The organism is Vreelandella lionensis (assembly GCF_044543515.1).
In the GTDB taxonomy this organism is placed as follows: domain Bacteria; phylum Pseudomonadota; class Gammaproteobacteria; order Pseudomonadales; family Halomonadaceae; genus Vreelandella; species Vreelandella lionensis.
This window is the reverse complement of sequence record NZ_JBITWC010000002.1, coordinates 112,348-168,830: the sequence shown is the minus strand read 5'-3', so window position 1 is coordinate 168,830 and position 56,483 is coordinate 112,348. Positions and strand designations below refer to the sequence as shown.

Below are 56,483 nucleotides of genomic sequence, written 5' to 3'. Positions count from 1 at the left end.
ATCGGATACGCTCAGCAGGGCGCGGCGAACGGGGGTAGCGGTACTATCGGCCATAAGGGTGCTCGTCGTGTGCAGGTCGGAGTTTAAAACAACAACGCCCCTTTAAGGGGCGTCACTTTCAATTAATCCATACAGCTTAAGCTTTTTGCGCAGCGTGCCACGGTTTAAACCAAGCACATCCGCCGCGCGCGTTTGGTTGCCATCGGTGTGTTCCATTACACATGCCAACAGAGGAGCTTCCACCTCTGCCATCACCATGGCATACAAATCGGTAGTTTGGCTGCCATCGAGATGTTCGAAGTAGCGGCGCATTGCCATCTCAACCGCTTCTCTTAGCGGCTGTGGCTGGGCACTGTCGGAAGGGTCTGCTAGCGTGCCAGAGAGATGGGAGGAGCGTTCGCTGGAGAACAGGTTGCGTTCATTCATGCAGCATGGCTTCCTTTGGCTAGCAGACGCTTAGCGGCGTCGTGGGTCATGGCGTTATTAATCCAGTCAAACTGCGCTTCAGTCGAGGCAAGGGCATTAAACTGCTGCTTGAGCGCTCGCTGTTCAGCGTCTGAAAAGCGGTGGTCGTCATTGAGATACCAGCCGACATGTTTGCGTGCGATGCGTACGCCCATGGTGTCGCCATAGAACGCATGCAGTGCCTGCAGATGCTCAAGTAGTATCTGGCAGCGCTCTGTCAAACTGGGTGGTGCTAACCGTTCACCATGAGTTAAGTAGTGGGTGATCTGTTGAAAAATCCACGGATTTCCCTGAGCGCCTCGGCCTACCATTACGGCATCTGCGCCTGTATAGCGCAGCACGTGGGCAGCCTTTTCGGGCGACGTGATATCGCCGTTGGCAATCACCGGGATAGCAAGGTGTGACTTAATCTCAGCAATCGTGTCGTATTCAGCCTCACCAGTATAGCGCTGTTCCCGGTGACGGCCATGGACAGCCAGAGCCTGAATGCCTGCAGACTCTGCCAGTTTGGCAATGCGCAGTGCATTGTTCGACGCGGCGCACCAGCCGGTGCGTATCTTGAGCGTGACGGGAATATCCACTGCGCTCACTACGGCATCTAAAATCTCAGCAACTAGCTCTTCATCGCGCATTAGGGCAGAGCCCGCCGCCTTGTTGCAGACCTTTTTCGCTGGGCAGCCCATGTTGATGTCGATGATTTGCGCGCCAAGCTCAGCATTAAGCCGGGCGGCCTGGGCCAGCATCTCGGCATCGCCACCGGCAATTTGCACTACCCGGGGGGCGGGCTCGCCTTGATGATCCATGCGTAGCTGAGATTTACGGGTATGCCATAGCGAAGGGTCAGCGGTGACCATTTCACCTACTACCCAGCCAGCGCCTAGCCGACGGCAGAGCTGGCGAAACGGGCGGTCGGTGACGCCCGCCATGGGGGCCAGCATTACCGGGTTAGGCAGTTGGTAAGGCCCAATCGCAGGTGGCGAAGTAATCATCAAGGTCATTGCGGTGCACTTTGGTAGGCATGAAATCGACGAGTAGGACGTTTCAAGGGGGCGTATGATACGCCTACTCCGCAAGGGATTGAAGGCCAATTCCGATTTTATGCGGGGCGGCGGCCTGTCAACCGCACCCAGCCTTCGCGCACGGTGGGTTCATCCATATAAAGCCCTTGGGCTTCGTAGGCTTCCAGTACGTCGGAGGCTTGGTTGGCCAGTATGCCTGATAGCGCAATGTGACCACCGGGCGCTACGTGGCTAGCAATCATGCTAGAAAGCTCGACCAGCGGTCCCGCTAGAATATTGGCCGTGACGATAGGGTAGGGGCCGCCCTCAAGTTGCTCAGGGTAGTAGAGCGCCAGCTGCTCCGCACCAATAGCATTGCGCTCGGCGTTGTCGCGGCTGGCTTGTAGCGCTTGTGGGTCAATATCCGTGCCGTCTGCATGGGTGGCGCCCAATTTCAAGGCGGCAATGGCGAGAATGCCCGACCCGCAGCCGACATCCAGCACGGCTTTGCCCTGTAGTTCATTGCGCACAGCTAATCCGTCGAGCCACTCAAGGCAGAGCGCCGTTGTGGGGTGCGTGCCAGTTCCAAACGCCAAGCCTGGGTCAAGAATCAAGTTCACTGCGCCTGCTTCGGGGGGTTCGTGCCAGCTGGGCACTATCCATAGCCGTTCACCCATGCGCAGTGGGGTGAAGTCATCCATCCACTCGCGTTCCCAATCACGGTCGGCCAGCAGCTCGTACTCAATGGTTGGGCACGGTTCACCGGGCACTTGTTCGGCCCAGGCGGCTTCGATGCGGCTGAGCATCTCATCAATGCCGTCAAGGTCATCGTAGAGACCCGTTAAAATGGTGTCTTGCCATAGTGGGGTCGTGCCGCGCTCGGGCTCAAAGACAGGGTCGTCGTGGGCGTCCTGTAGGCCAATGGCCGTCGCGCCTTCCTCAAGCAGCAGTTCTTCAAGAAGATCGGCTTGCTCGGGGGCGACGTGTGCTTTTAATTGCAGCCAGGGCATATGGGTCTCTCCACGGCGTTTAGGGGGTAAAGGAACAAGCGACATATAAGACAAAACAGTCGTGGGGTGGCTTAGACCACCCCACGAAAATGCCCGCCAGAAGGCGGGCATTGTAGCCACCAAACGGTTAGCTGCTTAGCTTCTTTTCCAGGTAGTGAATGTTGACACCGCCCTGGCGGAAGTAGCTATCGCGCACCAGATCTTTTTGAAGGTCGATGTTGGTCTTGATGCCTTCGACCAGCAGTTCGTCGAGCGCGTTGCGCATGCGCGTTAAAGCGATCTCTCGGTCAGCGCCCCAGGTGATGAGCTTGCCAATCAGAGAGTCGTAGTGCGGCGGAACGGTATAGCCAGTGTAAAGGTGGGAGTCCATCCGAACACCCAAGCCACCGGGCGCATGAAACAGCGTCACTTTGCCTGGAGAGGGCATAAAGGTACGCGAATCTTCCGCGTTGATACGGCACTCAAAAGCGTGGCCGTTGAGCTTAACGTCTTCCTGGCGAATTGACAGCGGCATGCCCGACGCAATACGCAACTGCTCTTTAACGATATCTACGCCCGTGACCATCTCTGTCACCGGGTGCTCTACTTGTACGCGGGTGTTCATTTCGATGAAGAAGAACTCGCCATCTTCGTATAGAAACTCGAACGTGCCCGCGCCGCGGTAGTTAATCTCGATGCACGCCTGACGACATGCTTCGAGCACTTTCGCGCGGGCTTCCGGATCAATGCCGGGGGCCGGTGCTTCTTCAAGTACTTTCTGATGACGGCGCTGCAACGAGCAGTCGCGGTCATACAGGTGAATAGCATTGCCCTGACCATCAGCCAGCACCTGAACTTCCACATGGCGAGGTTTCTCGAGAAACTTCTCCATATAGACAGTACCATCGCCAAAAGCGGCATGGGCTTCGGTGCGGGTAACGGTAATGGCGGAGAGTAGGTGGCCTTCGGTATGCACAACACGCATGCCGCGTCCACCACCACCGGCAGCCGCCTTAATGATGACTGGGTAGCCAATGCGACGTGCAGTTGCCAGGTTAGTGGCGTCATCATCACCTAGCGGGCCGTCGGAACCGGGTACTGTCGGTACGCCAGCGGCCTTCATGGCTTCAATCGCGCTGACTTTATCGCCCATCAGGCGAATGGTTTCAGCGCGTGGGCCAATAAAAGTGAAGCCCGAACGCTCCACCTGCTCGGCAAAGTTGGCGTTCTCAGATAGGAAGCCATAGCCGGGATGAATGGCGCTTGAGTCAGTCACTTCAGCCGCGCTGATCAGCGCAGGGATGTTTAAGTACGATTGCGCCGAAGAGGCAGGGCCAATGCAGACGGCTTCATCGGCAAGACGAACGTGCATCAGTTCGCGGTCTGCTTTGGAGTGAACCGCAACAGTTTTAATCCCTAGCTCTTTACATGCGCGTAAGATACGAAGGGCTATCTCGCCGCGGTTCGCGATAAGTACCTTGTCCAGCATGGGAGAATCCACCCGTGTTGATATGAAAGATTAAGCGAGGACGATCATCGGTTGATCAAATTCCACCGGCTCGCCATCTTCCACTAGGATGGCCTCAACCACGCCGTCGCGGTCGGCTTCAATCTGGTTCATCATTTTCATCGCTTCAACGATACACACAGTGTCGCCTTGCTTCACTGTGTCGCCTACTTCAACGAATGCTTTCGCACCTGGTGCCGGGCTGCGATAGAAGGTGCCTACCATCGGCGAGTTAACTGCTTCACCGCGATAGCTAGCGCCTTGAGGTTCGGCATCGGCGGGGGGGGTGGCCACCGGCGCTTGAGGAGCAGCAGGCGCGGGCTGCGCGTACTGAGGCATCGGTTGCGGCTGCCACGCAGCGCCGTTGGGGTGACGGCTGATACGAACCGATTCTTCACCTTCCTGAATTTCGATTTCACTGATGTTGGACTCTTCCAGCAGCTCAATCAGTTTTTTAACTTTGCGAATATCCATTCGTATAGCCCCAAAAGTTGATCAAAGTAACACGTCGTCACAGGAGAGATATGCCTGCTAGGCGCGGCGCTTTTAAGCGCAGTAAACCAAATTTAAAAATGAAGAGAACGCAGCACGATGGCGAACGTTAACCCAGACTCAGCGCTAAAAGATGGGTTTTTTAGCAAATATGGCTGTGGAGTTTGCCGAAAAAGTCATCCACTGTCCAGTGGCCGCGGTAATGTGTGTGATATTTGCGACTTAAACAACTGTTTGACGACGATCGCGACACGGTAGCTTAAAAATGTGTTCAAAGCCGGTTGCACTGTCGCAACCGACCATGAGTTCATCTTTTATCCCTGCTGCCAGCGCTTGAACGAGTCGAGATGCTGAACGAGGTCTTGAGCAGTCACTTCACCCTGAATGCGAGCCTCGCGCACTTCCTTACCCTGGCTAAAGAGTAGCAGGCTGGGCGGGCCAAAAAGATTGAAATGATTGAGCAGTTCGCGACTTTGTGCATTGGTCTCTGTCACATCGACCGCGATTAGTTGAAAATCGTTCAATGCAGCGGCGACTTGAGGATCAGGATAGACATCTCGCTCCATCAGTTTGCAGGAGATACACCACTCTGCAGTGAAGTGGGCAAACACGGGCTGCCCCGCTTGAGAGGCTTGCTCCAACTCAGACTGTAGTGCGCTGAGACTATCGACTTCTTCAAAGATCGGAGTGGTAGCGGCTTCCCCTGTACCAGAAGTGGTCACCGATAGCGGTCGTAATGGATTGCTGCTTCCTTGGGCGGCGCCCAACACTAGTGCTACCCCCCAGGCCAACAGCATTAACCCCGCCGTTTGCCGGGCTTTTGCCCAGCCGTGAGAGGGCGATGTATTCAGTGCGCCAAGGGTGAGGGCACTGCCGATTGCTAGGGCCGCCCACAGCAGAAGAGAGATTGATGGCGCAATTAAACGCTCAATCATCCAAATCGCTACACCTAATAACAACAGCCCGAAAGCAATTTTAACGCCATTCATCCAGCCGCCAGAGCGGGGTAGCAGCGTCGCGCCGAAGGTGCCCACGAGCAATAAAGGGAGCCCCATGCCGAGTCCAAGCGCAAACAGCACTACGCCACCCATAATGGCGTCCCCAGTGGAAGAGATAAATACCAAGGCGCCCGCTAGCGGAGCCGTTACGCAGGGAGACACTACTAGCACTGACAGCGCACCCGCCACCGCCAAGCCCAGTGGGCCACTGCGCTGGGCGCGGGCTTGCCAAGTGTCTACTTTACTAGCGATTCGCGGTGACATGCGAAGGTCAAAGGCGCCAAACATTGCCAAAGCGAACAGGGTAAACAGAATGGCAAAAGTAATTAAAACGGGGGCGGACTGTAAATGTGCCTGGAGGTTTAGCCCGGCTCCAAACAGTCCCATTAATACGCCCACTAGGGCATAGGTAACGGACATGCCAAGCACATAGCTGGCGGAGAGTACAAAAGCGCGGGGCTTGGTGGGGTTCTGGCCAACCACGATGGACGACAGAATGGGAATCATCGGCAGCACACAGGGCGTAAAGGTTAGCCCGATGCCAGCGAGGAAAAAGAGCCCTAAGGCGAGCGGTAGGCTGGTATCACTAATCAGCGCGCTGAATTTGCTATCTTCACTTTGCGGGGCGGAGAAGCCAGCGTTCTCGCCCGATTGAGTCGCTGCGCTGCTTGGGGCAGGTTCACCCGTGCTTGTTTGATTTGGAGAGCTTTGTTCGCTCTCATCCTGCCAGTTGGCAAACGTGCTGGGCGGTGACGTTTCTGCGGCTTCAAGGGTGATGCGCTCAGGTGGGTAGCATAACCCCGCATCGGCGCACCCCTGAAAGGTCAGCTCGATACTGATTGGCCCGCTATAAGGGGCGCTCAGCGGAACATCAAAAACGAGCTGATCGCGAAAAACGTACACATCCCCCACAAATTCATCGGTGGTGAATGTGCCCTGTGAGATCACAGGCTCTTCTAAGTCGACCGATGCCTGCTGGCTCGTGACGGCAAGCTGGTGGCGGTACAAATAGTACTCATCGGCAATGTCGATCCCAATGCTGAGCGTATCACCATCGTGCCACGCGCTGGGTTGGAAGGCTTCCATCACTGGCAGGAAGTCGCTTTGATTGCTTGAGGAGAACCACTGTCCATGGGCCAATAAAGGTAGCCAGCACAGCATAAAAAACAAGCTAAAACGTCGCATGAGTAACACGGAGTATCCTTGCGCATTGGTAACAGGTTGGGGGTACAAAGAGGCAGGATAGCGCACCTGCTGAGATTAGCGTATTTACTGCGGTGTCGTGACGCGGTGCTTCATGCTCCGTTAATGTAAACGCAAAAGGCCGCCTCTAAAGGCGGCCTTTGCAAGCAGTGTCGTGACGCTAATTACGCTTTTTTGTAAGCCGCGGCCGACTTTTCGATGGCCTTGCGAGCGGCTTCAACGCCTTCCCAAGACTCAACTTTGACCCACTTGCCTTTCTCGAGGTCTTTGTAGTTCTCGAAGAAGTGAGCAATTTGCTGGCGCAGCAGTTCGGGCAGGTCAGTCACTTCCTGCACGTCATCATACAGTGTAGAGAGTTTCGGGTGCGGCACGCATACCAGCTTGGCGTCTTCGCCAGCTTCGTCGGTCATGTTCAGAATGCCCACCGGACGCGCGCGAATGATGCTGCCAGGCGCTACCGGATGAGGGGTCACTACCAGCGCGTCTAGCGGGTCACCGTCGTCGGCCAGCGTGTGCGGGATAAAGCCGTAGTTGGCCGGATAGAACATGGGCGTGGCCATGAAACGGTCAACGAGGAGGGCACCCATATCTTTGTCGATTTCATACTTAATCGGCGCGTGGTTAGCAGGAATTTCGATCGCCACGTAGATATCGTTGGGCAGATCCTTTCCAGCGGGGATGTTATCAAAGTTCATCGTTGGTTCCTTGGCTTGGCTTTTCTTACCTATTGCAGAGCGCAGTAGCTAAGCAGTTGATGCATTGCATTAATGGTGAAGAATTATACGAACAAGGTCGATAGATTACCAATGCGACATAGGTGTTTAGCGGCGTGGATGTTGAAGATCACCGCGATTTAAGGGGATGCCTCATATTAGGCAGCTTAGTGAGCTTCAAAGTAGTAATGGGGTACGGGCTGGGTTTTTGTAACGGTCGCGACGTTTGGTGGGCATCGTTTCGCTGTGCCAGCGTGTATGATAGCGCTCTGTGGTTGTGATAGTAGTGGATATGGTGGTTGCGATGGTGAGCCGTAAGCCCAGGAGGATGAGTTGGCGCACGCCCAGTTGCTAATTAGTTATGGTCAAGCGTTTGTTGCCCCAGAGCGGCGGCAGCACCGCAGCTCAATGTCGGTGCGCCTGCCGGAAGCGCCGCTGTTAAAAGTGAAGGGCGGCTGTGCGGTAATTAGTGACTCTATTTCGCGCAATACCATGGCCAAGCAGGCTGGGGATTTGAGTGTTCGTGGGTTTCTCTCTGATTACTACTCGACCCCCGAGCACTGGGATACCAAAACCTCGGCCACCCGCGTGCTGCGCGCCCTCAACAGTTGGTGCTATAGCCAAAGCCAGCATGTTAAAGAGGGTAGCTTTGTTTCCTCGCTCTCCGCGATGGTGTTTTTGGGCCGCGAAGGGCATCTGTTCCATATGGGCGATACGCTGGTATTTCGCTTACGTGGCGCCGAGTTTGAGCAGCTCACTCGCGACCACGTGACCGATGTGGGCGGCTATCGTTATCCTTCCCGCGCGTTGGGCATGGACGATAGCGTGGATATTGATTACACCCATCTAGCGCTCAAGCAGGGCGACCTGTTTGTGTTCACCACCCAAGCGGTTCGGGGCACGCTAATGCCGTCGGACTATGTGCGCCTCATTCGGCAAGATGCCAGCGACTTGGATGCCGCCTGCGAGCGTTTGGCCAACGAGGCAAAGCAGCGCGCTCAGGAGCGCGGTTACGGCGGTGATCAGTTCTGCTTTCAACTCCTGCGTATTGATGAGCTGCCGGAAGAAGCAACCGACCACCCGGGCATGCTCTACGGCGATCTGCCGATTCCCCCAGAATTAGCTCCTGGCGAGCGCCTTGATGGGTTAGAAATTCAGGCCGTGCTGTCACGCAACGCCCAGTCTCGCGTTTACCGAGTTCGTGATGTGCATAGCGATCGCGTGATGGTGATGAAAGCACCCAGCCCGGAGCTTTCACTGCGTAACGCCTATTTAGAGCACTTTTTACTGCAGCAGTGGGTGGTGGAACGGGTGAATTCGCCCTTTGTGGTAAAAGTCATGGAACCCTCGCGCCCACGTCGCTACCTCTACTACCTCATGCAGAACGTAGAAGGTGAGACCCTGCGCCAATGGGCCGAGCGCCACCCGCAAGCGAGCCTCGTCCAACGTCTCGATATTGCCAATCAGTTAGGCAAGGCGGTTCAAGCGCTGCATCACCGCGATATTATCCATCAGCAAGTCACTCCGGATAACGTGCTGATTGATCAGCATGGAAAGGTAGTGCTGGCGGATTTTAGCGCCTGCCACATGCGTGAAGTGGATGGCCATCGCCACTCAGGCGAACTGCTTCGCCAAATCGGCTTTAATGAGCACACGGCTCCAGAGTACGCCCTGGGCGACAGTGTGGGGCGACGCAGCGATCAGTACTCGCTGGCATCCACGGTTTATTGGCTGTTAACCGGAGAACTGCCCTATACCTTGACGCCGAATAAGCTGCGCTGTCATACCGATTTAGAAGAGCTCAGCTACCGTAGCGCCCGTACCACCAACCCGGAGATTACCCCCGCGTTGGATGAAGCGCTGCGCCGAGCGCTGGACCCACAGCGGCCGCTGCGCTTTAGGCGCATGTCGGAGTTTCTTCACGCGCTACGTATCCCGTTAGGACGGATGCCTCAGCGAGAAGAGCCACGGACGGAGTCTCGACGCTTTTGGCAAGGCGTGGCGGGCATTTTGCTTTTGCTATTGGTGCTTTCCTGGCTGCTGCGTTAGGAATGCGTCCAGTAGTCCACTCTATTCAGGACGGGACAATCAATTAAGAAGGGGCGATGACTGGTCATCGCCCCTTTTTCTAGGCCAGCGTTTCAGCCAGCCGAGAAGTTACAGTGTGAATTTAGGCAGCTTCTGCTCCACTTTCGCCAGCTTGAGCTTGGCGACTTTGGGCAGGCCATTCTCGAACGGAGGGAAGTCTTCGCCTTGGATCAGCGGCGAGAGGTAGTCTCGGCATGCTTGAGTAATGCCAAAGCCGTTCTCGCTGATGAAATCGCGAGGCATGAATTTCTCTTGGTTGGCAATTTGCGACAGCGGCGCAGAAATCACATCCCACTGGTAGGGGGTTTGTGAAATACGGCGGATCGCCGGCATCATGGAGTTCTTGCCTGCCAGTGCCAGCGTCACCGCTTCACGGCCCACTGCATATGCTTGCTCAACGTCGGTTTTTGACGCTAAGTGGCGAGCCGCACGCTGTAGGTAGTCGGCCACGGCCCAGTGGTATTTGTAGCCTAAATCTTGCTTGATCATACCGGCCAGAGTGGGCGCAACGCCGCCTAGCTGGCGGTGACCGAAAGCATCGGTGTTACCTGCATCCGCCAGGAAGGTGCCATCTTCGTAGCGCGCGCCTTCCGATACTACGATGACGCAGTAGCCGTACTTCTTAACGCTCTCATCCACCCGTGCCATGACCGCTTTACGGTTAAAAGCCACTTCCGGGAAGATAATCAGGTGTGGCGGCTCGCCTTCACCTTCGCCTGCCAGTCCGCCTGCGGCGGCAATCCAGCCCGCATGGCGGCCCATTACTTCCAGCACGAACACTTTGGTGGACGTGGCGCACATGGAGGCGATATCCAGCGATGCTTCACGGGTAGACGTGGCAATGTACTTTGCGACGCTGCCAAAACCGGGGCTGTTGTCGGTAATGGGCAGGTCATTGTCGACGGTTTTAGGAACATGAATCGCGGTCAGCGGGTAACCAAGCTTTTCTGAAAGCTGTGAGACCTTTAGGCAGGTGTCGGCGCTGTCACCGCCACCGTTATAGAAGAAATAGCGGATATCGTGCGCTTTGAAGACTTCGATCAGGCGCTCGTACTGGGCGCGGTGGGTATCGATATCCTTCAACTTGTAGCGGCACGAACCGAACGCACCGCCAGGCGTATGACGAAGCGCCGCAATGGCATCATCACTCTCCTGGGTGACATCGATCAGGTCTTCCGTCAGCGCACCAATAATGCCGTTATGGCCGGCATACACCTTGCCGATTTGGTCGGGGGCTTGCCGGCAAGCTTCGATAACGCCGCAGGCGCTGGCATTTATGACGGCGGTAACGCCACCGGACTGGGCGTAAAAGGCATTATGCTGGGCCATGGAAACGTCTCATCTCCTGAAAACGGGTGGTTTCATCGTTATTGACGGCAAGCGTTCGCTCCCTTGCTTGCCGATGCTTCACAGGCGCACTGAAAGTCGCCCTGTGAACCAAGCGCTCTTAATTGACGCAAAGTTTAGCGTAAAGCTATTTCTGCTGCATTACATGCTGTTTCAAACCCGCCGCTGCGGGGATTTTTAGCTGCCTGCGCGGATTACTCATCGCCACCGTCCAGCGCTTGTTCACGCTGGGCTAGTCGCCAGCCGCCCAAATCTTTATAGCGGTTAACCATTGCGCAAAACAGCTCAGCCGTGCGCTCGGTATCGTAACGCGCGGAGTGGGCCGCTTTGTTATCAAACTCAATGCCTGCCGCACGGCACGCTCTGGCCAGCACAGTTTGACCATACACAAACCCTGCGAGCGTCGCCGTATCAAAGCTTGAGAAGGGGTGAAACGGATTGCGTTTGATGTTGCAGCGGTTGGCCGCGGCATTCAGAAAGCCGTGGTCGAAGGCGGCATTGTGGCCGACGAGAATCGCTCGTGAGCAGCCGTGGGCTTTCAACGATTTGCGAATGGGCCGAAAGATCTCACCCAGCGCCTCAGACTCACTGAGTGCCACTTGGCGACGCAGCGGGTCATCCAGATTGATCCCTGTGAAGTCTAATGCCGACTGCTCCACGTTGGCCCCCTCAAAGGGGTGGATGTGGTACGCATAGGTCGCGTCAGGCAGTAAATTACCGTCCGGGTCCATGGTGAGGGTGACAGCTGCAATTTCCAATACGGCGTCCGTTTGAGCATTAAACCCACCCGTCTCCAAATCAATGACAACCGGTAAATAACTGCGAAAACGCTGGGCCATCAATTCGCGGGCAATTGCCTCGCTCATGCAGCTCTCCTTAGTAAAGCGAGTAGTCGGTCAGAATCAGCGGCGAGTGTTTGCCGCTATGGTTGGGTGATTCTAGCAGCTTTACCCCTAAGGCGTCGTTGACGGTATTCGCTGAGCATTGAGAACGCTATACTGATGGTTTGAATAAACAGGTAGCGCTGGCTTAAGGGCGCTACCCTTTCTGGTGAACTGCTTTTTACAAGGAGCAAAGAATGTCCGATGTCAAAAAGGTTGTGCTGGCATATTCAGGCGGCCTGGACACATCCGTAATCGTTAAGTGGTTGCAAGAGACCTACAACTGCGAGGTAGTGACCTTTACTGCCGACATCGGTCAAGGTGAAGAAGTCGAGCCTGCTCGTGCCAAAGCGCAAGCGCTAGGCGTAAAAGAGATTTACATCGAAGACCTGCGCGAAGAGTTCGTGCGTGACTACGTCTTCCCGATGTTCCGCGCGAACACTATTTATGAAGGTGAGTACCTGTTGGGCACCTCTATTGCTCGTCCGCTGATCGCCAAGCGCCTGATCGAAATTGCCAACGAGACCGGCGCAGACGCCATTTCTCACGGCGCGACCGGTAAAGGTAACGACCAGGTGCGTTTTGAGTTGGGCGGCTACGCGCTTAAGCCGGGCGTTAAAGTCATCGCGCCATGGCGCGAGTGGGATCTTACTTCCCGCGAAAAGCTGATGGCTTACTGTGAAGAGCACAATATTCCGGTGGATTTCTCTAACAAGAAGAAGAAATCTCCCTACTCCATGGATGCCAACCTGCTGCACATCTCCTACGAAGGCGGCATTTTGGAAGATCCGTGGGCCGAAGCCGAAGAGGACATGTGGCGTTGGAGCGTTTCTCCTGAAGCCGCACCAGAGCAGCCGACTTACGTTGAGCTGACGTACGAGAAAGGCGACATCGTTGCGATTGACGGCGAAGCGCTGAAGGCACATGAAGTGCTGGAGAAACTCAACAAGCTGGGTGGCGATAACGGCATTGGCCGCCTGGATATCGTTGAGAACCGCTATGTGGGCATGAAGTCGCGTGGCTGCTATGAAACGCCAGGAGGCACGATCATGCTGCGCGCTCACCGCGCGATCGAGTCACTGACGTTAGACCGTGAAGAGGCTCACCTGAAAGATCAGCTGATGCCCAAGTATGCTGAAGTGATCTACAACGGCTACTGGTGGAGCCCTGAGCGCCGCATGCTGCAAGCTGCTATTGACGAGACGCAGAAAAATGTCTCGGGTGTTGTACGCATGAAGCTCTATAAAGGTAACGCTACAGTAGTCGGCCGTAAGTCTGAGCAGTCACTGTTTGATGAGTCTATCGCCACGTTTGAAGACGATGCGGGCGCTTACAATCAGAAAGATGCCGAAGGCTTTATCAAGCTGAATGCGCTGCGTCTTCGTATTGCCGCGGGCAAAGGTCGTCAGCAGAGCTAACGTTCAACAGTGGCCAGCCTCAGGGCTGGCCACTGCGTAACAGGAGCCGTTATGTTTAAGAAGTTGCTTTCAGGCTTATTTGGTTCGCAGGGCGGTGGTAACACGAGTACTGGCACCAAAGCGGCTGAATCGGTGGAGTATAAAGAGTATTTAATTATCTCCCAGCCCGATAACCAAAGCGGCCAATACCGCGTGAGCGGCTGGATACGTAAACCCGATAGCCAAGGTGGCGCGCAAGAGCACCGGTTTGAGCGTTCTGATATGGTGCCGGGGCGTGAGGCTTGTGATGCACTGATGGTGTCTAAAGCGCAGCGTTACATCGACGAGGTGGGCGATGCGATGTTCGAACCCGACCCTCGTCGAGATAGCCAGCCCCCTAGCTGATGTGAGTATCCAACAAGGCGCGTGCCTCTGCGGCGGCCTGCAGCATCAACTCTGCAGGCACATTTCGGTTCGCGGTACCTTGTTCGCAATCTTCAATATCGGTTAATAGCCTGCCTATCGAGCCCAGTCGAAGGGTCAGCGCTTGGCTAATCGTTGGGCTGAGCGGCAGCTCTTGCAGCATAGTTTCCAGTTCGACCCCTAGAATGATCGGCATATGGGAAAAAAGCCCGGTAATAAATCCCTCTTCTCCATCCAAGCCCCGCTGTTCAGCCAATGCTTCACAGGCAAACGCCCGCGTTAAGCCATTTATCAAATTGACTTTACTGGCGGGGTGATTGCCAGCCAGCATGACAATAGAGACCAGCGTGCGCAGCTCTTTTAAACCGATAATGAGAATACAATCTAATAGTTTGTAAACTGGACGCTGAGACGCTTTTTCGGCTGAGTTAGCGCGTTTGAATACCGCGTTTAACAAATATGGGTCACGGGCAATCAGTGTGCTTAAGGCGGGTAAGCGCACTTTATCGCTATAGAACTGAGCGAGTAATTGCATCTGGTTAGAGCGAGAGGTGCTCTGACGCTGATTCTGTGTAGTTTGCACCTGGGGGCGTTGATAAAAATAACCCTGAAATAAGCTAAACCCTAGCGCTTTACACTGTTCAAATTCGGCATACGTTTCCACTCGCTCTGCTAGCGGTGTATAACCCGCTTGGTAAAGGCGCTGAATAAGTGCGGTGGGAAGCCCCGTTGAGATGTCAAATTTAATGATATCGGCCATGTTTAATAGCGGGCTATTGGAAGTGTGGGGCTCAAAATCATCTAACGCAAGCGTATAGCCTTGAGCTTTAAGCTGGCGCAAGGCTTCTAACAGAGGGCCACTTGCTTGAGTGTCTTCTAATACTTCAATGACAATTTGATCAGTCGGTAAACCGCTTAAATCAGGGTTGAGCAACCAGTCCCCTGATGCATTGATAAAGAGCTTGCGTTGGCCGCATAGCTTATCTAATCCAATCTCATAAATCGCCACGGCACAGGCTCGAGCGGTGGCCTGAACATCGTCAGATACAGCGGCGCTATTGGCTGTCATATCACCGCGATAAAGCAGTTCATCTGCCACATGCTGTAGCTGAACGTTAACAATTGGCTGTATAGCGATAGTGTAATGGCCGGTACTGATCTCTTCTTGCGCTGACCCTTGCATAGTGCCGCTGCTCCGACTGTCAGGGGTAAAGACGTGCGAGGCCGCGAAGAATAGCGTAAAAGATCTAACGTATGCTAGTTACATTGGATCACAATGCGTTAAATGGCACAATTCTTCACATGGCAGAGACGGCTGGGAGTTCTAATGTCATTTTAGTGCCGCCTAGTTGTGATTCTGCAGCCCAGAGTTTTCCGCCTAAATGATGAATAATGGCGCGGCTAATGGGCAAGCCTAAACCGCTTCCTTTAGGCCGACCTTGCATTGAAGTGTGCTCTTTAAGCTGCAGCTGATAGAATTTCTCAAAGACATTTTCGCGCTCTGTAGGCGGAATGCCTGGGCCATTATCCTCAACGCTAAGCTGAAAGGCATTGTCGATAGGATAAACAGACAGCTTTATCTTTGGGTGTTGAGGGTTAGCAAATTTTCGTGCATTTTCCAGTAGGTTAATAATGACCTGCTCAAGGCGGTCTGGGTCCGCAATGACAATGGCGGGAGCATCCGCTGCATAAAACTCAAACCCAATACCGTTCTCCTCATGTAAGCGGAAGATGGCATCGCTACTTTGTTTTGCAAGTTTTGTTAAGTTTACCGCCACTGGCTTCATGGTTAATCGGCCGCTTTCAAGCCGCGCTAAATCCAAAATCTCCTCAATAAGCCGGGAAAGGCGCTGGCTTTCCAGTACCATAATGCTGAGAAATTGATGACGTTTATCGGCCGCGATATCGGGTGTGTCGCGTAAAATTTCTGCAAATGATCGTATAGATGTTAGTGGCGTGCGAAGTTCATGACTGACCATAGCGACAAACTCATCTTTCATGCGATCAAGCTCACGTAACCGTTCGTTAGCGCTGCGTAGCTCTTCACCGACACGAGCTAGTTCCTGGGACTTTTGCTCTAATTGGCGGTTGTATTCTAAGGCCTGGGAGGTGGTGTCTAAAATAGTGAGCACTGACTCTACATCTAATGCTTCACCACGTAAGACCGAGTTGATTAATACGCTGGCGGATGCGCTACCCAGGGAGCCAGCCAATGCTTGTTCAGCACGAGTGATTAGTGCTTTAGACGCTGGCCGCTGATAAGCATCGGTCTCGGTAACAGGTTGTGCCGTTTGGGATGCAAAGACACGCTGAGTTGCCATACTTCCCAAATACCGAATTAACAGTGCATGGAGTGCGCCTTCGGTGGTTTCACCTTGCCAGAGTGAAGTGGTTTGCAGATTGGGGTGCATTGCCTCGGTAAATAGTGCGGCCTGAGTCTGCTCTAGTGGTGTAGGACGAGTGAATAATGATACGCCAATCAGTAAGCTAACATTAACTAGCATGCTCCAAAACAGTGAATGCGTATAAATATCCCATCCGCTTAGCCCCAGCAGCGCGTAAGGTGATAGCCAACTGATTTCCCAAGGGCCCTGGGTGATTAACGTCTCTTTCAGCCAGCCCGACTGTGCAAACCCCGGCAGCAGCAGCGTATAGAACCAGATAAAAAATCCAGCGAGCAGCCCTAACGTTGCCCCCTGGCGCGTTGCCCCGCGCCAGTAAAGCCCGATAAGCAGTGCAGGGGCAAACTGGGCCACTCCCGCAAAAGAGACCAGCCCGATGGTTACCAGGCTGTAGCTATCGCCGATCAGCGCATGGTAGAGATAGCCCATGAGTAGAATCAGCAAAATGGCGATGCGCCGAATATTGAGTAGCCAGTCGGCAAGCCGGCCATGGCGCCCAATATAAAGGCGCTTTACTTTCAGCAGCAGAGGCATAATGAGCTGATTGCTGACCATGGTAGAGAGGGCAATCGTCTCAACAATGACCATGCCGGTGGCGGCTGAAAGACCACCGATAAAGACTAACAGCGGCAAACCTTCTAGCCCCGCAGAGAGGGGCAGCGTGAGCACGAAGCTATCGGGATCGCCCTCGCCAAGTAGCAGCCCGGCTAAGGCAATCGGGATGACAAACAGGTTAATCAACAGCAAATAGAGCGGGAATAGCCAGCTGGCGCGATGGAGGTGCTGCTCGTCAACATTCTCCACCACGAGAACCTGGAACTGCCGGGGTAGTGTAAAGAAGGCCAGAAATGCCAGCAGCAGCATACCCACCCAGCCCGTTGCGCCGCCAGGTACGTTTTCTAGGCGCATGCTATTGATTAATGCTGGTGTAGCAGCGACTTCGGCTAAGAGGGCGCCTGGCCCTGCAAACATGATGAACGTGACAAATACGCCCACTGCCAGAAAGGCGATCAGTTTCACCAGGGACTCTACGGCAATGGCAGCCACCATCCCTTCGTGGCGCTCGCTGGCATCTAAGTGACGGGTGCCAAAAAGAATAATAAACACCGCCAACACCATCGCTATCCAAAAAGAGCGGTCCATCCAGAAGCGTTCGTTCTCTAGCGTGATATCGGCACCCAGCGGGTAGTTCATCAGTACCGCATGACTCACCGTGATGGCTTTTAGCTGAAGTGCGATATAAGGGGTGATGGTGATGAGCGCCATGATGGCCACGAGTGCCCCTAAACGGGAGCTTTTGCCGTAGCGGGCGCTGATAAAGTCGGCAATCGAGGTGATGCGCTGCTGTGCGGCAATGCGCACCATTTTGCGTAGTGTAAAAGGGGCTAGCAGCATCGCCAGTGTTGGCCCCAAGTAAATCAGTAGGAAGCTAGGGCCATACTGTGCTGCGCGGCCAACGCTGCCGTAAAACGTCCAGGCAGTACAGTAAACCGCGATAGAGAGGGCATAGACCGTAGGCGAGCCAATCAGCGAGCGGCCCTGTTCGGCGCGCCGGTCTCCCCAGGCGGCGACCATAAAGAGCAAGGCCAAATAGCAAAAGGCGGTACCAATCACTACCCAATCGCCGCGCATGGTCATGGTTCCTTGGGGGGCTCAACCAGCCAAGCGGTGAATCCAATGAGCGCTCCCCAAACGACAAATAGGTAGAGCGGTAGCCAACCCAGCAGGCCTGGTAAACGATCAACAATAAGCAGCATCGGCGGGCAAAACATAAACAGTGCCAGCAGGGCCAGCGCGATGAGCCGTTCGCGCCTGCGGGAGGGAGCGCTGAAGGGGTTCATGGCGCGCTGGCATCCTCTTTATCAAAGGCATTTGCCTGCAGGGCAAGCAGCTCTTCCAACGTATCAATGCCTCGGGCCTCAAGCCGTGGCAGCAGTGCTAGCCATAGCTCTGCGGTAACGCGGGCATCACCTAACGCCGTGTGGCGAGTGCCTGGTGGAAAGTGGAGGTCATAGCGCTTGGCTAGCGTGTCTAAATCGTGACCATCCAATGCTTCATCGAGCGCTTTTGAAATAAGCAGTGTGTCTAAAACAGGCATCGTAAAGTCAACGCCACGGTTGCTAATGGCCAGCATATCGAAAGCCGCATTATGGGCGAGCAGTACGGCCTCACCAATGTAGTCTTGAAACAGGTCAAGCACTGTTTCAAGGGGGGCAGCGCCCGCGACATCCGCATCGGTAATGCCGTGAATCACCGTACTGGCAGCAGGAATGGCGCGCTTCGGGTCCACGAAATGATCAAACGCATCATTCGCCAGTAAACGACCATTGACGATCCGGCAGGCGCCTAGGCTAATCACCGTGTCTCCTCGGCGCAGCTCAAGGCCAGTAGTCTCCGTATCAAACGCCACGATATCCAGGCAGCGTAGAGCTCTGCTGGCCAGAGCCTCGTCAGGCGCAGGGAGCTGGGCGATGCCAAAGTCATGGAATTCCGGGCGCGGAGGGGCGAGCTCACGAGGCGCTTGGGCTTGTGCAATCGTTGGTAGCGGCAGTCTTAGTCGTGCGTGGCGTTTATCCGCATCGGCAACACTCCAGATATCGGTCGCGTGCTGGCGCAGAATATCCGCGACTGAGGGGCTAAGCGGTAGCGTGGTCAGCGGGTGCTCGCGCCAAATGGTGAGCTCGCCTTCGGGGACGGGGGAGCCTTGCCAAATCAAGTCAACGTAAGCGCGTTTTGGGTTGAGCGTGACTTCACCTTCAAAACCGCTGCTGGGCAAGTGGCAGCGCAGGTGATCCACCAGAGAGTGGAATAGCTCAATCAGCGCTGGGGCGTCGCCTTTAAACCAAGCGGGCACGCCGATAGGGGTGATTAAGCGATGGGCAGGGTCAAGGCGCTCATCCAGCGATTGCCAAAAATCGTTGGACCAAATGGGTCTTAACCGTTCGCCGTGGTACTGAAGATCGTCCAGCAGCGAGCCAATCTCCGCGACGTGCTTGTTTAATGCTTGGCTCTCATCGTGCACTACTTGCTCTAAACGTGCTCGTAGCTCAAGCGACTTTTCTGAGGGGGGAATTTGACGCAGCGCATCAGCGGCGCTGCTTAAGCTGGCGGAGTGCTGTCGAAGTGGCGGCAATAGATGATTAAGTTCGGCCCGCACGCCCATTTCATTATTCCAGGTGGTGGTCGCATCGCTACAAGTTACCAGCGTTTCGCGTTCACTGCCGGGCACCCGGCGAATGACAACCTTTAACCAGCGCTGGTCACAGGGGGCGAGCATTTCCCGAGGCGAGCCGTCGTTGGGTAGTTGTGCCATGGCGTTGGCAAGGGTAGCTGTCGGCAGCAGGGCATCCAGACGTTTGCCAAGTCCCAGGCCGGTATTACCCGCAAAGAAGTTTTCGGCAGCCTGATTAAACAACATCACCCGCCGGTGCCGGTCGCAGAGTAGCAGCGGTGTTTCAAGCACCTGTAGCAGCGTTTCAAGCTCTTGGCGTATACGCGATGCGCTACGCGCACCTTCTGCATGGGCGGTGGCGAGTCGAGAGCGGTCGGCGCGCCAGCTGTGGCTGACGCGGCGAAGGTCTGGGCCAAGCCCTTTTAACCAGCCCTCTGCGGTGTGTTCGTCTTGGGCATCTGGGTTGGCTACCCAGCGCGCCAGCTGCGCTTGAAGGTGGCGAAGGGGTGTAAATAGCATGCGCTCCAGCAGTAGGCCCATTAAAAAAAGCGTGATGCCGCCTGAAAAACTGCCCAGCCATAGAGCCGCACGCGCCATGCCTGAAAGCGCCAGCTGGCTATCTAACCAAGCGGCAAAGAGCGCTCCCCCCACTAAGCTAACGCCGCTTAGCAGCAGCCACACGCCGACCAAGCGTTGGCGTTTAGGAAGGCCCTTGCGTGTCATGGTGCACGCTCGGCTAACAGGGCTTTGACCTTCTCTACAAGCTGCTGGGTAGAGAAAGGCTTGGTGACGTAGTCATCTGCGCCCAGCGCAAAGCCTTTTTCCCGCTCTACTTCACGGCCATGAGCCGTTAACATAATCACCGGCAAATGCCGTTCGGACTCTGAGCGGCGCAGCTGCTCCAGCACTTCAAAGCCACTGATGCCCGGCAAGCTGATGTCCAGTAACAACAGGTCAGGGGATGCATCGGCAATTCTCTGCAGCGCGGTTTCGCCGTCGGGTGCTGTCGTTACCGTCAGCCCGGCATGGGACATGAGGAACTCAAGGGAGAGTAGGATATTGGGTTCATCATCGACCACTAATACGTTGGCCATTACGGTCTCCTCAGCGGCGTTAGATGAGCAGTGCGACTGCTAGCGATGGTTTAAGTGTATGTAGCGTACAGCATTCGGCCAAGACGACCTTGGCCGAATGCTGTGTATGAAGAGAACCTTTCACCGGTAGACAGGATGATGCGCGTTTTATTGTTATCGGCTTATGAAGCGGTTAGCCACCGTTATTGGGCTAACAGCTTAATGTCTGAAGTGAACGAGGTAGCCTGGACGTTGCTAAGCTTGCCTCCTCGCCACTTCTCCTGGCGTATCCGCGGCAATCCGTTGAGCTGGTGGTTAAAAGAGTACGAGCGGTTAAGTCAGCCCTACGATGTAGTGCTGGCAACGTCTATGGTAGATATCGCCACCTTAGTGGGGCTGTTTCCCCATCTGGGGCGAGCAAGAAAGATCGTCTATTTTCACGAAAATCAGTTCGCCTACCCCGAATCCAGCGAGCAGATGCCCCAGGTAGAAGCCAAAATGGTCAACTTGTATGCGGCACTGGCGGCAGATGTGCTGGTGTTCAACACGGCCTATAACCGGGACTCTTTTTTTGATGGTGCGCGGCGTTTTTTAAAGAAAATGCCGGAAAATCTACCGGCGGCTAAACCGCTAGAACGGCTACGCCAAAGCGCTCGCGTGGTGCCCGTGCCCATCGCGCCTGCTAACTGTGCCGCCGCTGGTAACTCAAACCCGCAGCGGCTGATTTGGAATCACCGTTGGGAGTATGACAAAAACCCGGAGGACTTCTTCGCGGTGCTGTTCAAGCTAAGCGAGCAGCAGGTGCCCTTTGAGTTGGCGGTGCTTGGCCAGCAGTTTCGCGACGTGCCACCGATATTTGCCGAGGCGCAGGTGCGCCTGGCTGAGCATATTATCTGCTGGGGGCCGCAGCCGGAGGCGGAGTACCGCGCGCTGCTCAATGGTGGAGGTATTGTGGTGTCAACCACTTGGCATGAGTTTCAGGGGCTGGCGATCATGGAGGCTGCCCAGCGAGGAGCCACGCCGCTGGTACCGGATAGGCTCTGCTTTCCTGAACTTTATCCCGCCCAATATCGCTACGATGGTACACAAGAGGGGCTCTATCAGCGCTTGAAAGCGTGGCTGTTAGACCCCGGTAGCCAGCCCGCGCAGTTGGATACTCAGCCATGGCAGTGGCCGCGCTGGCGAGAAACGTATCGTCAGCTGCTGGTGGAGGGGGCAACTAATGACCTGCTCGGCATAGAGTGATCCTGGCGTTGGCGTGCCGTTAGGCAAGCTCGGTCTTTTCTTTATAGTCGCATAGATCTTCGATGATGCAGCTACCGCAGCGGGGTTTACGCGCAAGGCAGGTGTAGCGCCCGTGTAAAATCAGCCAGTGGTGGGCATCTTGTTTAAAGGCGCTGGGAACGTGGCGCAACAGCTTCTGCTCGACTTCCAACACGTCTTTACCTTTGGCGATACCGGTACGGTTCGAAACGCGAAAAATATGCGTATCCACCGCGATAGTGGGCTGGCCAAAGGCGGTGTTTAAAATCACATTGGCGGTTTTACGCCCCACACCGGGCAGCGCTTCCAAGGCTTGACGGGTGTTGGGAACCTCGCCGCCGTGCTGATTGACCAGCAGATGGCAGGTCTTCATTAAATTCTCTGCCTTGGTGTTAAACAGGCCAATGGTTTTAATGTGCTGCTTTAGGCCATCAATACCCAGCTCAATGATCGCCTCAGGAGTATTCGCGACCGGATAAAGCTTGGCCGTGGCTTTATTCACGCCTACATCCGTTGCTTGGGCGGAGAGCAGGACCGCTGCCAACAGCTCAAACGGCGTGCTCCAGTTGAGCTCGGTGGTGGGGTGTGGGTTTTCCGCCTGGAGGCGCGCAAATATCTCATGACGCTTTTGAGCATTCATGGCGTGTTCTCTTGGTTATTGAATGGTGCTTATTTAATAGTGCCGGTGACCCGCACACGGCGCTCGGCTCGCGGTGCGACGTTGACGGGCTGAGCGCGGGCGGCGCGCCGTTGATCCAGCACGTTTTTCAGCGCGATCAAAAGCCCTGCAACGAAGAACGCGCCGGGGGGCAGGATGAAAAAGAGAAACTGGTAATCCGCCACCAGGGTGATCTGCCAGTGAGCGGCAACCGGCCCAAACAGCAGCGCCATGTCGCTAAACAGCGTCCCTTGGCCCACCAGCTCGCGGATCGCGCCCATCAGCACTAATACCGCACCAAAGCCCAGCCCCATCATCACCCCATCGATTGCTGCAGGCAGCACGGGTTGGCGGGAGGCAAACGCATCCGCCCGGCCCAAAATGGCGCAGTTAGTTACGATGAGCGGGATGAAAATGCCCAAAATTTGATAGAGCGAGTAAGCAAACGCGGCCATGAGCAGCTCAGCGCAGGTCACAAAGGCGGCAATCACCATCACAAACGCGGGGAGCCGCACGGCGCTAGGCACCTGATGGCGAATCAGCGAGATTGTTGTGCTGGCGCCTACCAAGACCAGCAGTGTGGCCAGCGCCAAGCCTAGCGCATTCACCACCGTGGCGCTGACGGCCAGCAGCGGGCAAAGCCCCAATAGCTGCACCAGCGCCGGGTTATTCGTCCAAAGCCCTTCTCGGGCAAGCTGTGTCCACTGGCTCATGGTGTGGGCTCCTGCTGAACGAGTTCGCGCTGATAGTAGCGCAGCGCCTCATGAACGGCGTTAATGACGGCCCGTGGGGTAATCGTCGCACCGGTGAAACTGTCGAATTCGCCGCCCTCTTTGCTCACGGCCCAGCCGCTTGGGGGCAGGCTTTCGAGGCTAAGGCCGTTGAATGACGTGATCCAGTCGCTGCGCGACCGATCGATATCATCGCCAAGTCCTGGCGTCTCTTGGTGGTGAGTCACCCGCACCCCGGTGAGTTGCCCACTTTGGTCGATGGCGACCAGCAAGCGAATGTCACCGTTATACCCTTGACGTGTCACGACCGGCAGAATGGTGGCGGCTTCGCTACCTTGCTGCACCCGCCAACCCTCTTGAGGCGTGCGGTGCCCCAATGGCGCTGAGTCGGGTAGCGAAAACGCGCTCTCTAATACGGCCTGAACCGGCACCGAGGCCAGTGAAGCGGGCAGCACTTCCTGCAACTGACGATGTTGATAGGCAAGCTGGTGTTCGGCAATGCGCTCGGCGGTCACAGCGCGGGTGAGGGCGACGCTGCCGGCAGTGACCAGGGCAAACAGGCCAAGGGCCAGCGCGCCACGCAGCATGGCATGTTGAGTGGTCATGGCGCGCTCTTCCTCTCATCAGGCCGAGCGGTAGCTTGACCGACCGGGCGTGGCACGCTGACCATGTCCAGCAACGGCACGCAGAGATTCATCAGCAGCACGGCAAAGGCGACGGCATCCGGGTAGCCGCCTAAATTACGAATCAGGATGACCAGCACGCCAATCCCCGCACCGTATAACAGCTTCCCCTGACGACTGGTGGCCGCTGAGACCGGGTCGGTGGCAATGAAGAAGGCACCAAAAAGCGTCGCCCCGGTAAGCAGATGAAACAGCGGTGAGGCAAAGTGGCTGGTGTCGCTGGCGTAGAACAACGCGGAGAGCAGCATCATACTTCCCAGCATAGAGACTGGAATATGCCAACTTATCAGCCGCTTGACGATCAACACCACGCCCCCTGCCAGCCATGCCAGCGCGATATTACGCCAAGCATTCAGCGTTCCTTCAGGGAGCGGCGACGATGCCCAGAACTCGCTGGCGAGCACGGCGTCGCCTTTGTGTTTGAAGGCATCTAAGGGTGTGGCACCGCTCAAGGCATCCAGCGCTGACACGGGGACGGTACCCAAGATTTGTGGCCATAGTGAATCGGGCCAAAGCGGTTGGGGCGGTGTCCAGAGCGTCATATGGGTGGGAAACGACACCAGCAGCAGCGCATAGCCCACCATCGCAGGGTTGAACGGATTGTGGCCCAAGCCGCCATAGAGCTGCTTCGCGACGACGACGGCGGCGATCACCCCAACGCCTATCAGCCACCAGGGGCTCGCAGGTGGCAACGAGGCGCCTAGCAACACGCCAGTGAGCAGGGCGCTGGAGTCGTTGAGCGTCGGCCAAACGGGGCGGTGGCGCAGGCGCAGAATGAGCGCTTCAGCAGCGACGGCCCAAAGCGCCGCGATCAGTACATTGCTGATCACACCTAGCCCAAAATAGAGCGTCATCACCGCAAGGCCCGGAAGCGTGGCGGCGATGACCCAGCGCATCACATGGGCTGTTGATGGTGCTTTTCCCAGCTGGGGGGCGTGCATCATGCTCATGGCGCTTCCTTCTGTTCACTGGCGGCGCGAGCTTCGGCCAATCGTGCCTCTGCTGCTTTGAGATTCTCTTGGGCAGTGGCGAGCTGAGTCTCCAAATCGTCGTGGTGCTGCTGCGGGTCTTGAGCGGCGGCCCGTGCCAGCACTTTCTCCGCTTTTCGCACGGCGGCTTTGGCGGCCGTTTGAGCGATGCGCAGGCTGCGTAGGTCTCCCGCGGGAGCCGCTTGAGTGCCCGTAGCGTCGCTGGAAGCGGACTGCTGCTGGGCGAGCCGTGCCTGACGGCGCGCCTTCTTCTCCGCTTCTTCCCTGGCCAGCCGCGCTTGGCGGAACTCAAAGCGGTGCTTGGCGTGTTCCGCCTTGGCGGTTTCGATGCGTTTATGCCGAATACGCTGTTTGGAGGAGCGGTAGTCCTGCACTAAAGGGATCGCGCTGGGGCAAACGTAGCTGCAGGCACCGCACTCAATACAGTCGAACAGATGATGGGCTTCAAGGGCGGCATCGTTTTCGGCACGGGCGTACCAGTGCAACTGCTGGGGAAGCAGTTGAGCAGGGCACACACTTTCACAAGCGCCGCAGCGAATGCAGGGGGCTTCTGCGGGTGCTGGCGGCAGCTCCTCTTTTGTCGCGGCAATCAGGCAGTTGGTCGTTTTGGTGACGGGAGTGTCTAATGACGTAAGCGGCGTGCCCATCATCGGCCCGCCGACCACCACTTGATGCAACTGCTCGTCGTCCACGCCAACCTGCGCCAGCAGCGCGTCTACCGAGGTGCCTACACGAACCCAGTAGTTGCCGGGCTGGGTAATGGCATCACCAGTTAGGGTAACGACCCTTGCGACCAGCGGTAGTCCGTCGCGTACCGCTTGCAGCGCCGCGAGCAGCGTGCCGGGGTTGTGGCATAGCACGCCAATATCCGCCGGTAGCCCACCGCTAGGCACCTCGCGGTTCAGCAGCTTTTTAATCAACTGGCGCTCTCCGCCGCTGGGGTAGCGGGTTTCGATTATCTTCAGCGTCACGCTCGCGAGCGGTTCGCTGTCAGCAATGACCGTAAGAAGGGCTTGTAGGGCCTGAATAGCCTCAAGCTTGTTATCTTCGACACCGACGATGATGTGCGCGGCTCCACATAGGCGGGCCAGCAATTGAGCCCCCTCAAGCACATCCGCCGCATAGTGGCGAAGCGTGAGGTCATCAGCGGTAATGTAAGGCTCACATTCGGCGGCATTGACCACCAGCGTATCAATGGCGTGGTGCTCGTTGACTTGAGCTTTGATGTAGGCCGGAAAGCCAGCCCCCCCTAGCCCAATAAGCCCGCTGTCATCTAGCCGTTCCAGCAGTGCGGCGCGCTCTGCGGTTCGCCAATCCAGCGGCGGTAGCGTGGCCCAGCGATCTTCGCCATCGCCTTGAATGATGATCACGCTGTAAGTTATCTCGATCACGGTGCCGCTGATACTGGCGTGCACATTAGCTGAGACCATGCCATCTCGGCGGGCGACTAGTGTGCCTGTTTTGACCGCATCGCCCACGTTGACGCAGGGCAGTGCCGCTTTACCGGTATGTTGCGACAGCGGTAGCGTGACCACCTTTGGCAGCGGCGCGGTGCGCAGCGGCGCTTGATTAGAGCGCTCTTTACGTTCGGGCGGGTAGATGCCACCGGGGAATTCATAGGCCGGCATGCGCGCTCCTTAATGGCTGGCGGTCGCTCACGATGGGCTCCCACTGTGTCAGCGGTTTGCGTCTGGGCAGCATGTCGATGCAGTCCACCGGGCAGGGGGCCACGCAGAGGTCGCAGCCGGTGCACTCGTCTTCGATCACGGTATGCATCTGTTTGGCCGCGCCAATAATGGCATCTACCGGGCACGCCTGAATGCACTTGGTGCAGCCGATACACTCGGCTTCACGGATATACGCCACGGTATCTTCACTGGCTGCTTCCCCATCTAGCGGGGCAGGGTCACGGCCGAGCATATCCGCTAGGGCGAGAATAGTTGCCTCACCGCCGGGAGGGCACTTATTGATGGCGTCGCCCTGATTGATCGCTTCAGCGTAGGGGCGACAGCCGGGATAGCCGCACTGGCCACATTGGGTTTGTGGCAGCAGCGCATCAATTTTCTCAACCAGCGGGTTCTCTTCACCTTTAAAGCGCGCGCTCGCCATGCCGAGTAGCGCGCCAAAGGTGATGCCCAGGCCGGTGAGTACGCCGACGGCGCTAAGCACGCCCCACCATGAAAATGAATCGCTCATGGCCGTTACCCCTGTACCAGTCCGGAAAATCCGAGAAATGCCAACGACATGAGGCTGGCGGTAATCATGGCGATAGCGGCACCACGAAAGGGCTTGGGTACATCTGCGCTAGCCAAGCGTTCGCGCATGGCGGCAAACAGTACAAGCACCAGCGAAAAGCCTAACGCAGCGCCCAGGCCATACAGCGTGGTATGGAAAAAGCTCAGCTCTCGGTTCAGCGACAGCAGCGCCACGCCGAGGACGGCGCAGTTGGTGGTAATCAGTGGCAGAAAAATACCCAGCACCTGATGCAGTAACGGACTGAGCTGGCGCACCATGATTTCCGTGAACTGCACCACGGCGGCAATCACGACGATAAAGCTAATGGTACGCAGATAGGTAATATCAAAGGGCACCAGCAAGCCGTGATAAACCACATAGCTAGCGGCAGAGGCTAGCGTCAACACGAACGTGGTGGCCAACGACATGCCCATTGCCGATTCGAGCTTGTTCGAGACACCCATAAACGGGCATAGCCCAAGAAATTGGACCAACACAAAATTGTTGACCAGCGCGGTGCTGACCAAAATAACGAAGAGTTCATTCATGACGGCGTATTTTGCTTAGAAATAGGGTGGCTGGCTAGAGGGGGCTTGTAGAGAGACATGCAGCGCAGTCGCCACTTGCTGTAAGCACTCGTCTCCTTTCTGATGGCCATAATAGTCGTTGTAGAGTTTGAAGTGATCGATATCCAGCATCATGACGGCCAGTAGTTCACTGTCTGCACTGGCTTGGCTCACCGCTAAGGTTAAGCGTTGATCGAATAACCGCCGGTTGGGAAGCTCCGACAGTGAGTCATGGGTCTAAATGGAAGTAGCCTAAAAACAAAAGGGGCAGGCTGTTCGCCTTGCCCCTTTCATCCGTGAATGGCGGCGTTACGTTACACGCTGACCCGGCTCGGCGCCAGCATCCGGTGAGAGCAGATAAATACCCTCTTTATTCGCTGAAGCAAGCACCATGCCTTCGGATACACCAAAGCGCATCTTGCGGGGCGCCAAGTTGGCGACCATCACCGTCAGGCGGCCTTCCAGGGCCTCTGGAGAGTACGCAGAACGAATGCCAGAGAAGACGTTGCGGGTTTCGCCACCCAAATCCAGAGTAAGCTGTAATAGCTTGTCAGCACCCTCGACATATTGTGCTTTGGCAATCCGAGCAATGCGCAGGTCAACCTTGGCAAATTCATCAAAGCTAATTTCATCCGCGATTGGCTCGTCTGCTAGCGGGCCTTTCGGGGTGTTTTTTAGCTTCTGCTCTTCTACCAGATCCTCTTTTGATGCGTCGATCATGGCATCGATTTTGTCCCGCTCAACTCGGGTCATCAGCGGTTTGAATTTGTTGATCGGGTGGTTGACCAGCACATTACCACGGCTTTCCCAATCAAGAGTGTCAATATTTATAAACTCACGGGCTTGCTCTGCCATGCTCGGCACCACCGGCGCCAGATAGACCATCAGCTGGCGGAATAGGTTGATACCCACCGAGCAGATTTCCAGTACTTCTTGATCGCGACCATCCTGCTTGGCAAGTGCCCAGGGCTCTTTTTCAGCGATATAGGTATTGGCTTCATCGGCCAATTCCATAATTTTGCGCATGGCGCGGCTAAACTCACGCGCTTCAAAGTCGGCGGCAATGTCGTCACCGGCAGCGATAAAGCGGGCAACCATCTGCGGCTCGGCACAGTGCTCAGAGAGGGTGCCGCCCCCGAGTTTTTTGACAAAACCGGCACAGCGACTGGCAATGTTCACGACCTTACCGACGAGATCTGAATTCACTCGGGCAGCGAAGTCTTCAAGATTTAGGTCAAGATCATCCACCTTGGAGGTGAGCTTGGCGGCAAAGTAGTAACGCAGGTACTCGGGATTGAGATGTTCGGCGTAAGTGGCAGCCTTGATGAAGGTGCCGCGCGATTTCGACATCTTCGCACCATCGACGGTCAAAAAGCCGTGGCAGTTGACCGCCGTGGGGGTGCGCAAATCAGCACCGTGGAGCATGGCAGGCCAGAACAGCGCGTGGAAGTAGACGATGTCTTTACCAATGAAGTGGTAGACCTCAGCGTCTGAGTCTTTTTCCCAGAAGCGATCGAAATCAATACCTTCGCGCTCGCAGAGGTTTTTAAAGCTGGCGAGATAGCCGATGGGGGCGTCTAGCCATACATAGAAGTATTTGCCGGGCGCATCGGGAATCTCAAAACCAAAGTAGGGCGCATCGCGGGAAATATCCCACTCGTTAAAGCCAGACTCAAACCACTCCATCAGCTTGTTGCGGATCTGTGGCTGTACGTGACCATCGTTGATCCACTGCTGCAGGAAGTCGGCGAAGTCCGGCAGTTTGAAGAAGTAGTGCGTGGAGCTGCGTACTTCGGGCGTGGCACCGGAGATGGCGGAAACTGGATTGATCAGGTCCGCAGGTGTGTAGGTTGCGCCGCACTTTTCGCAGTTATCGCCGTACTGATCGACCGCGTGGCACTTCGGGCAGGTGCCTTTGATGAAGCGATCGGCTAGAAACAGACCTTTCTGCGGGTCGAACATCTGCTCGATATCGCGAGTGGCAATATGGCCTTTATCGCGTAGGCGGGTGTAGATCAGCTCGCTGAAGTAGCGGTTCTCATCCGAGTGGGTGGAGTGGTAGTTATCGAACCCCACGCCAAAGCGGGCGAAATCTTCCTGGTGGTCTTGGGAAACGCGTTCAATCAGTGCTTCAGGGGAAATGCCTTCCTGCTCGGCACGCAGCATAATCGCGGTGCCGTGAGCATCGTCAGCACAAACGTAGTAACACTGCTGGCCACGGCTCTTTTGGAAGCGTACCCAGATATCCGTTTGGATGTACTCAAGCAGGTGGCCTAAGTGAATAGCGCCATTGGCATAGGGAAGGGCGCTCGTCACCAGAATGTTGCGCGGGGCAGTATTGGACATGGTGAGTGATAATTCCGGTTAGGCAGTACAAATAAAGACGGCGAAGGGGAGGTGCTTCGCCGGTAATGTCATGTTAATGCATACAAATAGCCAGAGGCTCAGCCTGACAGACTAGTAGAGCGCTTGCTCTTCTTGAACTACTTCACGCAGCAATTCTAAAAATAGCTTGTCTGCTTCCGAGTGCTCTGCCGGGTCTTCAGGAATATGCACGCTGGTGGTATCTGAAATCTCATTGGCAATACGTGCCATCACGGCGGGACTACTGCCTTCAATCAGTTGCTGGCGTGCAATAGCCAGCGACTGCTCTAGAATTTTAGGGTCTTGCAGAAGCTTGCGAATAAAGCCGCGTAGCTCGTTGATAATACGTGTTTTTTGAATTTCTGATGCGGACATAGAGAGTCTCCTTAAGACCGCGCCTGATGAAGCTACCAAGCGAGACCAATGAATGCCTTGACCATAGCACTTTTTCGAGCTGCGAGCATGCGTTGATCATTACGCTTAACTAAGTAAGCCGCTGCATGTAAGCCTTTATAAGCTGAGTCGTCCCGCCTTATGTTTCACCGGGTTGGCATACTGCTCTAACCAATAGGGTTGCAGTGCTTCTGGAACGCTTGCTAGCCGTGCTTTAAACCGCTCCCGATCTTGACGGGTAATGGATTTACGAGCGACCAGCTCCGGCGATTCGCCCAATGCTTCCAGCGCCAGATAGTGGCTGGGAAATAGGCGGTAACCACCAATCACCTGGCGGTCAATTTCAGCGGCCACTTCGTCAGGTGTCGCCATATCAGCACCCACCGGCGTACCGAATTTAAGCTGGACACGGCCTTTAGAGCCGGTGATGCCTGCTACAATTGAGCGGATGTCTTCAAATTCACTTTTAGCGTAGCTGCCTTGGGTAGCGATATCGTGCAGTTCCTGGGCTTTTTGCAAGTCGCAGGGATCGTACTCGTAGCTAATCGATACAGGAACGAGCTTCAGCTCGGCAATGGCATCGCCGAAGACCATATCTCGCTCTGCATGGCGTTTTGCCATCGTGAGCATTTTGATAATAGCGGGGTCGGTACGGTCAATGCCGTTTTTAGCACGACCTTCGCGCTGGGCCATCCAGATAGAGTGATTGTCTTCGGTAATCGAGTGGCGAATGTAAGACGACAGCTGCTGATAAGCGGCCAACATGGCCCGCTTTCCGCGTGCGCTCCGCGGCACAATAAAGCTTTTGTTCAGCCGCATCAGGTCGGTTACATAGGGCTTTTTCAGCAAGTTGTCGCCAATCGCAATACGTACCGTATCTCGGCCTGCCTGGTAAAGCGCGTAATTAACAAAGGCGGGGTCCAGCGAGATATCGCGATGATTGCCGATAAATAGATAAGCGCTGTTGTCGTCGAGTTTGTCTAATCCCGAGACCTCAAAGGCATCCGTGGTGGTGCGGATCATGCGCTCCATATAGCTGGCAATGCGCATTTGAAATTCGCGAACGCTGGTAACACCCTTTACTTCACGGCGAATGGCGTGGCCTGCCAGGGCGCGCGCTACGGGCGGCGCCCATTTGGCCATGCGCGGCAGCCTAAAGCGGGTAAGCGCGTCAAGCAGTTCACTATCGTGAGAGAGCCGTTCAAGAACATCGGCCACCTCATGATCCATATAGGGGCGAATGTCTGCCCATGGGTCGTTGGTGGTGTCAGTGTTGGGTGCGTTATTGTGATGAGTCATGCGATCCGTTGGATATAAGCAAAAATAATCGGGTTGCTGCGGCTTAAAATATAGAGCGTTAGGTATCTTGCTGAGCCGTCGGTTCCCGCTGAGTTTCGCCACCAAGCCATTCCAGCAGGCGGGTAACATCGTCAGAAAGCGCTTGGGCCATCAGAATAAAGTCGGTTTCCAGGCGGGCTAGCGCATCATCGCCGTCGTCGGCATGGTCGGCTTCTTCAATCAGTGCGTCGCCAAAGCGCAGCGACTTCAGCGCTAAATCGTCATGCAGCACAAAGCTTAGGCGGCCTTCCAAGCTGATCGCCAGTTTGCTGGCCTGGCGTCCGCTCTCAAGTAGCTGCTGAATTTCATCGCTGTCTAGGTCAACTTGCCGTGCGCGTAGCACGCCATCGTCGCCTTTTGCCTTGAGTTCCACTTGGTCGCCGAGCTGTAGGTCGCTTGGGCGGCTAGATGGGTCGCCTAACCAGGTAGTCATGGCGCGTATCGGCAATGTTTGGCTGCTCAGTGGCGTAGCTTTTAAGCTGCCGAGTGTCTCACGCAGCAGGTCCAATACATCTTCTGCTCGGGTGCGCGAGCTAGCATTAACGCCAATGAGCTGGCGCTTAGTGTCCCACCATAAGTCAATTTTCTGGCTGCGGACAAAGGCGCGGGGCATGAGTTCTTCGGTGACCTGCTCTTTCAGCGCGGTCTTTTCCTTGCGCGTGATTTTGCGTCCCTCACTGGCCTCGATGTCGGCGACTTTTTCGTCGACTTCTTCTTTGACAACCGACGCGGGAAGCAGGCGCTCTTGGCGTAGGGCAGAGAGTAAGCGGTGCCCCTGAATTTCATGCAGACGCTGGTCGCCACCTAGCCGCCCCGCAGGCGCTGTCCAGCCTAAGCGGCGTGCATCCGCATTGCCTAGCGGCTGGGCCGCGTGCTCATCCAATGCGTTGGCCAGAGTTTGGCTATCTAGCTCGGGAGCGCCGTGTAGGCGATATAAATGCAGGTGCTTAAACCACATGTCACCGATCCTATGAAAAAGGTGGCACATTATGTCGAAACGCGGCCTTTCCTACCAGCACCTTGGTGCAGCGACTTGCTGTTGCACGAGTTTAAAACTTGTGTTTGATTTGCAGAGTATTAATGATTCCTTGCCCATTTTGTAAAGAGTGAATAGAGAGGTTGCTATGTCTGAGTCGATTTCCCACGTCAGTATGCGGGTCCGTGGTTACCACCTAGATGGCTATGGTCATGTCAACAACGCGCGTTATCTGGAGTTTATGGAGGAGGGGCGCTGGGCATTCTTCGATGAGCACCCTCGGCTTATCCAGCAGCTTCACAGCGCTGGGCGGGCATTCGTGGTGGTTAATTTAAACATCAACTATCGCGCGGCGGCCGTCCAGGGTGATGATTTGCAGGTGTTGACGGGCATCGTCGACGTTGGTGAGCGTAGTGCTCTTTGCCACCACCGTATCGTGCGTGCAGATGGCACCTTGGTTGCCAAGGCAGACCTCACCTTCGTGCTGCTGGATGTGAAGGCCAACAAAGCCGCCGCCATCGAAGGTGAGGTACGCGACGTGCTGCGGGGACTGATCGTGCCCAAAGAGGCGTTTACGGCCTAAATGGCAATGGCGGTGTCACCGACTGCCCTTGATGCGCATGCAGTGGTATGATGTCACGGTATCTGCGCGCCGCCTTCATGTACTCAGTCTCGTACGACGAAAGGCGGCATTTTCAAGCGCTTTCAACTCTCGCAGTGCCAATGCAGTGCAAAGGATCTGACTTTCATGGGTGACATCGCCAGAGAAATCTTGCCCGTCAATATTGAAGACGAGCTCAAACAGTCGTACCTCGACTATGCGATGAGTGTCATTATCGGCCGCGCGCTACCTGATGTGCGCGACGGCCTGAAGCCCGTTCACCGGCGTGTGCTGTTTGCCATGCATGAACTGGGCAATGACTGGAATAAACCGTACAAGAAGTCGGCGCGTGTCGTCGGCGATGTCATCGGTAAATACCACCCGCACGGCGACAGTGCGGTGTATGACACCATCGTACGGATGGCTCAGCACTTTTCCATGCGCCATGTGCTGGTCGATGGTCAAGGTAACTTTGGCTCCATCGACGGTGATAACGCGGCGGCCATGCGTTACACCGAGGTGCGTATGTCGCGCCTAGCCCACGAGCTGCTGGCTGACCTAGAAAAAGACACGGTCGATTGGGTCGATAACTACGACGGCACCGAGCGTATTCCTGAAGTGCTGCCGACCAAGGTTCCTAACCTGTTAATTAACGGGTCATCAGGTATCGCCGTTGGTATGGCCACCAATATTCCGCCTCATAACATGCGGGAAGTGATTGACGGCTGCTTGGCACTGATCGACGACTACACCTTAACCGTCGATGATCTAATGCAGTACATTCCTGGACCGGATTTTCCTACCGGCGGCATTATCAATGGACGTGCAGGTATCTTGGATGCTTACCGCACAGGGCGAGGCCGCATTTACGTTCGCGCTTGCCACACCATTGAGCACGACGATAAAACCGGCCGCGATCACATTATCATCACTGAGCTGCCTTATCAGGTGAACAAAGCCCGGTTGATTGAGAAGATCGCCGAGCTGGTCAAAGAGAAGAAGATCGAAGGCATTGCTGAACTACGCGATGAGTCGGATAAAGATGGCCTGCGCGTGGTGATTGAGATCAAGCGCGGTGAGTCCGGCGAAGTGGTCGTCAATAATCTGTTCGCCCAGACGCAGCTGCAGAACGTGTTCGGCATCAACATGGTGGCGCTGGAGAACGGCCAGCCCCGCACGTTGAACCTCAAAGAGATGCTCGAAGCGTTTATTCGTCACCGCCGTGAAGTGGTGACGCGGCGCACGCTATATGAACTGAAGAAAGCGCGTGAGCGTGGCCATCTGCTTGAAGGTCTGGCCGTCGCTATTTCTAATATCGATGAAGTGATTGAGCTGATTAAGGCCTCGCCTAACGCCGCGGAAGCACGTGAAAAGCTGCTGGCGAGGGTGTGGAAGCCTGGTCAGGTAACCGCCATGCTCGAGCGTGCTGGCGCGACATCCTGCAAGCCGGAAGATTTGGAAGAGGGCTTTGGCCTGAATCCATCGGCGACCGAATATCGGCTTTCCCCCGCTCAGGCGCAGGCCATTCTGGAGTTGCGCCTGCATCGCCTTACTGGGCTTGAAACCGAGAAGCTGCTGGATGAGTACCTCTCGATTCTTGAGAAAATCGCCGAGTTTACCGAAATTCTGGCCTCCGCTGACCGCCTGATGGAAGTCATTCGTGAAGAGCTGCACGCGGTGCGTGACCAGTTCGGCGATGACCGCCGCACGGAAATCCAAGCCAGCCATCTGGATCTTTCCATTGAAGACCTAATCGCGGAAGAGGATATGGTGGTTACCGTGTCCCGCTCTGGTTACGCGAAGACTCAGCCGCTGTCTGATTATCAGGCTCAGCGTCGTGGCGGTCGCGGCAAGTCGGCGACGTCCATGAAAGACGAAGACGTCATCGAGCACCTGCTCGTGGCTTCGACCCACGACACCGTGCTGCTCTTCTCTAACCGTGGCAAGGTGTATTGGCTGAAAGTGTACGAAATGCCCAATGCAAGCCGCGGCTCTCGTGGCAAGCCTTTGGTGAACATGCTGCCGCTGGAAGAGGGCGAATCGGTGAATGCCATTCTCCCGGTCCGGGATTATGACCCTGAGCATTACATTTTCTTCGCCACCGCAAATGGTACGGTCAAACGTACCAGCCTTGAGCAGTTCTCTCGCCCGCGTAGCGTTGGCCTGATTGCGATTGACCTGGAAGAGGGTGACCGCTTGGTCGGTGCTGCGATTACATCGGGTTCCGATCACGCCATGCTGCTCTCCTCGAATGGCAAAGCGATTCGCTTTGAAGAGGGCAATGTGCGCGCGATGGGCCGTACCGCTCGCGGCGTACGTGGTATGCGCTTGGCAGGCGATGCGGAAGTTATCAGTCTGATTATTCCGAAGAGCCAGCAGATTGATGCCGAAGCCGATACCGACGCTGAGGTAGCTGCGCAGGCAGAGGCGGTGGAGCAAGCCCAGGGCGAAGGCCAGATTTATATTCTGACGGCCAGTGAGAATGGCTACGGCAAGCGCACCCGACTGGAGGAGTTTCCGCTGCGCGGCCGTGGCGGCCAGGGCGTCATTGCGATGCAGACCAGCGAGCGTAACGGCTCATTGGTTGCCGCTATGCAGGTGTATGACAGCGACGAAATGATGCTGATTACCGATCGCGGCACGCTGGTGCGTACTCGCGTGGAAGAGGTGTCAACGACTTCGCGTAATACTCAGGGTGTGATGCTGATTCGCTTGGGTAAAGAAGAGAAGCTGGTGAAAACCGTACGCGTTGATGAGCCTGAAGAGTCCGATGTTTTAGAGGCAGGCGAGCCAGCAGACGCAGACAATGGCGCACAGGAACCGGGAACCGATGACACGTCATTATAACTTTTGTGCAGGGCCTGCGGCCCTGCCAACCGCCGTTTTAGAGCGAGCGCGTAACGAATTGCTTGACTATCAGGGTCGTGGTTTGTCTGTGATGGAGATGAGCCATCGTAGTGATGAGTTTATTGCCATTGCAGAACGTGCCGAGGCAGATCTTCGTGAACTGCTAGCAATTCCCAGCAATTACCAAGTGCTCTTCTTGCAGGGCGGCGCAAGCATGCAGTTCTCGATGCTGCCGATGAATTTACTGGGCCAGGGCGGTAGCGCTAACTTTATCCAAACAGGCATTTGGGGAAAGAAAGCGTTAAGTGAAGCCAAGCGGCTTGGCTTCAACTGCCATGTGGCTGCCAGTAGCGAGGCTAATGGTCACACTGCCGTGCCTGATGAGGCATCGTTATCAATCACCAATGACGCGGCCTATCTGCACTACACGTCGAATGAAACCATTGGCGGTTTAGAGTTTGATTACACGCCCCAGATAACCCGCGCTGACGGTGCAGCCGTGCCGCTGGTGTGCGATATGTCGTCGAATATTCTCTCTGGCCCGATTGATATCAGCGATTTTGGCGTGGTGTACGCTGGCGCGCAGAAAAATATCGGCCCGGCGGGGTTAACCATCGTGGTCGTACGTGACGATCTGCTAGGTAAAGCTCCTAGCACGATTCCATCACTTTTTGATTATCAAATGCTGGCGGAAGCGGGCTCTATGGTGAACACCCCGCCCACTTATGCCTGGTATCTATCGGGCTTGGTTTTCCAATGGCTTAAAAATGACATCGGTGGCTTAGATGCAATGGATGCGCTGAATCAGCGCAAAGCGCAAAAGCTTTACGCTGCCATTGATGCCAGCGCCTTCTACAGTAACCCTATCGCCGTACCTAACCGTTCGCGTATGAACGTGCCGTTTGTGTTGGCGGATGCGCGTTTGGATAAAGCGTTTTTACAAGAAGCCGATGAGGCAGGCCTGCTAAACCTTAAAGGCCACCGCAGCGTAGGTGGTATGCGCGCCAGTTTATATAACGCCGTACCAGAAGAGGCGGTCGATGCCTTAATCGCCTTTATGGCGGATTTTGAACAACGAAGAGGCTAACCATCATGTCCGATACGCCGATCAATTTAGATGACTTGCGTCAACGTATCGACCAGTTGGATGGCGATATTCTGCGCTTGATCAGTGAGCGTGCCAGCTGCGCCCAGCAGGTGGCGCACGTTAAGCTCGCCCAAGATAAAGATGCCGTGTTTTACCGCCCAGAGCGCGAAGCCCAGGTGTTACGGCGCATTATGGCGCTTAATAAAGGCCCGCTGGACGCTGAAGAGATGGCCCGCCTGTTCCGCGAGATTATGTCGGCCTGCCTCGCGCTGGAGCAGCCGGTAAAAGTGGCCTACCTAGGGCCGGAAGGCACTTTCACCCAGCAAGCGGCGCTCAAGCATTTTGGCGAAAGTGCGGTAAGCCTGCCTATGGCCGCTATCGATGAAGTGTTCCGCGAAGTGGAAGCAGGCGCGGTGAACTATGGCGTGGTGCCGGTGGAAAACTCCACTGAAGGGGTGGTGAACCACACGCTCGATACCTTTATGGACTCTTCCATCAAGATTTGTGGTGAGGTAGTACTACGCATTCACCATCATCTCTTAATTAGCGAAACAACGCGCAAAGACAAAGTCTCGCGTATCTACTCGCACCCCCAGTCGTTTGGCCAGTGCCGTAAATGGCTAGATGCTCACTATCCTCATGCGGAGCGTGTGCCAGTCTCTTCCAACGCTGAAGCGGCTAAATTGGTGAAAACCGAATGGCACAGCGCGGCGATTGCGGGCGACATGGCTGCCAAGCTGTACGGCTTAGAGCGCATTGCCGATAAAATCGAAGACCGCCCGGATAACTCCACGCGCTTTTTGATTATTGGTAATCAAGATGTGCCTATGTCAGGCGAAGACAAAACCTCCATTGTGGTGGCCATGCGTAACCAGCCAGGCGCGCTGCACGATTTGTTGGAGCCGTTTCATCGCCACAAAATCGATTTAACACGCATCGAGACTCGCCCTTCGCGTACAGGCGTATGGAATTACGTGTTCTTTATTGATTTTAAAGGCCATCGTGATGAGCCGGGTGTGGCCGCTGTGCTTGAAGAGGTGCGCCTGCGCGCTTCTGAATTGCGCGTGTTGGGTTCTTACCCTCAGGGCGTGCTGTGACGGTGTTAGCACAAAGTGCTGGGCGTGTGGCGTGTCATGAATCGCGTATCTTAATTGTTGGGCTGGGCCTCATTGGCGGTTCGTTAGCGGCAGCTCTACGTGCCTCCGGCTATCAAGGGCGTATCGTCGCCTGTGATCCCAATAAAGATGAGGTAGCGCTAGGCATAGAGCTTGGGCTGGTAGACGCTGGCGGCACTCAACTAAGCGAGTTGCTTGATGATGTTTCCATGGTCGTATTGGCGGTGCCGGTGCTGGCCATGGAGAGCGTGATGACCACGTTGGCCCAGGCGCTTCCTAACGCGGCTGATGATGTAGTGATCACCGATGTGGGTAGTACCAAAGCCACCATTCGTGAGTGTGCCGAACGCGTGTTTGGTTACGTATTACCTAATATCGTCTTAGGGCATCCTATCGCGGGCTCAGAAAAGAGTGGTGTGGCAGCGGCCAACCCGACGCTTTATGTTAATCACAAAGTGATTCTGACGCCCGAACCTAACGTCGATGCTGATGCACTAGCACGCGTGGAAAAGCTCTGGCAGGCGTGTGGTGCAGAAGTCTTGCAAATGAGCGTCGAGCGCCACGATCAGGTGCTGGCACGTACGAGTCACCTGCCGCACCTTTTGGCGTTCTCTCTAGTGGATACGCTGGCGCGTCAGGATGAGCGGCTGGATATTTTTCGTTACGCTGCGGGCGGATTTCGTGATTTTACCCGTATTGCAGGCAGCGACCCGGTCATGTGGCGGGATATTTTTATCGCTAACCGAGAAGCGGTGCTGTCGTCACTAGACGACTTTGAAGCAGGGTTAAAGCGTCTTCGTTACGCCGTTGAAAGCGGTGATAGCGATGCGCTAATTGCAACGTTTGATCGTGCCAGCCACGCGCGACACTATTTTGATACGTTATTGAATAAAACCAGTTATCAGGCGGAATATCATATGCAACCACACGGTAAAGTGACTTATCGCGTGCAGCCAGGCGGAGAGGCGCAGGGTCGTCTTCGCGTGCCGGGCGATAAATCCATGTCCCATCGCTCTATTATGCTGGGTGCTCTGGCGGAAGGTGTGACGGAAGTAAAAGGCTTCCTGGAAGGTGAGGATAGCCTAGCGACTCTACAAGCTTTTCGCGAGATGGGCGTGGCCATTGAGGGGCCTCACCAGGGGCGAGTCACTATCCACGGTGTGGGCATGCAGGGTTTGAAAGCGCCCGCAGGGCCGCTCTATGTAGGCAACTCCGGTACGGCTATGCGGCTCTTTGCCGGTTTGCTGGCGGGCCAATCTTTCGATAGCGAGCTGACCGGCGATGAGTCGCTCACTAAGCGGCCGATGGGGCGTGTGGCAGATCCGCTGCGTCTGATGGGCGCTACCATCGATACCGCCGAAGGCGGCCGTCCGCCGCTAAAGATCCACGGCGGTGCGCCGCTGAAAGGTATTCACTACGACATGCCGATGGCCAGTGCTCAGGTGAAATCTTGCCTGCTGCTCGCCGGGTTGTATGCCGACGGTGAAACCCGCGTGCGCGAGCCAGCTCCTACCCGTGACCATACCGAGCGTATGCTTAACGGCTTTGGATACGCCGTTTCACGCGAAGGGGATACCTGTTGGCTGCAAGGTGGCGGACAATTAACGGCCGGGCCGATTGACGTGCCCTCCGATATTTCGTCAGCGACGTTCTTCCTCGTCGCGGCTGCCATTACGCCGGACTCGGATATCACGTTAGAGCATGTAGGTATCAATCCAACCCGCATTGGCGTGATCAATATTTTGAACTTGATGGGTGCCGACTTAACGCTTGAAAACGAGCGTGAAGTGGGTGGCGAGCCAGTGGCGGATATTCGTATCCGTTATGCGCCGCTGAAGGGGATTGATATTCCGGTGGATCAAGTACCTCTGGCCATTGATGAGTTCCCGGCGCTATTTATCGCGGCTGCCAACGCCCAGGGTACGACCCGCCTGCGCGGTGCCGAAGAGCTGCGGGTGAAAGAGTCCGACCGTATCCAGGCCATGGCCGATGGCCTTGCTGTGCTTGGCGTTGAGCATACGGTGGTGGAAGACGGTATTGATATTATCGGTAACGGCAACGACAGCGTGCCGAGCTATGGCGGCGGCCGTATCGATAGCCTGGGCGACCACCGTATTGCTATGGCGTTTGCCATTGCGTCGCTACGCGCAGGTGATGAAATCATTATTGACGACTGTGCGAATGTCGCTACCTCGTTCCCGGATTTTGTTGCGCTGGCGCAGCGCATTGGTATGAGTGTTAGCGTGGAGGGTACTAATGACCGCTAAGGTGCCTGTGCTGACAATCGATGGCCCCGGCGGTGCTGGTAAAGGCACGATTAGCAGCCTCGTGGCCGAGCGTTTAGGTTGGCACCTATTAGACAGTGGGGCACTTTATCGTCTAACGGCTCAGGCGGCCGTCAAGCATCATATCGCCCTAGATGATGAGGCTGCACTGGCAGCGATTGCTACTGAGTTAGATGTTGCCTTTCCTGTGGTAGATGGTCAGCCTTGCACCCTGTTAGAGGGCGAAGACGTTGGGCAGGTGATTCGTACCGAGCAAGCAGGTGAACTTGCTTCTCTGGTCGCAGCACTGCCTAGTGTGCGCGCAGCACTACTTCAGCGCCAGCGAGATTTTTGCCAATTACCTGGGCTGGTGGCAGACGGCCGCGATATGGGAACTGTCGTATTTCCCGAGGCGCCGTTGAAGGTTTTTCTCACCGCCAGCGCCGAAGAACGGGCTCGCAGAAGGCATCTACAGTTGCAGGAAGCGGGGGTGGATGCTAGTCTGTCGAGTCTTTTAAAGGAGATTCAGGCACGCGATGCACGCGATACGCAGCGCAGTGTGGCTCCTCTCAAGCCGGCAGATGATGCCATTACGCTTGATACCACGCGCCTGAGCATACCGGAAGTGGTTGATCGGCTGACCGAACTGCTTGCCCAACGCGGCATGTCTAACGGCATTTGATTCTCCCTTGCGGCGTTTTTGGAAAGGTGTCACGACGTGGCAGGGCGATAACTCCATATCAGTGAGCCCGGTCAGGTCTAACCAGCGCTAACGCCTCCAAAAGCAGAGTGACATTAGGCCCGTACTCGCTGGTGGTACGGAGAAGGCAGTTATGCCTCAACAACGTTGATCACGTAGGAAAACCATGAGCGAAAGCTTTGCTGAACTGTTTGAACAGTCTCTTAACGACATCAACATGGAGCCAGGCGCTATCGTCGCGGCTCAGGTTGTCGACATTGACGGTGACTGGGTTACCGTTAACGCTGGTCTGAAATCCGAAGGTCAGATCCCTGCGGCACAATTCCGCGATGAGAATGGTGAACTGACCATCGCTATCGGTGACGACGTTCACGTTGCACTGGAAGCCGTTGAAGATGGCTTCGGTGAAACGCGTCTGTCCCGTGAAAAAGCCAAGCGCGCAGAAGCTTGGAAGATTCTGGAAGCAGCCTTCGAGAAAGACGAAATCGTCAAGGGCGTGATCAACGGTAAAGTCAAAGGCGGCTTCACTGTCGACGTCGACTCTATCCGTGCCTTCTTGCCGGGCTCTCTGGTTGACGTTCGTCCGGTTCGCGACACTGCGCATCTGGAAAACAAAGAGCTGGACTTTAAAGTCATCAAGCTTGATCCGAAGCGCAACAACGTCGTTGTATCGCGTCGTGCCGTGCTGGAAGCAGAAAACAGTGCTGAGCGTGAAGCGCTGCTGGCCACTCTGCAAGAAGGTCAGCAAATTAAGGGTATCGTTAAGAACCTGACTGATTACGGCGCCTTCGTTGATCTGGGCGGCGTTGACGGCCTGCTGCACATCACTGATATGGCTTGGAAGCGTATCAAGCATCCGTCTGAAATCGTTGCCGTTGGCGACGAGATCAACGTCAAAGTGCTGAAGTTTGACCGTGAGCGCAACCGCGTTTCACTGGGTCTGAAGCAGCTGGGCGAAGATCCGTGGGTCAACATCAAAGAGCGTTACCCGGAAGGCATGAAAGTGCACGCTGTGGTCACTAATCTGACCGATTACGGCTGCTTTGCTGAGCTGGAAGAAGGCGTTGAAGGTCTGGTTCACGTGTCTGAAATGGACTGGACCAACAAGAACATTCATCCGTCTAAAGTCGTTCAAGTGGGCGATGATGTTGACGTGATGGTTCTTGATATTGATGAAGAGCGTCGTCGTATTTCTCTGGGTATCAAGCAGTGCACTGCTAATCCGTGGGAAACGTTCAACGCTGAATACAACAAGGGCGACCGTGTTTCCGGTACCATCAAGTCAATCACTGACTTCGGTATCTTCATCGGCCTTGAAGGCGGTATCGACGGTCTGGTTCACCTGTCCGACATCTCCTGGACAGAAACAGGCGAAGAAGCCGTTCGCAACTTCAAGAAAGGCGACGAAGCAGAAGCGGTTATTCTGTCTATCGACCCGGAGCGTGAGCGCATCTCCCTGGGTATCAAGCAAATGGATTCCGATCCGGTTGCTGAGTACCTGTCAGTGAATGATAAAGGCAGCATCGTTACTGGACGCGTCGTAGAAGTTGACGCTAAAGAAGCACACGTTGAGCTGGCAACTGACGTTATTGCCATTCTTAAAGCGTCTGAAATTAGCGCAGACCGCGTTGAAGATGCACGCAATGTGCTGAACGAAGGCGACAGCGTTGAAGCGCGTATTGTCAGCGTCGATCGTAAGAGCCGTCAGATCAATCTGTCGGTGAAAGCGAAAGAGCAAGACGACACTCGTCAGAACCTGAAGAAACTGCGTGACCAAGAGCCGGAAGCAGCAGGTGGCCCGACCACTATCGGTGATCTGATCAAGCAGCAGATGGGTCAAGACTAAATTATTAGTTTTTTCCTACTAAAACGCCGCCCAAAAGGGCGGCGTTTTTTTTGCAAAATTTTACACACTTTTCTTTGTTGGCTTAGTCAGAAGTAAGTGGATGATTGGGTTAATAAGCAAAGGCTTTAAAGCGCTATTGTGGATTGTAAAATTGGTTAGTAAATGGACCAAAATGAACTAGACTGTTGTCAATTACAAAATTTAAGGCAATAATGTGTCCGCATCCTGAACTAATCGGTATTGAGTTGCCCAGCTGAATGCCATCGCAGTTAAAACCAAGCTAAAAGGATTTCCTATGTCACTGTTAAACGACTACATTCAAAAAGAGCAGCAGCTTAAACAGCTTCAAGAAGAGCTGCAGCGTCTTGAAGGCGACCAGCGCCTGAAAAGCGAGCTTGAGTTTAAAGCTAAACTTGAAGCACTGATGAACGAGTTTGGTAAGCGTCCTGCAGATGTAATTGCGCTTTTGGATCCGACTACTGATCAGCGCAGTGCCAAAGCAGCTCCAGCCGCCTCTACTCGCCGTAAGCGTCGTTTAAAGATCTATAAGAACCCGCATACTGGTGAAGTGATTGAAACCCGTGGTGGGAACCATAAAGGTCTGCGTAGCTGGAAAGATGAGCATGGTGATGAAGCTGTCGAGTCCTGGCTCGTACGCATGGAAGACTAAGTAGTTTAACCGGCATTTCTAATAGAAATGCCGGTTTTGTTTTTAGAGGGTTAGTTTCCAGCAGCGACCTAGAAGACTGGCTTGGAAGTCAGCAGGGTTTGGCACTGCGGACTAGTCGGCCACTAGTTCAGCATCAACCAGTTCAATAGATGTGCGTTGCTTCTCTCAGTAGTGGCACCCGCAGCTCTAAGTGATCGGGGTGCCATAAAATCCGTGGGGATTCTCCACTAATGTGAAAGCGATGCTGTTGATTGAGCAGCTGCAGTAGCGTTGATGTCAATGCATCTGATAGCTCATCAAAATCATCAAAGCAGGTTTTTGCATAGTGTTGTGCAGGAATTTCAATGCGCCGGTAAGCAACTGGTAGGGCTAAATTTTCTGTATTTGCTGTGTGGGCTAAATAGAGACCAATGTCAGTTCTTGACTTGCGTACCTTAGCGCCTGCCTCAAGGGCGTCAATTTTGTCTGCGAGCAGGTCAGGTAGCGCTACTGTAGGTGTCGCATGCCCCAGTTGAGCCACAAAGCAGGGGAGGTGGTTAGCATGGTGCGACATATTGCCTAGGCCAGAGATAGCATTTGGAGCTTTATAGACACGCGTAAAAACAGCCTGGCGTGGACGGCTCTTTTCGATAGTAGTGGTAAACTGTTTTACAGGTAACGCTAGGTGGCGCATGCTGCTAAAAGATTGGCGATAATGCCTAGGCGTCAGCTGATAGCGCCGCTGAAATGCGCGCGAAAACGATGAATGGTTTGCATACCCGCAGCGAATGGCAATATGCGCTATATTTTGTGGGGTAAGCGATAGCAAGACCGCTGCTCGCTCTAAGCGCCTCTGCTCACGATAAGCGCTAGGAGAGGTGTTGAAGCAGTGACGAAATTGCCGCCGTATCTGTGACGCTGAATATCCCAAGTGATTAGCAAGGTCTTCTATACTTAGCGATTGATCAAGCGTGTCCTGTAGCCAGATCTCAGCTCGCGACATTGCATTGAACATTATCTGGCCTCCCATGCGTGAGTCATACAGGTCAGTTGATAGCTTGCCTGTAATGCACCCTCCCGGTGCTTGTTGTTGCTGGTAAACTGGTGGTCCATGACTTTTATCGTTGCCACCAGTGTTTGAGTGTTATCTACAGAGCGGCCATCCATGGCTCGTGATGGAACGTGATGCGTTTGACGTTCGATAGATAGCCGGATAATCATTATTACCGATTAGTGGCTTCATCACGATGGTGTCTTTATGCTGCTAAGCTGAAGCAAAGGCAAGTTTGCTATGGGAGTTTACGCGTTTGTGCACAGTTTTTTTGTAAATAAAGTCTGTTTTGCAGACATATCGACCATCCCAAGTAAGGTGTAAATGAAACATCGATGAAATATCAAAAGGTTCAAAAACAACTGGATGAGCGTGAAAAGCTGCGTAAGTTTCGTGAGCTGGATGACGCCTTTGCGCAAGCATTGCGTCAGTTGGAAGATCCTGATAGTGACTTTGATATTCCAACAGGGCCCCCTGTACGCTCTTTAGCGGCGCTCGAGGCTGATGATCAGGCTGAGCGGCAGAAGGAACAGGATCTGCTGTTCAGCCAGCGCTTAAAGACCTTGCTGAAGGAGTATGATTTATCAGAGGGTGGGGTAAGCGAACTGATACAGACGCTATTGGCCTACGGCCTATGGGAGATGGATCGCATGCCCGCCCAAAGTGACAGTGGGCACTAACGGTAGCGATATACCCGCAAGCTGGGTAGAAATACGTCACTCTCCAGCTTTTCATCCCGACGCTTTGCCCGCGTACGCTGCGCGGGCGGCTCTAGAGGCGGCATTTTAATATGTGGCAAGCGATTTTCAGGGGCGGGAACAATAAGCGGCATGGCAATATTTAATGCGCGCCGGGTATGGCCGTCTTCTAGTGGTTCTGTAAAAAACAGGTTGCCGCGCATGAGCGGGGCTTGGTTTTGTACCTGTGCTAGCGGTTCGCTGCTTGGTATTCCCGCTAGTCTACGTAGCTGAATGCGGATATGTGGCGAGTCGGTATCTAACTGCAGTAGTTTCTGCTCAGCCTCCTGAACTGTGATGCGCTTGATAGAGCGCCCGCTGCTGTACCAAGCGAACCGAACTCTTGCGACAGGTGCTTCTGCAATAGGTAGCTGTCGCCAGCACTGTTTTAAATGCAGCCTAGCAAGGCCGCCCTGGCGAAGTACTGTTTCTACTTCAGGGTGGCGCTGTGGAAGGCGGTGTTTGGCTTCGCTGAGTGTGTTAGGGTGGCTTTGTTTGATTCGTTGGAGCAGCTCGCTTATCGCCTTTTTGGCAGCATTGACCTCTTGGAATGCTGATATAAGCGTATCGTCAGCGGCAATAAGAGCGATGTAGTTGCGAGTCTCACGGCCGTCTTGATTCTGCTGATGCCACATATCCAGCAACGCGGCCCGTAGCCACCCCGCATTGCTTAACCCATCAAAACGCCAGGTGGCGGGCGTTTTCGCTTCATATAACGTAGCGGCATGATGAATAGTGCTAATGAGTTGATCAAAATGATCATCTAACTCATGGAGTAAGCGATAAAGCGGACGTGAGGTGTCGGTCATTAGCGGTACGCTGTGTTAAGAGAGCGGAGCATCTTTGTCGGCCTGAGCTAGCAGGGTTTCAATATCTGCTTCGTCCATAGCGGATTCACCTGAAATACGGTGGGACTCTTCTGCCCAAGCACCTAAATCTAGCAGTTGGCAGCGCTTACTGCAGAAAGGGCGGTAATGGCTTTCGGGGGCCCAGGGCACCCGTTTGCCGCACTGTGGGCAGTCTACTTCCAGCGGTGCATCATTAGCGGGAATGGGCATGGTGGGCTCCTTTATGTTTTGCTGTTTCGGTAACGCTGATCTAGCGTACTTACTTGTTGCCGAGTGAAGTCGAGGCCCTGACTGTTATCAATGACATCGTCTGCACGTGAGAGACGTTCGTATCGAGGCAATTGGGCGGCGAGGATAGCACGCACTTGCGTTTCGCTCACCTTATCCCGCGCCAGTGTCCGGGAGATTTGCTCGTGTTCTGGAACATCAACCACCAATGTACGGTTCACCAAGGCATCCTGTCCTGATTCAAACAGTAGCGGCGATACCAATAGCACATAGGGCGATGTTGCGCTCAAGCGCTCAAGGTGTGCAAGTAAACGCTCACGAATGCGAGGATGAGTAACGGATTCAAGCCACGCGCGCTGAGTAGGGTCATCAAACACAATTTGGCGTAACGCAGCCCGATTAAGGCTCCCATCTTCATTAATAACCTGCTCACCGAAGCGCTCGGTAATTGCCGCTAGAGCAGGCTCACCTGGTGCTACGACTTCACGAGCAACGTCATCGGCATCCACCCAGCCCGCTCCAAGGTCTCCAAAAGCGCGGGCAACGGTGGATTTTCCCGACCCGATACCGCCAGTGACACCAATAATCATGTGATTCCTTTAAAGGTTATCAAAAACAAAGGTAGCAGACTGATTAATAGATGAGCGCCAGATAAAGTGCCATCAGCTCATCGCCCACCAGTAGCCCTATCCATCCAGCCAGCGCTAAAAATGGCCCAAAGGGGAGAGGCTGCCCGCGTAAGCGGGGTGATAGTGCTTGGGCTACTAGCCCACAGATAGCGCCTATGCCTGCCGAAACAATCAATAGTAGCGGTAGCATGCTCCAACCAAGCCAAGCGCCTAAGGCGGCTAGGAGTTTGAAGTCGCCAAAGCCCATTCCCTCTTTGCCTGTTAATAGCTTAAATAGCCAGTAAAAGCTCCAGAGGATTAAGTAGCCGGCCATGGCGCCAATCACCGCGCTCGGCAACATAATAGGCTGAAAGAGCAGTTGGTAGAGCAAACCCGCCCAGAGCAAGGGCAGGGTTAAAACATCCGGCAGCAAATACGTACGAAAGTCGATAACCGCCAGCGCCAAAAGCGTTAAGCAAGCCGCGTAAATAAACAGGGCGCTTGCCGTTGTGCCATAAAGCGCCACAACGGCCACCGCTAATAGCCCGCCCATCAGTTCAACCAGTGGGTACTGCGCACTAATCGGGGATTGGCAGTTTGCGCATTTGCCGCGCCGTTTTAACCAGCCAAGCAGCGGTAAGTTGTCATGCCACGCAATCGGATGCTCGCAGCGCGGGCACATCGAACCAGGCGTTGCGAGATTAAAGCGGGGCGCTGTTTCTGCCGGAAACTCCAGCGAAGCTAGGGCTTCATTGCGCCATTGCCTCATCAGCATGACCGGTAAACGAGTAATCACTACATTTAAAAAGCTGCCAAAACAAAGCCCGAGTAGAAGAACAGGCGCCCACTCGAGCGGTGAAGGGAGATGCATAAATGTCCTTTTTAACTGCCTGAAAATAGGAGAGGCCACCGTGGGCAGCGCATATAGAAAACAGCTATAACGCGGAGCCTAAATTGAAAATTGGCAAGTACATGGACACGACCACGCCACCGACTAATACACCCAGCACAACAATAATAACGGGTTCCATTAATGATGTGAGCGCATCCACTTTGTTATCAACTTCCTCTTCGTAATAATCTGCCACACGATTCAGCATGGCATCTAAAGAGCCTGCCTCTTCACCGATACTGACCATTTGAACCGCTAGGGCAGGGAATCTGTTGGTCATACGCATTGCAAAATGTAATTGCTGCCCCGTCGCCACGTCTTGACGGGTTTGCACCACCGCGCGTTCGTAAACCTTATTGCCAGTTGCTCCGGCAGCTGTGTCTAACCCTTCCACCAGAGGGACGCCGGAAGAAAATGTGGTGGCCAATGTGCGAGAAAAACGCGCAACCGCAGATTTATGCATGATGTCGCCGATAATCGGTAATCGAAGTAGTAATGCATGCATGCGGTAAGCGATATTAGGTGAGCGCTCAATGCCTTGTTTAAGCAAGAATATGGCCGCTACCAGCGCACCAAATGCTGCCAACCAATACTGCTGCGCTAGCTCCGATAGATTTACCGTCATTTGCGTAAGCGCAGGTAGTTCCGCCCCGAAGCTTTGAAACATACTTTCAAATTCAGGTACCACTTTCACCAGAAGCAGCATGGTAACCGCAATACCAATCGCCATGACCGCGGTGGGATACCACAGTGCCTTTTTAACACGTGCTTTTAGAGATTCTACTTTCTCTTTATAGGTTGCAACGCGATCCAGCATTTGATCTAGGGCGCCTGCTTGTTCACCAGCATCTACCAAGTTAACAAACAGGCGATCAAAATGTTTTGGGTGTTGGCGAAGCGCATCCGAGAAACTAGAGCCAGAAGACACATCGCTCATCATTTGCTGTATCAGGGCCACCATGGCCGGTTTTTTTAGGCTTTCAGCCACCACTTGCAGCGCTTGTAAAAGGGGGATGCCTGCTCGAATCATGGTGGCCATTTGACGCGCAAACACCATGATGTCGTTAGGGTTGATGCGGCCGTTGCCGCCAATGCCGCCTTTTTTACTGATACGCCGAATATCGATATTTTGTTTGGCGAGTTCGGCGGTGACTTCCGCTTTGCTGCGGCCAATCATTTCGCCGCTTAACGTTCTGTTTTGGGGGCCTTTGCCTATCCACTTCCAGCGCGATAATTTGATGGCGGGAGTTTGGCGCCTACGAGCACGTTTAGCCATGCCTTACTCCTTACTTACGCGGTTAATCTCTTCAAGGGTGGTGATGCCTTGCATGACTTTTAATAGGCCGCTGCGATGGAGGCTGGGATAGCCCTCCCTGCGGGCCTGCTGGTCAATTTCTAGCGAATTAGCATCGCGCATGATGAGCTGACGCATCGATTCTGTAATGGGAACAACTTCATAGATACCAATCCGCCCTTTGTAACCTTGGGTGCAGTGTTTACAACCCACGGCTTTATATAAGGTGGCTTGGTTAATCTCCTCATTGTTTAGCCCCTCTTTTTGAAGCGCCTTACGCGGTATTTCAATGGGCTCTTTGCAATGGTGGCAAAGTTTACGCGCTAAGCGCTGTGCAATAATTAAACTAACGGCACTTGCAATGTTGAAGGACGAAACGCCCATATTCGCCAATCGTGTGAGTGTTTCGGCTGCCGAGTTAGTATGCACCGTAGAGAGCACCAAGTGGCCGGTTTGGGCAGCTTTTACCGCAATGTCCGCTGTTTCCAGGTCGCGTATTTCCCCCACCATAACCACATCTGGGTCCTGGCGAAGAAAGGCGCGTAGGGCGCTGGCGAAGTCGAGGCCGATTTTGGGCAGAACGTTTACCTGGTTAATGCCATCTACTTTAATTTCTACGGGGTCTTCAGCCGTACAAATATTGCGCTCTACTTTATTAAGGATATTAATCCCCGTATAAAGCGAAACAGTTTTACCGCTGCCGGTCGGCCCCGTCACCAAAATCATGCCCTGGGGCTGTTTAAGCGTATGTTCATACAGAGCGCGCTGCTCATCGGTGAAACCTAACTGCTCAATGCCTAGCTGAGCCGCCGTAGGGTCTAAAATCCGCAGCACCAGCTTTTCACCGTATACCGTAGGTAGCGAGTTAACCCGAAAATCGAGAGAGCGCGTTCGCGAGAGCTTGAGTTTTATCGCGCCATCCTGGGGTAGACGGCGCTCCGAAATATCCAGCCGGGCCATAATTTTAAGGCGAGCCGCAATACGGTGGCGCATGGCAAAGGGCGGTCTAGCAACTTCAATCAGCATGCCATCAACGCGAAAACGGACGCGGTAGAGCGTTTCATAAGGCTCAAAATGAATATCAGAAGCGCCTTGGCGAATGGCATCTAATAAAATCTTATTAACAAATTTAACAATAGGCGCATCTTCGCTACTCTGCGACGCTTCCTCAAGAGGAACTTCGTTGCCGTCACTGTTCTGTACAATGTTTAACGAACTCACCGCGTCGTCAATGCCATCCAGCTCATCCAGCATGCCGCGTTCGTTCTGAGCGAGATAGTTATTGAGTGCAACGGTGATTTGATCCACCGGGGCAAGCACACCTTCTATGCTTAATCCTGTGGCAAACTGGAGCTCATCTAACTGGGTAAGCGTTGCCGGATAAGGCACCGCGACGGTTAGGCGGTGGCCATGGCGGGCCAGGGGCAGTACGTTAAGGCTTTGCAATACTTTAACGGGGTAATCGGCGGCGGGTGGCAGCGTATTAAGGCGCAGCGCCTCAAGATCAATAACAGGAAGACCATACTCCCATCCCGCTGCTACGGTAGCTGCAACAGGGTCGGCCAGCCCGCTTTCAATAACGTGTTGAAGCAGCGAAATTTCGAGATCAGAAGCCGTCGACTGTGCGGTGGCCGCTTGTGCATCGCTTAACACACCGTGTTTAACCAACCGCTGGGCAATGCCGCGCAGGCCGCCGTGAGCTGCCGCGTGGCTAAGTGTCGATTCAAAAGAGGGTTGAGACATGCACGACCTGTGGTAGCAAAGTAGTCAGAATGCGCTTACTTGTACCATACTAAGGGTACTGGCGGCACCACGCTTTTCTAAGCGCACGCGTTCGTACAAACGAACGAAGTAGTGGGCCAAATGTAGTTGAAAAAACACTGTGCGTAAGCTAGTGTAACTAATATACATTAATTTTGCTTGATAATACCTACCAAGCAATATCTCCAAGGAGATTTTTAGATGCAGACAACTGCAAAAAACGCGCTTCGCAACCTCAAGCAGGGCGGTTTCACGCTGATTGAGCTAATGATCGTCGTCGCGATCATCGGTGTACTGGCATCCATCGCCGTGCCGCAGTACCAGAACTACACTGCTCGTGCCCAAGCGAGCGAAGGACTTTCGGTAACGGCAGGAATGCGTGCGGATATTGCTGAGCAATATTCTTTAAATGGATCAATGCCTGCGACTGGGGCAATAGAAGAACTGGGTGGGACATCTGCAGATCCCGCTGGACGCTATGTTCAAGATGCTAGTTACGCGTTTGATAATTCCACTGGTACCATCACGGTGACATATCAAGCTGATACAGCAATAGCTAACTCTAGTGACTCTAATAACACGCTCCTAATTACAACTGATGACCCTTCGACTGGTTGGACATGTAGTGGTTTGGATTCTCGTTTACTGCCTGCAGGTTGTCGTGGTGAGGCGACTACTGGTGGTGGCGATAACAATGATAGTTAAGTGAATACTCGCTATAAATGTTAATATAAGGGGCCTTTGGCCCCTTTTTAATAGAAAATCAAGAGACTGAGAAGATGAAAGGAACTCAACGCGGTTTTACTTTAATTGAATTAATGATTGTGGTGGCCATTATTGGCGTGTTGGCTTCTATCGCAATTCCGCAATATCAAAACTACACCGCACGTGCGCAAGTATCAGAAGCCTTCAATTTGGCCTCCGCTTACAAAACCGCCATAAGTGAATACTATTCGGTGAGGGGTCAGTTTCCTGAGAGTAATGAAGATATAGGTATGCCAGCTGATGGCAATCGAAGTGGCAATAGTGGTCAAACTAGTGATGACCGCTACGTTGGCTACATAGGTGTTTGGCCAGCAGGTAATGATTATGCTGCGCGTGTTGTGATGGAAATGAGCGATAACGCGAATAGCGCGATAGCCGGAAAATGGGTTGTGATGGAGTCTCAGTTCTCTGAAGGAGCAATTCAGTGGAGTTGCCGGACGACCACAGGAGCAGGTAATGCCATGGATGAAAAATACCTACCTGGCTCGTGCCGCGATCAACGGGATTAATAGCAATGTGGAAAGGAACTCAACGTGGCTTTACCCTAATCGAGCTGATGATTGTGGTGGCTATTATTGGCGTGTTGGCTTCTATCGCGATACCTCAATATCAAAACTATACGGCACGCGCTCAGGTATCAGAGGCATTGAATGTATTGAGCGGCGTAAAGTCTGAGCTAGCAGAGCGTTACGCGTTCTCTGGCAACTTCGGTACGGGGCAAGATACTGGTATGGAGGAGCTGGTTTCGCAAACTCGTTATATCCAGGATGTGGACTACTTTTATCGGGAAGATAAGGTAGCTATCGGCATTCGGATGAGTACCGACGGGCATGTGTCCAAAGATATTCGTGGTCGCCGGTTACGTATTGAGCTTGTGGCAGATGAAGGGTCAATTAAATGGTCCTGTATGTCGGCTAAACAAAATGGTATTGATGAGAAGTATCTTCCTGGAAGCTGTCGAGGCACGCCATCTAGTTTCTAACCTTCACCATTTCCTGCGCATTGTTATTCTAAACTTAAGCTCCCTGATCACAGTGGAGCTTTTTTTATGAGCCGTTTACTACATCAACTCTTGATCGGCGCTAGCGCGCTTATGCTAAGCAGTACCGCGTTGGCCCAACCCGCCCATGCGCCAGCCCACGGCGCCCGGGATAACGCTTCCCAGGCAGAGCGCCACCGAGGCGGTGACAGCGGCCATCGTGAAAGTGGCGCCCGTCGCTCTCATAGCGATGGTTATGTGGATTTACCGCGTATTAACGAGCGCGAGCTGTTGCGACTGCTGCGCCGCCACGATGCCCCCCGTGCGGAACCGTTACCCCCTGGTATTCAGCGCAATTTAGAGCGCGGTAAGCCGCTATCTCCCGGCATTGCTAAGCGCTTTGACGGCCCCATTGCCCGTGAGCTGCCCCGTTACCCAGGATACGAGTGGGAGCGTGTTGGCGCTGATGTGGTGTTAATTGAAGCCGCGACTCGGGTGGTTGTCGATGTGCTGGTGGATGCTTTGCGCTAACTCGTTCCCATGTGTTGGGGCGTTATGGTAATGCCATGGATCAACGCTTATGCTGAGAAACAACAAACACCCCACTGAGGAGCGAACATGGCGGTTTATACCCTGGAAGCGCGGCTGGCACTGGCCATAGAGATTGCCGAAGAGGCTGGGCAGATGATTCGTAATGCCCGAGAACAGCAAACTTTTAGCCAGCGTTTAAAGGCGGGCATTGAGCTCGTGACCGATGTGGATGTTGCCGTCGATAAGCTGATTAGCCAGCGTTTGGAAGAGCACTTCCCCGGTGAGGCGCGCTTAAGCGAAGAGCTAAGCCCAGAAGAAGCGCTACACAACCCCGCCGAACAGCTATGGGTGGTTGACCCTATCGATGGCACGGTGAACTTTGCTCAAGGCCTGCGGCATGTGGCGGTTTCTATTGGCTGGATTGAGCAGGGGGTAGGAAAAGTGGGGGTGGTTCATGCGCCATTTCTAAATGACACCTTTAGTGCTGCTCAGGGCTTAGGAGCGTTTTGTAATCAGCAGCCGATTACACCAAGCGTTGCGGATTCGCTGGAAAGCACCTTGGTAGGCACTGGCTTCCCTTATGATAAAACCGCCCGTAAGCACCTGCTGCGCCGTTTGGAAGCTACGCTGACCCACTGCCAAGACGTACGCCGCAATGGATCAGCGGCCTTAGATATTTGTGATGTCGCCTGCGGGCGGTTAGATGCCTACTATGAAACAGTTTCGCCCTGGGATTTTGTAGCGGGCTGGGTTATCGCCCGGGAAGCTGGTGCGCGTGTAGGGCATCTAGTGGATGTGCCCGCCGACATACCTGCCGACCTCTTTCCAGAACAACTGTTAGTCACTGCGCCAAAGGTATATGACGCCATGGCCACGATGCTGGTTGAAGCCAGCAGCTAGCCGGTCAGTAGGCGAAACGGCAAGCATTTGAAAAGAAAGCGCAAAAAGAGCTTTTCATTTGGCTAATAAAGCGCTAGTATACGCACCGTCTTGAGGCAAATGCCAAACAGACATCGGAGTGTGGCGCAGCTTGGTAGCGCGTTGCAATGGGGTTGCAAAGGTCGCAGGTTCGAATCCTGTCACTCCGACCAATACTAAAACGGCCGCTTGCGTTTATCGCAGCGGCCGTTTTTTTATGCCTGCTGTTTCGGCTCAAAAATTGGCCCCAGCGATAGGGGCCAAGGCGTGTTTGGGACTGAAGCTAGCGGCGGTTATCGAAAGGCTCGTTAGAGCGCGGCGTTGATGAGTCGCGCCGCGTGGCTTGCGATTGCTGAGGCGTTCGCTTTCCATTATTTCGGCCGCGTAAATCGTTCCAGGCTGTTTTGGCTTTCTGGCGATTTTTTGGCTTACGCAGCCAGTTAGCGAGGGACATCATAATCCATTTCCGCATGCGAACCTCCTAGTTCCTGTTGGTAAGAAAGGGGGCTAATTACTCCCAGTTACCACGCTCGATGAATGCTGTTTCCCCATGTGCTCTGTTGGGGAGGGGCCATTAACCTTGCGCTTTATGGTCGGCGAGTGCTGTAGCGACCGCTTCTTCCCATTGGCCTGCGGTAATTCCCCAATGCTCCATTTCCGCTTGGTCGGGTGAACCTTCCGCAGCGCTATTGAGCTCTTCTGCGGAGTAGCGTTCAAAACAGTGCTTCGCAAAAGCTTTGGTTTTGCCGTCTTGCAACTGGTTAATCATTTCCATGTATGACTCCTTTCCTTGATAAGAATCTGCCAATAATCGCGAGTGACTGCGGTTATTGCAGGCTTCAGTGTAGCGGCTCTCGCATCATTGTGCAGAGTGTTAGCGCAATGGTGTTATGTCAGCAGGGCATCCAAGATGATTTTCAGTGCGATGCTCGCCAACAAACACATAATGAGATTATCAAACCAGCGGTGGGGTAATCGCCTGCCAAGTTGTGCACCAATAGGCATGGCGGCGAGTATCACAAGTAATGCGCCCAGGCTGTAGAGCGTGCGCTCACCCGTAAGAATGCCAGCACTGAGTAGTGCAGGTATTTGTACCAGGGTAATGGCAACGAAAAATACCGAAATTGAGCCAATAAAAACGCGACGCTCAAGCTGCATGGCATTCAAAAAAGTGACTGAGGCAGGGGCCGACATGCCCGCAGCGCCTTGAAGCACACCCGCCAACAAACCGACGGGGAGTACAATTCGCTTTGCGACCGTAAATGGTAGCGTTGCGGTACGCTTGGCCAGCTTGATGATGAGATACAGAAGAATTGCTGCAGCGACGCCTAGCGATAGCAGTGTTGGTGAGAGCACTACTAGCCCCCAGGTGCCAAGTACAATGCCAGCGCCACCGGCTACGGCAAATGAGAGTAGAAAGCGCAGGGGGAGAAGGTGCTGGCGGTACTGCCATACCTGAAGCGCATTGCTAAAAAGATTGGGAGCTACCAGCACGGCAATGGCCAGCTTAACGTCATAAAGCATGGTCAAGACAGGTACAACGACCACCGGAACTCCCGAGCCAATTGCTCCCTTAACAATCCCTGCAATGACGAAAGTGAGCAGTGCAATAATCACGGCGAGTTTCCTTAAGCAGGTATCATGGGCGATACCTGCTATGGGTGAAGCTACTAAGGATTATCTAAGCACGTAGCAGGGCGTATAGGGCTGGCCATCAAGCTTCATGCGCCCTTGGGCAACAAAGGAGCTAAGCAACGCGTCCAAACGCTGCATCAATTCTGGCTCAGCGGTGAGCTCGAAGGGGCCATGAGCTTCAATGGCGCGAATGCCCGGCTCTTTCACGTTACCCGCCACAATGCCGGAGAAAGCGCGCCTTAGGTTGGCGGCCAGCTCGTGGGTGGGCTGCTGGCGGTGAAGGGCCAGGCCGCGCATCGCTTCGTGGGTGGGCTCAAAGGGTGCTTGAAACTCACGGGCGATGGTCAAGCGCCAGTTGTAGTAGAAGGCGTCTTGATGTTGGCGGCGGAAATCGGCAATTTGGTCAATGCCTTCGCGCATTGTGCGAGCAACGGCCACCGGGTCGCCCGTAATAATGGTGTAGTAGCGGCGAATCTCTTCACCGAGGGTGTACACCAGAAATTCATCGATTTTCTGAAAGTAAGCCGCGGAGTTGGCAGGGCCGGTAAAGACGAGGGGGAAGGGGATCTCCCGGTTGCTGGGGTGCAACAAAATACCCAGCAAATAGAGAATCTCTTCTGCGGTACCCACGCCACCGGGGAAGACAATAATGCCGTGGCCTAGACGCACAAACGCTTCTAGACGTTTCTCGATATCCGGCATGACGACGAGTTCGTTAACGATGGGATTAGGCGCTTCGGCAGCGATAATACCGGGCTCCGAGATGCCTAGGTAACGGCCATC

General features: G+C 54.5%; 56 protein-coding genes and 1 tRNA gene (2 of these 57 only partly in view). 19 read left to right on the top strand and 38 right to left on the bottom strand.

The features are described 5' to 3' along the window. The 8 genes from purH to ppa all read right to left on the bottom strand — a co-directional run. Positions 1 to 54 carry the start of a bifunctional phosphoribosylaminoimidazolecarboxamide formyltransferase/IMP cyclohydrolase gene (purH, locus tag ACIGG6_RS01815; RefSeq protein WP_399841610.1) on the bottom strand. It extends 1,527 nt beyond the left edge of the window, so the window shows 54 of its 1,581 coding nt (coding positions 1–54); it begins with the start codon at positions 52 to 54; its stop codon lies off the left edge, out of view. 48 nt (positions 55 to 102) lie between these two features. Continuing rightward, entirely contained in the window at positions 103 to 426 is a 324-nt protein-coding gene (gene fis / locus ACIGG6_RS01810) for a DNA-binding transcriptional regulator Fis (protein WP_083023880.1), read from the bottom strand. Next, entirely contained in the window at positions 423 to 1,463 is a 1,041-nt protein-coding gene (gene dusB, locus ACIGG6_RS01805) for a tRNA dihydrouridine synthase DusB (RefSeq protein WP_399841607.1), read from the bottom strand. Before dusB ends, fis begins: the two co-directional genes overlap by 4 nt. Positions 1,464 to 1,561: 98 nt before the next feature. Further along, positions 1,562 to 2,473, bottom strand: coding sequence for a 50S ribosomal protein L11 methyltransferase (prmA, locus tag ACIGG6_RS01800; RefSeq protein WP_399841605.1), 912 nt, complete (start codon positions 2,471 to 2,473; stop codon positions 1,562 to 1,564). A 127-nt stretch (positions 2,474 to 2,600) separates the two neighbouring features. Further along, on the bottom strand, positions 2,601 to 3,941 hold the full coding sequence (gene accC / locus ACIGG6_RS01795) for an acetyl-CoA carboxylase biotin carboxylase subunit (RefSeq protein WP_399841603.1): 1,341 nt from the start codon (positions 3,939 to 3,941) through the stop codon (positions 2,601 to 2,603). Positions 3,942 to 3,971: 30 nt separating this feature from the next. Continuing rightward, positions 3,972 to 4,433, bottom strand: a complete 462-nt coding sequence (accB, locus tag ACIGG6_RS01790) for an acetyl-CoA carboxylase biotin carboxyl carrier protein (protein WP_399841601.1) — start codon at positions 4,431 to 4,433, stop codon at positions 3,972 to 3,974. Between the two features lie 332 nt (positions 4,434 to 4,765). Next, positions 4,766 to 6,643 carry a protein-disulfide reductase DsbD gene (dsbD, locus tag ACIGG6_RS01785; protein WP_399841598.1) on the bottom strand — a complete coding sequence of 626 codons (1,878 nt, stop codon included), beginning with the start codon at positions 6,641 to 6,643 and terminating at the stop codon, positions 4,766 to 4,768. 173 nt (positions 6,644 to 6,816) lie between these two features. Further along, the gene (gene ppa / locus ACIGG6_RS01780; RefSeq protein WP_044627994.1) at positions 6,817 to 7,347 is read right to left on the bottom strand and encodes an inorganic diphosphatase; all 531 of its coding nucleotides are present in this window, start codon (positions 7,345 to 7,347) and stop codon (positions 6,817 to 6,819) included. 351 nt (positions 7,348 to 7,698) lie between these two features. On the opposite strand from ppa, the gene ACIGG6_RS01775 reads away from it, so the two are divergent. Then, on the top strand, positions 7,699 to 9,414 hold the full coding sequence (locus tag ACIGG6_RS01775; protein ID WP_399841595.1) for a protein kinase domain-containing protein: 1,716 nt from the start codon (positions 7,699 to 7,701) through the stop codon (positions 9,412 to 9,414). A gap of 108 nt (positions 9,415 to 9,522) precedes the next feature. On the opposite strand, the gene ACIGG6_RS01770 is transcribed toward ACIGG6_RS01775, so the two are convergent. Beyond that, on the bottom strand, positions 9,523 to 10,782 hold the full coding sequence (locus ACIGG6_RS01770) for a 6-phosphofructokinase (protein WP_083023871.1): 1,260 nt from the start codon (positions 10,780 to 10,782) through the stop codon (positions 9,523 to 9,525). 212 nt (positions 10,783 to 10,994) lie between these two features. Continuing rightward, entirely contained in the window at positions 10,995 to 11,666 is a 672-nt protein-coding gene (gene rnt, locus ACIGG6_RS01765; RefSeq protein ID WP_399841593.1) for a ribonuclease T, read from the bottom strand. Positions 11,667 to 11,878: 212 nt separating this feature from the next. Between rnt and ACIGG6_RS01760 the strand changes: the two genes are divergently transcribed. After that, positions 11,879 to 13,099 carry an argininosuccinate synthase gene (locus tag ACIGG6_RS01760; RefSeq protein WP_044627989.1) on the top strand — a complete coding sequence of 407 codons (1,221 nt, stop codon included), beginning with the start codon at positions 11,879 to 11,881 and terminating at the stop codon, positions 13,097 to 13,099. Positions 13,100 to 13,150: 51 nt separating this feature from the next. Next, complete coding sequence (locus ACIGG6_RS01755; RefSeq protein WP_399841590.1) at positions 13,151 to 13,483, top strand: HlyU family transcriptional regulator; 333 nt, start codon at positions 13,151 to 13,153, stop codon at positions 13,481 to 13,483. Here the strand turns inward: ACIGG6_RS01755 and ACIGG6_RS01750 are convergent. From ACIGG6_RS01750 to ACIGG6_RS01730, 5 genes are all read right to left on the bottom strand, one after another. Next, entirely contained in the window at positions 13,476 to 14,684 is a 1,209-nt protein-coding gene (locus ACIGG6_RS01750) for an EAL and HDOD domain-containing protein (protein ID WP_399841587.1), read from the bottom strand. The two genes, ACIGG6_RS01755 and ACIGG6_RS01750, sit on opposite strands and share 8 nt — an antisense overlap. A gap of 115 nt (positions 14,685 to 14,799) precedes the next feature. Continuing rightward, positions 14,800 to 17,535 carry an ATP-binding protein gene (locus tag ACIGG6_RS01745; protein ID WP_399841584.1) on the bottom strand — a complete coding sequence of 912 codons (2,736 nt, stop codon included), beginning with the start codon at positions 17,533 to 17,535 and terminating at the stop codon, positions 14,800 to 14,802. Positions 17,536 to 17,537: 2 nt separating this feature from the next. Next, positions 17,538 to 17,744: a hypothetical protein gene (locus ACIGG6_RS01740; protein ID WP_044627986.1), complete on the bottom strand. Its 207-nt coding sequence runs from the start codon at positions 17,742 to 17,744 to the stop codon at positions 17,538 to 17,540. Next, positions 17,741 to 19,798 (bottom strand): 3'-5' exonuclease, encoded by a 2,058-nt coding sequence (locus tag ACIGG6_RS01735; protein WP_399841582.1) that lies wholly within the window; start codon positions 19,796 to 19,798, stop codon positions 17,741 to 17,743. Before ACIGG6_RS01735 ends, ACIGG6_RS01740 begins: the two co-directional genes overlap by 4 nt. After that, entirely contained in the window at positions 19,795 to 20,169 is a 375-nt protein-coding gene (locus tag ACIGG6_RS01730; RefSeq protein WP_399841579.1) for a response regulator transcription factor, read from the bottom strand. Before ACIGG6_RS01730 ends, ACIGG6_RS01735 begins: the two co-directional genes overlap by 4 nt. A 138-nt stretch (positions 20,170 to 20,307) precedes the next feature. Between ACIGG6_RS01730 and ACIGG6_RS01725 the strand changes: the two genes are divergently transcribed. Next, entirely contained in the window at positions 20,308 to 21,393 is a 1,086-nt protein-coding gene (locus ACIGG6_RS01725) for a tRNA-queuosine alpha-mannosyltransferase domain-containing protein (RefSeq protein ID WP_399841657.1), read from the top strand. Positions 21,394 to 21,412: 19 nt separating this feature from the next. Here ACIGG6_RS01725 and nth read toward each other — a convergent pair whose 3' ends face one another. The 12 genes from nth to ACIGG6_RS01665 all read right to left on the bottom strand — a co-directional run bounded on the left by nth (position 21,413) and on the right by ACIGG6_RS01665 (position 32,326). Then, on the bottom strand, positions 21,413 to 22,051 hold the full coding sequence (gene nth, locus ACIGG6_RS01720) for an endonuclease III (protein WP_399841577.1): 639 nt from the start codon (positions 22,049 to 22,051) through the stop codon (positions 21,413 to 21,415). A 29-nt stretch (positions 22,052 to 22,080) separates the two neighbouring features. After that, positions 22,081 to 22,782, bottom strand: coding sequence for an electron transport complex subunit E (locus ACIGG6_RS01715; protein ID WP_399841574.1), 702 nt, complete (start codon positions 22,780 to 22,782; stop codon positions 22,081 to 22,083). Next, positions 22,779 to 23,405: an electron transport complex subunit RsxG gene (rsxG, locus tag ACIGG6_RS01710; RefSeq protein WP_399841573.1), complete on the bottom strand. Its 627-nt coding sequence runs from the start codon at positions 23,403 to 23,405 to the stop codon at positions 22,779 to 22,781. The genes ACIGG6_RS01715 and rsxG overlap by 4 nt, the downstream gene beginning before the upstream one ends. Beyond that, positions 23,402 to 24,433, bottom strand: coding sequence for an RnfABCDGE type electron transport complex subunit D (locus ACIGG6_RS01705; RefSeq protein WP_399841570.1), 1,032 nt, complete (start codon positions 24,431 to 24,433; stop codon positions 23,402 to 23,404). The genes rsxG and ACIGG6_RS01705 overlap by 4 nt, the downstream gene beginning before the upstream one ends. Further along, positions 24,430 to 26,100 carry an electron transport complex subunit RsxC gene (gene rsxC / locus ACIGG6_RS01700; RefSeq protein ID WP_399841568.1) on the bottom strand — a complete coding sequence of 557 codons (1,671 nt, stop codon included), beginning with the start codon at positions 26,098 to 26,100 and terminating at the stop codon, positions 24,430 to 24,432. The genes ACIGG6_RS01705 and rsxC overlap by 4 nt, the downstream gene beginning before the upstream one ends. Then, entirely contained in the window at positions 26,087 to 26,668 is a 582-nt protein-coding gene (gene rsxB, locus ACIGG6_RS01695; protein WP_044627978.1) for an electron transport complex subunit RsxB, read from the bottom strand. Before rsxB ends, rsxC begins: the two co-directional genes overlap by 14 nt. Before the next feature lie 5 nt (positions 26,669 to 26,673). Further along, a complete protein-coding gene (gene rsxA, locus ACIGG6_RS01690) occupies positions 26,674 to 27,255 on the bottom strand; it encodes an electron transport complex subunit RsxA (protein WP_044627977.1) in 582 nt (193 codons plus the stop codon). 15 nt (positions 27,256 to 27,270) lie between these two features. Continuing rightward, entirely contained in the window at positions 27,271 to 27,498 is a 228-nt protein-coding gene (locus ACIGG6_RS01685; protein ID WP_348637400.1) for a diguanylate cyclase domain-containing protein, read from the bottom strand. Positions 27,499 to 27,582: 84 nt separating this feature from the next. After that, a complete protein-coding gene (metG, locus tag ACIGG6_RS01680; RefSeq protein ID WP_399841564.1) occupies positions 27,583 to 29,619 on the bottom strand; it encodes a methionine--tRNA ligase in 2,037 nt (678 codons plus the stop codon). Positions 29,620 to 29,730: 111 nt separating this feature from the next. Further along, positions 29,731 to 30,012, bottom strand: coding sequence for a hypothetical protein (locus tag ACIGG6_RS01675; RefSeq protein ID WP_044627975.1), 282 nt, complete (start codon positions 30,010 to 30,012; stop codon positions 29,731 to 29,733). Positions 30,013 to 30,147: 135 nt separating this feature from the next. After that, positions 30,148 to 31,329, bottom strand: a complete 1,182-nt coding sequence (locus tag ACIGG6_RS01670; protein WP_399841561.1) for a 1-acyl-sn-glycerol-3-phosphate acyltransferase — start codon at positions 31,327 to 31,329, stop codon at positions 30,148 to 30,150. A gap of 58 nt (positions 31,330 to 31,387) precedes the next feature. Beyond that, positions 31,388 to 32,326, bottom strand: coding sequence for a recombination-associated protein RdgC (locus ACIGG6_RS01665; protein WP_399841558.1), 939 nt, complete (start codon positions 32,324 to 32,326; stop codon positions 31,388 to 31,390). A gap of 166 nt (positions 32,327 to 32,492) precedes the next feature. On the opposite strand from ACIGG6_RS01665, the gene ACIGG6_RS01660 reads away from it, so the two are divergent. From ACIGG6_RS01660 to ACIGG6_RS01625, 8 genes are all read left to right on the top strand, one after another. Then, entirely contained in the window at positions 32,493 to 32,927 is a 435-nt protein-coding gene (locus ACIGG6_RS01660; protein ID WP_399841557.1) for an acyl-CoA thioesterase, read from the top strand. A gap of 165 nt (positions 32,928 to 33,092) precedes the next feature. After that, on the top strand, positions 33,093 to 35,792 hold the full coding sequence (gene gyrA / locus ACIGG6_RS01655; RefSeq protein ID WP_399841555.1) for a DNA gyrase subunit A: 2,700 nt from the start codon (positions 33,093 to 33,095) through the stop codon (positions 35,790 to 35,792). Further along, complete coding sequence (gene serC, locus ACIGG6_RS01650) at positions 35,776 to 36,879, top strand: 3-phosphoserine/phosphohydroxythreonine transaminase (RefSeq protein ID WP_399841552.1); 1,104 nt, start codon at positions 35,776 to 35,778, stop codon at positions 36,877 to 36,879. Before gyrA ends, serC begins: the two co-directional genes overlap by 17 nt. A gap of 5 nt (positions 36,880 to 36,884) precedes the next feature. Next, positions 36,885 to 37,976: a prephenate dehydratase gene (gene pheA, locus ACIGG6_RS01645; protein WP_253503559.1), complete on the top strand. Its 1,092-nt coding sequence runs from the start codon at positions 36,885 to 36,887 to the stop codon at positions 37,974 to 37,976. Continuing rightward, entirely contained in the window at positions 37,973 to 40,261 is a 2,289-nt protein-coding gene (locus ACIGG6_RS01640) for a bifunctional prephenate dehydrogenase/3-phosphoshikimate 1-carboxyvinyltransferase (protein ID WP_399841549.1), read from the top strand. The genes pheA and ACIGG6_RS01640 overlap by 4 nt, the downstream gene beginning before the upstream one ends. Continuing rightward, positions 40,251 to 40,940 carry a (d)CMP kinase gene (cmk, locus tag ACIGG6_RS01635; RefSeq protein ID WP_399841546.1) on the top strand — a complete coding sequence of 230 codons (690 nt, stop codon included), beginning with the start codon at positions 40,251 to 40,253 and terminating at the stop codon, positions 40,938 to 40,940. Before ACIGG6_RS01640 ends, cmk begins: the two co-directional genes overlap by 11 nt. A 184-nt stretch (positions 40,941 to 41,124) precedes the next feature. After that, complete coding sequence (gene rpsA / locus ACIGG6_RS01630) at positions 41,125 to 42,804, top strand: 30S ribosomal protein S1 (RefSeq protein ID WP_253503550.1); 1,680 nt, start codon at positions 41,125 to 41,127, stop codon at positions 42,802 to 42,804. A 295-nt stretch (positions 42,805 to 43,099) separates the two neighbouring features. After that, positions 43,100 to 43,474: a histone-like nucleoid-structuring protein, MvaT/MvaU family gene (locus tag ACIGG6_RS01625; RefSeq protein WP_044627966.1), complete on the top strand. Its 375-nt coding sequence runs from the start codon at positions 43,100 to 43,102 to the stop codon at positions 43,472 to 43,474. Between the two features lie 142 nt (positions 43,475 to 43,616). Here ACIGG6_RS01625 and ACIGG6_RS01620 read toward each other — a convergent pair whose 3' ends face one another. Next, positions 43,617 to 44,468 carry a helix-turn-helix transcriptional regulator gene (locus tag ACIGG6_RS01620; RefSeq protein ID WP_399841543.1) on the bottom strand — a complete coding sequence of 284 codons (852 nt, stop codon included), beginning with the start codon at positions 44,466 to 44,468 and terminating at the stop codon, positions 43,617 to 43,619. 371 nt (positions 44,469 to 44,839) lie between these two features. Here ACIGG6_RS01620 and ACIGG6_RS01615 point away from each other — a divergent pair, with 371 nt between their 5' ends. Further along, on the top strand, positions 44,840 to 45,184 hold the full coding sequence (locus ACIGG6_RS01615; protein WP_399841540.1) for a hypothetical protein: 345 nt from the start codon (positions 44,840 to 44,842) through the stop codon (positions 45,182 to 45,184). Here ACIGG6_RS01615 and ACIGG6_RS01610 read toward each other — a convergent pair. The 6 genes from ACIGG6_RS01610 to pilB form a co-directional block, all read right to left on the bottom strand. After that, positions 45,181 to 46,050: a DNA replication terminus site-binding protein gene (locus tag ACIGG6_RS01610; RefSeq protein ID WP_399841539.1), complete on the bottom strand. Its 870-nt coding sequence runs from the start codon at positions 46,048 to 46,050 to the stop codon at positions 45,181 to 45,183. The two genes, ACIGG6_RS01615 and ACIGG6_RS01610, sit on opposite strands and share 4 nt — an antisense overlap. A 15-nt stretch (positions 46,051 to 46,065) precedes the next feature. Further along, positions 46,066 to 46,299 carry a DNA gyrase inhibitor YacG gene (yacG, locus tag ACIGG6_RS01605; RefSeq protein ID WP_083023823.1) on the bottom strand — a complete coding sequence of 78 codons (234 nt, stop codon included), beginning with the start codon at positions 46,297 to 46,299 and terminating at the stop codon, positions 46,066 to 46,068. A gap of 11 nt (positions 46,300 to 46,310) precedes the next feature. Further along, on the bottom strand, positions 46,311 to 46,907 hold the full coding sequence (coaE, locus tag ACIGG6_RS01600) for a dephospho-CoA kinase (RefSeq protein WP_399841538.1): 597 nt from the start codon (positions 46,905 to 46,907) through the stop codon (positions 46,311 to 46,313). A 43-nt stretch (positions 46,908 to 46,950) separates the two neighbouring features. Further along, positions 46,951 to 47,796 (bottom strand): prepilin peptidase, encoded by an 846-nt coding sequence (locus ACIGG6_RS01595; RefSeq protein WP_399841535.1) that lies wholly within the window; start codon positions 47,794 to 47,796, stop codon positions 46,951 to 46,953. 64 nt (positions 47,797 to 47,860) lie between these two features. Continuing rightward, positions 47,861 to 49,093 (bottom strand): type II secretion system F family protein, encoded by a 1,233-nt coding sequence (locus ACIGG6_RS01590; RefSeq protein WP_399841533.1) that lies wholly within the window; start codon positions 49,091 to 49,093, stop codon positions 47,861 to 47,863. Positions 49,094 to 49,096: 3 nt separating this feature from the next. After that, positions 49,097 to 50,854: a type IV-A pilus assembly ATPase PilB gene (gene pilB, locus ACIGG6_RS01585; RefSeq protein ID WP_399841531.1), complete on the bottom strand. Its 1,758-nt coding sequence runs from the start codon at positions 50,852 to 50,854 to the stop codon at positions 49,097 to 49,099. Between the two features lie 219 nt (positions 50,855 to 51,073). On the opposite strand from pilB, the gene ACIGG6_RS01580 reads away from it, so the two are divergent. The 6 genes from ACIGG6_RS01580 to ACIGG6_RS01555 all read left to right on the top strand — a co-directional run bounded on the left by ACIGG6_RS01580 (position 51,074) and on the right by ACIGG6_RS01555 (position 54,238). Continuing rightward, complete coding sequence (locus tag ACIGG6_RS01580) at positions 51,074 to 51,577, top strand: pilin (protein ID WP_399841528.1); 504 nt, start codon at positions 51,074 to 51,076, stop codon at positions 51,575 to 51,577. A gap of 74 nt (positions 51,578 to 51,651) precedes the next feature. Further along, positions 51,652 to 52,146 (top strand): pilin, encoded by a 495-nt coding sequence (locus ACIGG6_RS01575; protein ID WP_399841525.1) that lies wholly within the window; start codon positions 51,652 to 51,654, stop codon positions 52,144 to 52,146. Between the two features lie 5 nt (positions 52,147 to 52,151). After that, complete coding sequence (locus tag ACIGG6_RS01570; RefSeq protein ID WP_399841522.1) at positions 52,152 to 52,619, top strand: pilin; 468 nt, start codon at positions 52,152 to 52,154, stop codon at positions 52,617 to 52,619. 66 nt (positions 52,620 to 52,685) lie between these two features. After that, positions 52,686 to 53,147: an anti-virulence regulator CigR family protein gene (locus ACIGG6_RS01565; protein WP_399841521.1), complete on the top strand. Its 462-nt coding sequence runs from the start codon at positions 52,686 to 52,688 to the stop codon at positions 53,145 to 53,147. An 87-nt stretch (positions 53,148 to 53,234) separates the two neighbouring features. Then, entirely contained in the window at positions 53,235 to 54,047 is an 813-nt protein-coding gene (locus ACIGG6_RS01560) for an inositol monophosphatase family protein (RefSeq protein WP_399841518.1), read from the top strand. Positions 54,048 to 54,161: 114 nt separating this feature from the next. Then, a tRNA-Pro gene (locus ACIGG6_RS01555) sits at positions 54,162 to 54,238 on the top strand. A 110-nt stretch (positions 54,239 to 54,348) separates the two neighbouring features. On the opposite strand, the gene ACIGG6_RS01550 is transcribed toward ACIGG6_RS01555, so the two are convergent. The 4 genes from ACIGG6_RS01550 to ppnN all read right to left on the bottom strand — a co-directional run. Continuing rightward, positions 54,349 to 54,537: a hypothetical protein gene (locus ACIGG6_RS01550; protein ID WP_399841516.1), complete on the bottom strand. Its 189-nt coding sequence runs from the start codon at positions 54,535 to 54,537 to the stop codon at positions 54,349 to 54,351. A 102-nt stretch (positions 54,538 to 54,639) separates the two neighbouring features. Continuing rightward, the gene (locus ACIGG6_RS01545; RefSeq protein ID WP_044630531.1) at positions 54,640 to 54,840 is read right to left on the bottom strand and encodes a hypothetical protein; all 201 of its coding nucleotides are present in this window, start codon (positions 54,838 to 54,840) and stop codon (positions 54,640 to 54,642) included. Positions 54,841 to 54,953: 113 nt separating this feature from the next. After that, positions 54,954 to 55,682: a sulfite exporter TauE/SafE family protein gene (locus ACIGG6_RS01540; protein WP_083025966.1), complete on the bottom strand. Its 729-nt coding sequence runs from the start codon at positions 55,680 to 55,682 to the stop codon at positions 54,954 to 54,956. Positions 55,683 to 55,742: 60 nt separating this feature from the next. After that, positions 55,743 to 56,483: the 3' portion of a nucleotide 5'-monophosphate nucleosidase PpnN gene (gene ppnN / locus ACIGG6_RS01535; protein WP_399841513.1), read on the bottom strand. Its footprint extends 642 nt past the window's final position; only the last 741 of its 1,383 coding nucleotides appear in the window; its start codon lies off the right edge, out of view; it ends in the stop codon at positions 55,743 to 55,745.

Coding starts and splice junctions, on each gene's coding strand:
- ACIGG6_RS01595 (WP_399841535.1), bottom strand. CDS start 47,796: ATGCATCTCCCTTCACCGCTCGAGTGGGCGCCTGTTCTTCTACTCGGG.
- ACIGG6_RS01760 (WP_044627989.1), top strand. CDS start 11,879: ATGTCCGATGTCAAAAAGGTTGTGCTGGCATATTCAGGCGGCCTGGAC.
- ACIGG6_RS01575 (WP_399841525.1), top strand. CDS start 51,652: ATGAAAGGAACTCAACGCGGTTTTACTTTAATTGAATTAATGATTGTG.
- rsxB (WP_044627978.1), bottom strand. CDS start 26,668: ATGAGCGATTCATTTTCATGGTGGGGCGTGCTTAGCGCCGTCGGCGTA.
- ACIGG6_RS01570 (WP_399841522.1), top strand. CDS start 52,152: ATGTGGAAAGGAACTCAACGTGGCTTTACCCTAATCGAGCTGATGATT.
- rsxC (WP_399841568.1), bottom strand. CDS start 26,100: ATGCCGGCCTATGAATTCCCCGGTGGCATCTACCCGCCCGAACGTAAA.
- ACIGG6_RS01745 (WP_399841584.1), bottom strand. CDS start 17,535: ATGCGCGGCGATTGGGTAGTGATTGGTACCGCCTTTTGCTATTTGGCC.
- ACIGG6_RS01545 (WP_044630531.1), bottom strand. CDS start 54,840: ATGGAAATGATTAACCAGTTGCAAGACGGCAAAACCAAAGCTTTTGCG.
- ACIGG6_RS01560 (WP_399841518.1), top strand. CDS start 53,235: ATGGCGGTTTATACCCTGGAAGCGCGGCTGGCACTGGCCATAGAGATT.
- ACIGG6_RS01740 (WP_044627986.1), bottom strand. CDS start 17,744: ATGAACCCCTTCAGCGCTCCCTCCCGCAGGCGCGAACGGCTCATCGCG.
- ACIGG6_RS01565 (WP_399841521.1), top strand. CDS start 52,686: ATGAGCCGTTTACTACATCAACTCTTGATCGGCGCTAGCGCGCTTATG.
- pheA (WP_253503559.1), top strand. CDS start 36,885: ATGTCCGATACGCCGATCAATTTAGATGACTTGCGTCAACGTATCGAC.
- ACIGG6_RS01615 (WP_399841540.1), top strand. CDS start 44,840: ATGAAATATCAAAAGGTTCAAAAACAACTGGATGAGCGTGAAAAGCTG.
- yacG (WP_083023823.1), bottom strand. CDS start 46,299: ATGCCCATTCCCGCTAATGATGCACCGCTGGAAGTAGACTGCCCACAG.
- rsxA (WP_044627977.1), bottom strand. CDS start 27,255: ATGAATGAACTCTTCGTTATTTTGGTCAGCACCGCGCTGGTCAACAAT.
- ACIGG6_RS01580 (WP_399841528.1), top strand. CDS start 51,074: ATGCAGACAACTGCAAAAAACGCGCTTCGCAACCTCAAGCAGGGCGGT.
- ACIGG6_RS01750 (WP_399841587.1), bottom strand. CDS start 14,684: ATGCAAGGGTCAGCGCAAGAAGAGATCAGTACCGGCCATTACACTATC.
- ACIGG6_RS01610 (WP_399841539.1), bottom strand. CDS start 46,050: ATGACCGACACCTCACGTCCGCTTTATCGCTTACTCCATGAGTTAGAT.
- prmA (WP_399841605.1), bottom strand. CDS start 2,473: ATGCCCTGGCTGCAATTAAAAGCACACGTCGCCCCCGAGCAAGCCGAT.
- coaE (WP_399841538.1), bottom strand. CDS start 46,907: ATGATTATTGGTGTCACTGGCGGTATCGGGTCGGGAAAATCCACCGTT.
- metG (WP_399841564.1), bottom strand. CDS start 29,619: ATGTCCAATACTGCCCCGCGCAACATTCTGGTGACGAGCGCCCTTCCC.
- ACIGG6_RS01660 (WP_399841557.1), top strand. CDS start 32,493: ATGTCTGAGTCGATTTCCCACGTCAGTATGCGGGTCCGTGGTTACCAC.
- ACIGG6_RS01715 (WP_399841574.1), bottom strand. CDS start 22,782: ATGAGCCAGTGGACACAGCTTGCCCGAGAAGGGCTTTGGACGAATAAC.
- nth (WP_399841577.1), bottom strand. CDS start 22,051: ATGAATGCTCAAAAGCGTCATGAGATATTTGCGCGCCTCCAGGCGGAA.
- pilB (WP_399841531.1), bottom strand. CDS start 50,854: ATGTCTCAACCCTCTTTTGAATCGACACTTAGCCACGCGGCAGCTCAC.
- cmk (WP_399841546.1), top strand. CDS start 40,251: ATGACCGCTAAGGTGCCTGTGCTGACAATCGATGGCCCCGGCGGTGCT.
- ACIGG6_RS01550 (WP_399841516.1), bottom strand. CDS start 54,537: ATGCGGAAATGGATTATGATGTCCCTCGCTAACTGGCTGCGTAAGCCA.
- ACIGG6_RS01755 (WP_399841590.1), top strand. CDS start 13,151: ATGTTTAAGAAGTTGCTTTCAGGCTTATTTGGTTCGCAGGGCGGTGGT.
- ACIGG6_RS01770 (WP_083023871.1), bottom strand. CDS start 10,782: ATGGCCCAGCATAATGCCTTTTACGCCCAGTCCGGTGGCGTTACCGCC.
- ACIGG6_RS01705 (WP_399841570.1), bottom strand. CDS start 24,433: ATGAGCATGATGCACGCCCCCCAGCTGGGAAAAGCACCATCAACAGCC.
- accC (WP_399841603.1), bottom strand. CDS start 3,941: ATGCTGGACAAGGTACTTATCGCGAACCGCGGCGAGATAGCCCTTCGT.
- dusB (WP_399841607.1), bottom strand. CDS start 1,463: ATGACCTTGATGATTACTTCGCCACCTGCGATTGGGCCTTACCAACTG.
- ACIGG6_RS01735 (WP_399841582.1), bottom strand. CDS start 19,798: ATGACACGCAAGGGCCTTCCTAAACGCCAACGCTTGGTCGGCGTGTGG.
- rpsA (WP_253503550.1), top strand. CDS start 41,125: ATGAGCGAAAGCTTTGCTGAACTGTTTGAACAGTCTCTTAACGACATC.
- accB (WP_399841601.1), bottom strand. CDS start 4,433: ATGGATATTCGCAAAGTTAAAAAACTGATTGAGCTGCTGGAAGAGTCC.
- gyrA (WP_399841555.1), top strand. CDS start 33,093: ATGGGTGACATCGCCAGAGAAATCTTGCCCGTCAATATTGAAGACGAG.
- ACIGG6_RS01670 (WP_399841561.1), bottom strand. CDS start 31,329: ATGACTCATCACAATAACGCACCCAACACTGACACCACCAACGACCCA.
- ppa (WP_044627994.1), bottom strand. CDS start 7,347: ATGAACTTTGATAACATCCCCGCTGGAAAGGATCTGCCCAACGATATC.
- ACIGG6_RS01620 (WP_399841543.1), bottom strand. CDS start 44,468: ATGTTCAATGCAATGTCGCGAGCTGAGATCTGGCTACAGGACACGCTT.
- rnt (WP_399841593.1), bottom strand. CDS start 11,666: ATGAGCGAGGCAATTGCCCGCGAATTGATGGCCCAGCGTTTTCGCAGT.
- ACIGG6_RS01730 (WP_399841579.1), bottom strand. CDS start 20,169: ATGGCCAACGTATTAGTGGTCGATGATGAACCCAATATCCTACTCTCC.
- ACIGG6_RS01675 (WP_044627975.1), bottom strand. CDS start 30,012: ATGTCCGCATCAGAAATTCAAAAAACACGTATTATCAACGAGCTACGC.
- fis (WP_083023880.1), bottom strand. CDS start 426: ATGAATGAACGCAACCTGTTCTCCAGCGAACGCTCCTCCCATCTCTCT.
- ACIGG6_RS01625 (WP_044627966.1), top strand. CDS start 43,100: ATGTCACTGTTAAACGACTACATTCAAAAAGAGCAGCAGCTTAAACAG.
- rsxG (WP_399841573.1), bottom strand. CDS start 23,405: ATGACCACTCAACATGCCATGCTGCGTGGCGCGCTGGCCCTTGGCCTG.
- ACIGG6_RS01665 (WP_399841558.1), bottom strand. CDS start 32,326: ATGTGGTTTAAGCACCTGCATTTATATCGCCTACACGGCGCTCCCGAG.
- serC (WP_399841552.1), top strand. CDS start 35,776: ATGACACGTCATTATAACTTTTGTGCAGGGCCTGCGGCCCTGCCAACC.
- ACIGG6_RS01590 (WP_399841533.1), bottom strand. CDS start 49,093: ATGGCTAAACGTGCTCGTAGGCGCCAAACTCCCGCCATCAAATTATCG.
- ACIGG6_RS01725 (WP_399841657.1), top strand. CDS start 20,308: ATGCGCGTTTTATTGTTATCGGCTTATGAAGCGGTTAGCCACCGTTAT.